At 64.0% G+C, this 57,671-nt stretch carries 48 protein-coding genes and 1 pseudogene (2 of these 49 only partly in view); 14 read left to right on the forward strand and 35 right to left on the reverse strand.

From position 1 onward, the window contains the following. The 3 genes from ACYG9Z_RS03895 to ACYG9Z_RS03905 all read left to right on the forward strand — a co-directional run. A protein-coding gene (locus ACYG9Z_RS03895; protein WP_013531006.1) for a hypothetical protein crosses the window boundary here: on the forward strand, window positions 1-126 show its 3' portion. The gene continues 72 nt to the left of window position 1, outside the view; the window shows 126 of its 198 coding nt (coding positions 73-198); the start codon falls outside the window, past its left edge; it ends in the stop codon at window positions 124-126. 260 nt (window positions 127-386) lie between these two features. Next, window positions 387-1,535, forward strand: coding sequence for a histidine kinase dimerization/phosphoacceptor domain -containing protein (locus tag ACYG9Z_RS03900; RefSeq protein ID WP_023753117.1), 1,149 nt, complete (start codon window positions 387-389; stop codon window positions 1,533-1,535). Further along, the gene (locus ACYG9Z_RS03905; RefSeq protein WP_023753116.1) at window positions 1,532-1,981 is read left to right on the forward strand and encodes a response regulator; all 450 of its coding nucleotides are present in this window, start codon (window positions 1,532-1,534) and stop codon (window positions 1,979-1,981) included. Before ACYG9Z_RS03900 ends, ACYG9Z_RS03905 begins: the two co-directional genes overlap by 4 nt. A gap of 3 nt (window positions 1,982-1,984) precedes the next feature. Here the strand turns inward: ACYG9Z_RS03905 and ACYG9Z_RS03910 are convergent, their stop codons facing one another. Beyond that, entirely contained in the window at window positions 1,985-2,878 is an 894-nt protein-coding gene (locus ACYG9Z_RS03910; protein ID WP_023753115.1) for a dienelactone hydrolase family protein, read from the reverse strand. 764 nt (window positions 2,879-3,642) lie between these two features. Then, window positions 3,643-5,955 (reverse strand): glucose/quinate/shikimate family membrane-bound PQQ-dependent dehydrogenase, encoded by a 2,313-nt coding sequence (locus ACYG9Z_RS03915; protein ID WP_023753113.1) that lies wholly within the window; start codon window positions 5,953-5,955, stop codon window positions 3,643-3,645. Between the two features lie 284 nt (window positions 5,956-6,239). On the opposite strand from ACYG9Z_RS03915, the gene ACYG9Z_RS03920 reads away from it, so the two are divergent. Further along, window positions 6,240-9,026, forward strand: coding sequence for an ATP-dependent helicase (locus ACYG9Z_RS03920; protein ID WP_460222877.1), 2,787 nt, complete (start codon window positions 6,240-6,242; stop codon window positions 9,024-9,026). A gap of 318 nt (window positions 9,027-9,344) precedes the next feature. Here ACYG9Z_RS03920 and ACYG9Z_RS03925 read toward each other — a convergent pair whose 3' ends face one another. The 5 genes from ACYG9Z_RS03925 to ACYG9Z_RS03945 form a co-directional block, all read right to left on the reverse strand. Then, window positions 9,345-10,385 (reverse strand): ABC transporter permease, encoded by a 1,041-nt coding sequence (locus tag ACYG9Z_RS03925; protein WP_023668309.1) that lies wholly within the window; start codon window positions 10,383-10,385, stop codon window positions 9,345-9,347. Beyond that, window positions 10,382-11,179, reverse strand: a complete 798-nt coding sequence (locus ACYG9Z_RS03930) for an ATP-binding cassette domain-containing protein (RefSeq protein ID WP_023696998.1) — start codon at window positions 11,177-11,179, stop codon at window positions 10,382-10,384. The genes ACYG9Z_RS03925 and ACYG9Z_RS03930 overlap by 4 nt, the downstream gene beginning before the upstream one ends. A gap of 86 nt (window positions 11,180-11,265) precedes the next feature. Further along, window positions 11,266-12,279, reverse strand: a complete 1,014-nt coding sequence (locus tag ACYG9Z_RS03935) for a substrate-binding domain-containing protein (protein WP_023668307.1) — start codon at window positions 12,277-12,279, stop codon at window positions 11,266-11,268. A gap of 116 nt (window positions 12,280-12,395) precedes the next feature. Next, complete coding sequence (locus ACYG9Z_RS03940; protein ID WP_023753109.1) at window positions 12,396-13,304, reverse strand: sugar phosphate isomerase/epimerase family protein; 909 nt, start codon at window positions 13,302-13,304, stop codon at window positions 12,396-12,398. Next, complete coding sequence (locus ACYG9Z_RS03945) at window positions 13,301-14,332, reverse strand: Gfo/Idh/MocA family protein (RefSeq protein WP_023697000.1); 1,032 nt, start codon at window positions 14,330-14,332, stop codon at window positions 13,301-13,303. Before ACYG9Z_RS03945 ends, ACYG9Z_RS03940 begins: the two co-directional genes overlap by 4 nt. A 194-nt stretch (window positions 14,333-14,526) precedes the next feature. Here ACYG9Z_RS03945 and ACYG9Z_RS03950 point away from each other — a divergent pair, with 194 nt between their 5' ends. Next, window positions 14,527-15,552 (forward strand): LacI family DNA-binding transcriptional regulator, encoded by a 1,026-nt coding sequence (locus tag ACYG9Z_RS03950; protein ID WP_023697001.1) that lies wholly within the window; start codon window positions 14,527-14,529, stop codon window positions 15,550-15,552. 161 nt (window positions 15,553-15,713) lie between these two features. Continuing rightward, a complete protein-coding gene (locus ACYG9Z_RS03955; protein ID WP_023714765.1) occupies window positions 15,714-17,189 on the forward strand; it encodes an esterase-like activity of phytase family protein in 1,476 nt (491 codons plus the stop codon). Window positions 17,190-17,267: 78 nt separating this feature from the next. Here the strand turns inward: ACYG9Z_RS03955 and ACYG9Z_RS03960 are convergent, their stop codons facing one another. Then, window positions 17,268-18,062, reverse strand: coding sequence for a L,D-transpeptidase (locus ACYG9Z_RS03960; RefSeq protein ID WP_023705536.1), 795 nt, complete (start codon window positions 18,060-18,062; stop codon window positions 17,268-17,270). 176 nt (window positions 18,063-18,238) lie between these two features. On the opposite strand from ACYG9Z_RS03960, the gene ACYG9Z_RS03965 reads away from it, so the two are divergent. Beyond that, window positions 18,239-19,711: an MATE family efflux transporter gene (locus ACYG9Z_RS03965; protein WP_023753107.1), complete on the forward strand. Its 1,473-nt coding sequence runs from the start codon at window positions 18,239-18,241 to the stop codon at window positions 19,709-19,711. Between the two features lie 3 nt (window positions 19,712-19,714). Here ACYG9Z_RS03965 and ACYG9Z_RS03970 read toward each other — a convergent pair whose 3' ends face one another. Continuing rightward, window positions 19,715-20,923, reverse strand: a complete 1,209-nt coding sequence (locus ACYG9Z_RS03970; protein WP_031244276.1) for an MFS transporter — start codon at window positions 20,921-20,923, stop codon at window positions 19,715-19,717. A 152-nt stretch (window positions 20,924-21,075) separates the two neighbouring features. Here ACYG9Z_RS03970 and ACYG9Z_RS03975 point away from each other — a divergent pair, with 152 nt between their 5' ends. Next, window positions 21,076-21,651, forward strand: coding sequence for a TMEM175 family protein (locus ACYG9Z_RS03975; RefSeq protein WP_023682120.1), 576 nt, complete (start codon window positions 21,076-21,078; stop codon window positions 21,649-21,651). Window positions 21,652-21,663: 12 nt separating this feature from the next. On the opposite strand, the gene ACYG9Z_RS03980 is transcribed toward ACYG9Z_RS03975, so the two are convergent. After that, window positions 21,664-21,945: a hypothetical protein gene (locus tag ACYG9Z_RS03980; RefSeq protein WP_023668298.1), complete on the reverse strand. Its 282-nt coding sequence runs from the start codon at window positions 21,943-21,945 to the stop codon at window positions 21,664-21,666. A gap of 132 nt (window positions 21,946-22,077) precedes the next feature. Between ACYG9Z_RS03980 and ACYG9Z_RS03985 the strand changes: the two genes are divergently transcribed. Next, the gene (locus ACYG9Z_RS03985) at window positions 22,078-22,944 is read left to right on the forward strand and encodes an SDR family NAD(P)-dependent oxidoreductase (protein ID WP_023753105.1); all 867 of its coding nucleotides are present in this window, start codon (window positions 22,078-22,080) and stop codon (window positions 22,942-22,944) included. Between the two features lie 26 nt (window positions 22,945-22,970). On the opposite strand, the gene ACYG9Z_RS03990 is transcribed toward ACYG9Z_RS03985, so the two are convergent. From ACYG9Z_RS03990 to ACYG9Z_RS04000, 3 genes are all read right to left on the reverse strand, one after another. Continuing rightward, window positions 22,971-23,402, reverse strand: a complete 432-nt coding sequence (locus ACYG9Z_RS03990) for a low affinity iron permease family protein (RefSeq protein ID WP_023750938.1) — start codon at window positions 23,400-23,402, stop codon at window positions 22,971-22,973. A 382-nt stretch (window positions 23,403-23,784) separates the two neighbouring features. After that, window positions 23,785-24,426 carry an LbetaH domain-containing protein gene (locus ACYG9Z_RS03995; RefSeq protein ID WP_023733062.1) on the reverse strand — a complete coding sequence of 214 codons (642 nt, stop codon included), beginning with the start codon at window positions 24,424-24,426 and terminating at the stop codon, window positions 23,785-23,787. Window positions 24,427-24,486: 60 nt separating this feature from the next. After that, window positions 24,487-25,005, reverse strand: a complete 519-nt coding sequence (locus tag ACYG9Z_RS04000) for a CreA family protein (protein ID WP_023753104.1) — start codon at window positions 25,003-25,005, stop codon at window positions 24,487-24,489. A 182-nt stretch (window positions 25,006-25,187) separates the two neighbouring features. On the opposite strand from ACYG9Z_RS04000, the gene ACYG9Z_RS04005 reads away from it, so the two are divergent. From ACYG9Z_RS04005 to ACYG9Z_RS04020, 4 genes and pseudogenes are all read left to right on the forward strand, one after another. Further along, window positions 25,188-25,763, forward strand: a complete 576-nt coding sequence (locus ACYG9Z_RS04005) for an SCO family protein (RefSeq protein ID WP_023697009.1) — start codon at window positions 25,188-25,190, stop codon at window positions 25,761-25,763. An 82-nt stretch (window positions 25,764-25,845) separates the two neighbouring features. Beyond that, window positions 25,846-26,718, forward strand: coding sequence for a 50S ribosomal protein L11 methyltransferase (locus ACYG9Z_RS04010; RefSeq protein WP_023733063.1), 873 nt, complete (start codon window positions 25,846-25,848; stop codon window positions 26,716-26,718). A gap of 105 nt (window positions 26,719-26,823) precedes the next feature. Further along, window positions 26,824-28,668 carry an aminopeptidase P family protein gene (locus ACYG9Z_RS04015; RefSeq protein WP_023753103.1) on the forward strand — a complete coding sequence of 615 codons (1,845 nt, stop codon included), beginning with the start codon at window positions 26,824-26,826 and terminating at the stop codon, window positions 28,666-28,668. Window positions 28,669-28,791: 123 nt separating this feature from the next. Next, a pseudogene (locus ACYG9Z_RS04020) lies at window positions 28,792-29,980 on the forward strand (integrase core domain-containing protein). 174 nt (window positions 29,981-30,154) lie between these two features. Here ACYG9Z_RS04020 and ACYG9Z_RS04025 read toward each other — a convergent pair. Together ACYG9Z_RS04025 and ACYG9Z_RS04030 are read right to left on the reverse strand one after the other, a co-directional pair. Then, window positions 30,155-30,451, reverse strand: coding sequence for an AzlD family protein (locus ACYG9Z_RS04025; protein ID WP_023753050.1), 297 nt, complete (start codon window positions 30,449-30,451; stop codon window positions 30,155-30,157). Then, entirely contained in the window at window positions 30,448-31,176 is a 729-nt protein-coding gene (locus ACYG9Z_RS04030; RefSeq protein ID WP_023753051.1) for an AzlC family ABC transporter permease, read from the reverse strand. Before ACYG9Z_RS04030 ends, ACYG9Z_RS04025 begins: the two co-directional genes overlap by 4 nt. A 116-nt stretch (window positions 31,177-31,292) precedes the next feature. Here ACYG9Z_RS04030 and ACYG9Z_RS04035 point away from each other — a divergent pair, with 116 nt between their 5' ends. Next, entirely contained in the window at window positions 31,293-32,051 is a 759-nt protein-coding gene (locus ACYG9Z_RS04035; protein WP_023682129.1) for an SDR family NAD(P)-dependent oxidoreductase, read from the forward strand. A 22-nt stretch (window positions 32,052-32,073) separates the two neighbouring features. Here ACYG9Z_RS04035 and ACYG9Z_RS04040 read toward each other — a convergent pair whose 3' ends face one another. The 20 genes from ACYG9Z_RS04040 to rsmH all read right to left on the reverse strand — a co-directional run. After that, window positions 32,074-32,766, reverse strand: a complete 693-nt coding sequence (locus ACYG9Z_RS04040; RefSeq protein WP_023753052.1) for a DUF2461 domain-containing protein — start codon at window positions 32,764-32,766, stop codon at window positions 32,074-32,076. Then, the gene (gene ligA / locus ACYG9Z_RS04045) at window positions 32,766-34,970 is read right to left on the reverse strand and encodes an NAD-dependent DNA ligase LigA (protein WP_023707725.1); all 2,205 of its coding nucleotides are present in this window, start codon (window positions 34,968-34,970) and stop codon (window positions 32,766-32,768) included. The genes ACYG9Z_RS04040 and ligA overlap by 1 nt, the downstream gene beginning before the upstream one ends. 100 nt (window positions 34,971-35,070) lie before the next feature. Beyond that, complete coding sequence (gene recN / locus ACYG9Z_RS04050) at window positions 35,071-36,744, reverse strand: DNA repair protein RecN (protein WP_023753053.1); 1,674 nt, start codon at window positions 36,742-36,744, stop codon at window positions 35,071-35,073. Between the two features lie 218 nt (window positions 36,745-36,962). Then, the gene (locus ACYG9Z_RS04055) at window positions 36,963-37,832 is read right to left on the reverse strand and encodes an outer membrane protein assembly factor BamD (RefSeq protein ID WP_023668284.1); all 870 of its coding nucleotides are present in this window, start codon (window positions 37,830-37,832) and stop codon (window positions 36,963-36,965) included. Window positions 37,833-38,095: 263 nt separating this feature from the next. Beyond that, window positions 38,096-39,043: a UDP-3-O-acyl-N-acetylglucosamine deacetylase gene (gene lpxC / locus ACYG9Z_RS04060; RefSeq protein WP_023668283.1), complete on the reverse strand. Its 948-nt coding sequence runs from the start codon at window positions 39,041-39,043 to the stop codon at window positions 38,096-38,098. A 271-nt stretch (window positions 39,044-39,314) separates the two neighbouring features. After that, window positions 39,315-40,973, reverse strand: a complete 1,659-nt coding sequence (gene ftsZ, locus ACYG9Z_RS04065; protein ID WP_286488131.1) for a cell division protein FtsZ — start codon at window positions 40,971-40,973, stop codon at window positions 39,315-39,317. A 66-nt stretch (window positions 40,974-41,039) separates the two neighbouring features. Next, the gene (gene ftsA / locus ACYG9Z_RS04070; protein ID WP_023668281.1) at window positions 41,040-42,347 is read right to left on the reverse strand and encodes a cell division protein FtsA; all 1,308 of its coding nucleotides are present in this window, start codon (window positions 42,345-42,347) and stop codon (window positions 41,040-41,042) included. Then, on the reverse strand, window positions 42,344-43,285 hold the full coding sequence (locus ACYG9Z_RS04075; RefSeq protein WP_023739857.1) for a cell division protein FtsQ/DivIB: 942 nt from the start codon (window positions 43,283-43,285) through the stop codon (window positions 42,344-42,346). Before ACYG9Z_RS04075 ends, ftsA begins: the two co-directional genes overlap by 4 nt. After that, complete coding sequence (locus tag ACYG9Z_RS04080) at window positions 43,273-44,199, reverse strand: D-alanine--D-alanine ligase (RefSeq protein WP_023668279.1); 927 nt, start codon at window positions 44,197-44,199, stop codon at window positions 43,273-43,275. The genes ACYG9Z_RS04075 and ACYG9Z_RS04080 overlap by 13 nt, the downstream gene beginning before the upstream one ends. Window positions 44,200-44,501: 302 nt before the next feature. Beyond that, on the reverse strand, window positions 44,502-45,467 hold the full coding sequence (gene murB, locus ACYG9Z_RS04085) for a UDP-N-acetylmuramate dehydrogenase (protein ID WP_031244260.1): 966 nt from the start codon (window positions 45,465-45,467) through the stop codon (window positions 44,502-44,504). Then, entirely contained in the window at window positions 45,464-46,870 is a 1,407-nt protein-coding gene (gene murC / locus ACYG9Z_RS04090) for a UDP-N-acetylmuramate--L-alanine ligase (RefSeq protein WP_023739859.1), read from the reverse strand. The genes murB and murC overlap by 4 nt, the downstream gene beginning before the upstream one ends. Next, entirely contained in the window at window positions 46,870-47,994 is a 1,125-nt protein-coding gene (gene murG, locus ACYG9Z_RS04095; RefSeq protein WP_023682136.1) for an undecaprenyldiphospho-muramoylpentapeptide beta-N-acetylglucosaminyltransferase, read from the reverse strand. Before murG ends, murC begins: the two co-directional genes overlap by 1 nt. A gap of 1 nt (window position 47,995) precedes the next feature. Continuing rightward, window positions 47,996-49,147, reverse strand: a complete 1,152-nt coding sequence (gene ftsW, locus ACYG9Z_RS04100) for a putative lipid II flippase FtsW (RefSeq protein WP_023668275.1) — start codon at window positions 49,145-49,147, stop codon at window positions 47,996-47,998. Then, on the reverse strand, window positions 49,147-50,547 hold the full coding sequence (murD, locus tag ACYG9Z_RS04105; RefSeq protein WP_023682137.1) for a UDP-N-acetylmuramoyl-L-alanine--D-glutamate ligase: 1,401 nt from the start codon (window positions 50,545-50,547) through the stop codon (window positions 49,147-49,149). Before murD ends, ftsW begins: the two co-directional genes overlap by 1 nt. Before the next feature lie 8 nt (window positions 50,548-50,555). Then, a complete protein-coding gene (gene mraY / locus ACYG9Z_RS04110) occupies window positions 50,556-51,638 on the reverse strand; it encodes a phospho-N-acetylmuramoyl-pentapeptide-transferase (RefSeq protein WP_023753054.1) in 1,083 nt (360 codons plus the stop codon). Between the two features lie 18 nt (window positions 51,639-51,656). Next, window positions 51,657-53,090 carry a UDP-N-acetylmuramoylalanyl-D-glutamyl-2,6-diaminopimelate--D-alanyl-D-alanine ligase gene (locus ACYG9Z_RS04115; RefSeq protein WP_023753055.1) on the reverse strand — a complete coding sequence of 478 codons (1,434 nt, stop codon included), beginning with the start codon at window positions 53,088-53,090 and terminating at the stop codon, window positions 51,657-51,659. Beyond that, complete coding sequence (locus ACYG9Z_RS04120; RefSeq protein WP_023753056.1) at window positions 53,087-54,541, reverse strand: UDP-N-acetylmuramoyl-L-alanyl-D-glutamate--2,6-diaminopimelate ligase; 1,455 nt, start codon at window positions 54,539-54,541, stop codon at window positions 53,087-53,089. Before ACYG9Z_RS04120 ends, ACYG9Z_RS04115 begins: the two co-directional genes overlap by 4 nt. Window positions 54,542-54,595: 54 nt before the next feature. Further along, window positions 54,596-56,320, reverse strand: a complete 1,725-nt coding sequence (locus ACYG9Z_RS04125; RefSeq protein WP_023682141.1) for a peptidoglycan D,D-transpeptidase FtsI family protein — start codon at window positions 56,318-56,320, stop codon at window positions 54,596-54,598. Window positions 56,321-56,334: 14 nt separating this feature from the next. After that, window positions 56,335-56,727 (reverse strand): cell division protein FtsL, encoded by a 393-nt coding sequence (gene ftsL / locus ACYG9Z_RS04130; protein ID WP_023753057.1) that lies wholly within the window; start codon window positions 56,725-56,727, stop codon window positions 56,335-56,337. 4 nt (window positions 56,728-56,731) lie between these two features. After that, window positions 56,732-57,671 carry the 3' portion of a 16S rRNA (cytosine(1402)-N(4))-methyltransferase RsmH gene (rsmH, locus tag ACYG9Z_RS04135; RefSeq protein ID WP_032904030.1) on the reverse strand. 74 nt of this gene lie beyond the right edge of the window, so the window shows 940 of its 1,014 coding nt (coding positions 75-1,014); its start codon lies beyond the right edge, outside the window; it ends in the stop codon at window positions 56,732-56,734.

Here is a 57,671-nt window from a genome sequence, read left to right on the forward strand (position 1 = left end):
CGCTCGTTGAAGAACGTCAACAACGAGATCTTCCACATCGCCAACAACAACGAGCCTATCCCCTTCGACATGATCCGCTGGCGCGCCATCCTGAAGCAGGCGCGCATGAAGCGTGGCCACGCCTGATGTTTCCGCTGTTCTGAGAAAGCCGCCACCGGCGAGCGCCGCCACGGACCATTGCGACCTGATCATTTCTATAGGTCGGCGCCAGCCCTGCTTTCAGCGAATCGGCTACATCCGACAACCTTCAAAAACCGTTCATTTCGACAGTTTGCGCAACCGGCGATTCGGTTTCGCAAACGGCTGCCTGCGACAAGAAGATCAAGATTGAACCAATTCCACGTCTAAGCCGTTGTGACCCCTGAAAAACGGCTTGGAGTGAAAGCATGGACTGGAAAAGGACCAGGGAACCGGCCGACGCATGGCACATGACGGACAATCTGCATGCCGAGCACGGCAAGGGCGATCCGTTCGCGGCCGCCATCCGCGCCACCCGCATGTCGATGGTCATCACCGATCCCCGTCAGGCGGACAATCCGATCGTCTTTGCCAATGACGCGTTCCTGCGCCTGACCGGCTACGAGCGCGACGAGGTCATGGGCAAGAACTGCCGCTTCCTGCAGGGGCCAGAGACAGACAAGGCAGCTGTGGCTAGCGTGCGCGACGCGATAGCAGCGGGAACCGATATCGCCATCGATCTGTTGAACTACCGTAAGGACGGCTCGACATTCTGGAATGCGCTCTACATCAGCCCGGTTTCCAACGACAAAGGCGAACTCCTGTTCTTCTTTGCCTCGCAGCTCGATGTCTCCGATCGCAAGCGCTCCGAGGATCGCATCACCGCCGACAAGAACCGCTTTGAAAAGGCTGTCAAGGAACGCACGCGCGAGCTTGAGGCCGCCCTTGAGGCGCAGACCACGCTGCTGCACGAGGTCGACCATCGGGTGAAAAACAACCTGCAGATGATCTCCTCGCTGATCATCATGCAAAGCCGGGCAATCAAGGATGAAGCGACGAAGCGATCCCTGACCACCATGCTGGAGCGCATCGAGGCGCTGAGCACTGTGCATCGCCGTCTCTACCAGTCAAAGGATGTCAGCCGCTTCGATGTCTCGGATTTCGCCAGGGATCTGGTCACCGACCTGCTGACCGCATCGGGGCGCGCCGAGATCAAGCCGACGCTGGACCTCGAACCCATCGTCATTCCGGCCGAAAAAGCCACGCCTGTTGCCTTGATGGTCAATGAGCTTGTCACCAACGCGCTGAAGCATGCCTTCAAGGAAAAGCCGGACGGCACCACCGCGGGGCGCATCGGCATCAAGATGAGCCAGCCCGACGGCCACTTCAACATCGAGGTTTCCGATGACGGCGTCGGCATGGCCGAGGCCAGTGGCGATGCTTCTTTCGGCATGCCGCTGATCAAGTCGCTTGCCCGTCAGTTGCATGCCGACATCGAATGGCGCGACGCCGGCCCGGGCACAAAGGTCGTCATCTCGATGCCGAACCAACCGCAGCAGAAAGGGAAGCTGTCATGAACGAACCGCTCAAGGTCCTGATCGTCGAGGATGAGGCGTTGCTGGCGATGGAACTGGAAAGCCTCGTCGAGGAAGCCGGCCACAGCGTTGTGGGTTGGGCGACATCGTTGGCCGAAGCAAGAGGTATGATTGATACCGCCGATGCCGATATTGCCTTTGTCGATATCCACCTCGCCGACGGACCAACCGGGGTCGAGGTTGCCGAGCATATCCGCGAGGGTAACCGTTCCATGGTGGTGTTCATGACCGCCAATCCAAAACGCATCCCCGACCATTTCGCCGGCGCGATCGGCGTCATCGCCAAGCCCTACACGATGAACGGACTGGTGTCGGCGTTGCGCTATCTGCAGGAGGGCGTGCGGCGCCCGCCCCCGGTCTCGGTGCTGCCGGCCGGTTTTACGCTGTCGCCGGCCTATGAAAGCGTATGGGCGTCGCAGGCGGCCTGAAGCTTACGCCAGCTTCTCCTTGAGGAAAGCGATCGTCCGTCCCCAGGCGAGATCGGCTGCGCGCGCGGCCGAGGTGTCGTTGTTGAAGGCATGGTTGACGCCGTCATAGACATAGACGGTGTATTCGACATGGGCGGCGTCGAGCGCCTTCTTGTAGGCATCGATGCCGGCGTCGATGCGCTCGTCCAGCCCGGCATAGTGCAGCAACAGCGCCGCCTTGATCTTCGCCACATCCTCGGCCTTCGGCTGCATGCCGTAATAGGCGACGCCGGCGGCGAGATCGGGCGCGTTGACCGCCAGATTGTTGACCGTGCCGCCGCCCCAGCAGAAGCCGACAGCACCGACCTTGCCGTTGCCGTCCTTCTCGCCCTTGAGATAGGCGATGGTCGCCACACCATCGGCGGTGACATGGCTGGCGTCGAGCTTGGTGAACATGTCGCGCGCCTTGTCCTCGTCGGCGGGCGTGCCGCCGAGCGGCGACAGGAAATCCGGGGCCAGCGCCACGAACCCCTCCAGCGCAACGCGCCGCGCCACATCCTTGATATGCGGGTTGAGCCCCCTGTTCTCATGCACCACGATGACGGTGCCGAGCTTGCCGGACTGGTCCGCCGGCCTGACAAGATAGCCCTTCATCTCACCGCTGCTGCCGGAATAGGTGATATCTTCAGCCTTCACGCGCGGATCGTTGTCGGCGACGATTGCCGCCTGCGCCGAATTCGCCGCAAGCAGCGGCGCGATCGCGGCCGCCGCCGCGCCCGATCCGGCAAGCCTGGTCAGCTGTTCCATGAAGCGGCGGCGGTCGAGCGTCAGATGCGTGTATTCGTCATAGGCATCGATCATCGCCTGGGTGATGGCAGGTTTGGCAGGTTTGACGGCTTCGGCGGTGGGTTTCGTCATGGCGTGCTCCTCGTTAGGAGATGATCTCACGGTCACTCCGGGATGACCTCATGGTCACTCCGGGATGACCTCGCGGTCACTCCGGGATGACTCGCGGATCAAGATAGGGTGCAAGCTCGCACGGTCCAGTCTCGGATGGGTGACGCTTGCGCCATCGAACGATGCGGCGGCCCCGCGGAACGCGCCCATCACATTTTGGTCATTTCAGAGAATGTCGATGGTGCCGCCACAATATGGAAGGAAGCTGATGATGGTCTCGCTCGTAGCGGCGAGCCCGACGAGAAGGAACAACGCCATGACCTTGTCTACTCCGATCCTTGCAAGCGCGCTCGTGCTTGCTGTTGCTGCCTTGCTGGCAATGCGCTCCGCTGCTGCCGCAGCCGCCGCTCGGATGGTGAATGTCCGCGTCGACCGGCGTCGGCCGTCACCACGCTGATCCAGCAGGCCGAAACAGGGCCGCAGCTAACCAATGAAGTACTGGGCTCCGTGCCCAGCCTCAAAGGCCATCTCTTACGCAAGCTGACCAAGGCTGCTGCTGCCCCTCATCGCCCTGCCGGGCACTTCTCCCCGTATAGTGACGGGGAGAAGGATGCCGTCATCGATGATTTCGCCAATCGCCAGCGTTGCAGGAAAGGGCGCCAACGCTGAAGCTGCCCCTTCTCCCCGTCACTATACGGGGAGAAGATGCCGGCAGGCAGATGAGGGGCGGCGCGACATTGCCAGAATATCTGCCGGGCCGATCACCTACCTAAGTCGCATCGCTGCTACTTCGGCAGCGTATAGGCCATCACATAGTCGCCCGGCTTGGTGCCCACCGAGCCGTGGCCGCCGGCGACGATGACCACGAACTGGCGGCCGTCGGCGACGGTGTAGGTCATCGGCGTCGACTGCCCACCGGCCGGCAGCCTGGCCTGCCAGAGCTGCTTGCCCGATGTCAGGTCATAGGCGCGCAGATAGTCGTCGACCGCCGCGCCCAGGAAGACGACGCCGCCGGCGGTGATCATCGGCCCGCCAATGCCGGGAACACCGACCTTCAGCGGCAATGGCAACGGCGTCATGTCATAGACGGTGCCGTTGCGGTGCTTGTAGGCGATCTTGCCGGTTCTGAGGTCCGCTCCCGCCACATAGCCCCATGGCGGCGCCTGGCAGGGCACGCCGAGCGGCGACAGGAACGGCCCCATCACCACCGCATAGGGTGCGCCCTCATTGCGGTTCAGCCCCTGCTCGCTGCCGCGCCCCTCATCCGGGGGCGGCACCTGGTCGCGCGGAATGAGCTGCGATTTGAACGCCAGATAGGTCGGCATGCCGAACATCACCTGCCGCACCGGATCGACGGCGACACCGCCCCAGTTGAAGGTGCCGAAATTACCGGGATAGACCAGCGAGCCCTGCACCGATGGCGGGGTATAGCGGCCCTCGTAGCGCAGACCCTGGAATTCGATCCGGCAGGCCAGCTGGTCGAACATGGTGATGCCCCACATGTCGGCGCCGGTCAGCGGCCTCGGATTGAAGGAGAGATCCGAGACCGGCTGCGTCGGCGACGTGTGATCGCCCTCGACAGCGCCGCCCGGCGCCGGCACTTCCTTGATCGGGATGATCGGCTCGCCGCTGCGCCGGTCGAGCACGTAGAGGTCGCCCTGCTTGGTCGGTCCAACCAGGCCCGGAACGACGCCGGCAGCGGTGGTGATGTCGACCAGGGTCGGCTGTGCCGGCACATCCATGTCCCAGAGGTCGTGATGCACGGTCTGCCGCACCCAGCGCACTTGTCCGGTGGCCAGATCGAGCGCGGTGATCGAGGAGGAAAACTTCTCGACATTGGCGCTGCGGGCCATCCCGAGCTGGTCCGGCGTCTGGTTGCCGAGCGGCACATAGAGCAGGCCGAGCTTCTCGTCGGCGCTTGCCGTCGACCACATGTTGGGCGAGTTGTGGGTGTAGGTCTGGCCTGCCGCCAGCGGCGTTGTCTGGTCCGGATTGCCGGAATCCCAGTTCCACACCAGGGCGCCGGTGTCGACGTCGAAGGCCCGGATGACGCCGGACGGCTCTTGCGTCGAATAATTGTCGTTGACCGCGCCGCCGATGATGATCTTGCCGCCGGCAATCAGCGGCGCCGAGGTCGAGTAATAATAGCCCGACTTCGGATACGGCATGTTGGTCAACAGATTGAGCGTGCCGGCCTCTGCGAAGGACGGGCAGACCTGGCCGTTGGCGGCGTCGAGCGCGATCAGCCGCGCATCCGAGGTCGGCAGATAGACGCGCGTCGCGCAAGGCTGGCCGGCGGCGATCTTGGCATCGGCATAATAGGACACGCCGCGGCAGGTCTGGTGCTGGCGGTCCTTGTCGAGCTTGATCTTGGGATCGAAACGCCATTTCTCCTTGCCGGTGGCGGCATCGATGGCGATGGCGAAATTGTGCGGCGTGCAGATATAGAGCGCGTCGCCCACCTTCAGCGGCGTCACCTGATAGGTGGTTTCGCCGACATCGTCCGGCCCTTTCACGTCGCCGGTCTGGTATGTCCAGGCCGGCTGCAATTTGGCGACATTGTCGGGCGTGATCTGGTCGAGCGGCGAATAGCGCTGGCCAAATTGCGTGCGGCCGTAGAAGTGCCATTCACCCGGAGGCACGTTGCCGCCGAGATCGGCAGTCGGCGTCACCTTGTCGGCGCTGAGGTCGCCGGCGATGTCCTTGGGATCGGCCGTCATGGAATAACCGGCGACGGCGAGCGAAGCGAGCACGGCCAGAATGAGCGGCGCTCGCGCGTCGGGGCCGGTCAGGCCCCGCCTTGCCCAAGGCGTCAGCAGCCACAGCGCCAGAAGCACGATGATGCCGCCGCGCGGTCCGAGTTCCCACCAGTCGAAGCCGATTTCCCACACCGCCCAGGCCAGCGTGCCGAGCACGATCGCCGCGTAGAGCCAGAGCGCCGTCGATTTGCGCCGGAAGAGCAGCCATGCGGCGATGAGGAAGGCGAGACCGGTGACGACATAGTACCAGCTGCCGCCCAGCATCGCGAGCCAGACGCCGCCGCCGCCAAGTGCGAGGCCGATGAGGAACAGGATGAGGGAGGTGATGACGACAGCCAAGACGATACTCCTTCGACTGATGCGCTTTGCAGCGCCTCACGGGCAGCCGCCCCTGCCCTGTCGCCAGCTTTCTCCCCCAGGCCGCGTGTGTCAAGCTGGCCCTGCCAGCATAAGGCGAGAGCAAACGCTCGACTTCATTCCGCTCCCACGCTGCAGCACCTCCACGACATTGTCGGGCGTCGGGACGATGAAATTCGCACTGCGCCCCAGAATCTCACTTCCAAACCAGAACAAAACGTAGACACTTCTGGTCTTTCGCTCCCGAATCACTACATTCGGGGGAGATGTCCGGCTTTGCGGAAGACATGCCCTTTTTCGACGAACCCAATGCGCGGCCCGCGGCCCCGTCGGGCATAGCCGCGCGCGCCATGGCGGCCCGCAGCGGACCCAACAGCGCACCCGATTATCTCAACGGCCTCAACCCCGAGCAGCGGCTGGCGGTGGAAACCACCGAAGGCCCGGTCCTGGTGCTGGCCGGCGCCGGCACCGGCAAGACCCGCGTGCTGACCACCCGCATCGCCCATATCCTGGCCACCGGCAGGGCTTTCCCCTCGCAGATCCTGGCAGTGACCTTCACCAACAAGGCCGCGCGCGAGATGAAGCAGCGCATCGGCCATCTCGTCGGCGAAGCCGTCGAGGGCATGCCGTGGCTCGGCACCTTCCACTCCATCGGCGTCAAGCTCTTGCGCCGCCACGCCGAGCTGGCCGGGCTCAAATCCGATTTCACCATCCTCGACACCGACGACGTCGTACGGCTGATCAAGCAGCTGATCCAGGCCGAAGGCCTCGACGACAAGCGCTGGCCGGCCAAGCAGTTCGCGCAGATGGTCGACGGCTGGAAGAACAAGGGCCAAGGCCCCGCCGACATTGCCGAGGGCGACGCCCGCAGCTTCGCCAACGGCAAGGGCCGGGAACTCTACAAGGCCTATCAGGAGCGGCTGAAAACCCTGAACGCCTGCGACTTCGGCGATCTGCTCTGCCACCCTATCCGCATCTTCCGCGCCAATCCGGACGTGCTGAAGGACTACCACAAGCGCTTCAAATACATCCTCGTCGACGAGTACCAGGACACCAACACCGCGCAATACATGTGGCTGCGGCTCCTGGCGCAAAGACCTACCTCCCCCTCGATGGGGGAGGTCGCGCCGCGTAGCGGCGCGGGTGGGGGTGGCAGCGCCGGCGCCAGTCACCCCTCCCCGCCGCTTCGCGGCGACCCTCCCCATCCAGGGGAGGGTAAAGCGCGCTCGGCCGAAGGCCGCAAGCCCGACCAGGCGTCCGAGCCGTTGCGAGGCGACTCCCGCGACGCCGAAGGCGCGCAAAAAAGAGGGGGCGGAGGGCCTGTGCCGGCAGGCGCGGAACGGCCCGTGAGCGAAAACAAAGTCAACATCTGCTGCGTCGGCGACGACGACCAGTCCATCTATGGCTGGCGTGGCGCCGAGGTCGACAACATCCTGCGCTTCGACAAGGATTTCCCGGGCGCCACCATCATCCGGCTGGAACGCAACTACCGCTCGACGGCGCACATCCTCGGCACCGCCTCGCACCTCATCGCCCACAATGAGGGTCGCTTCGGCAAGACGCTGTTCACCGAGAAGGTCGCCGAGGACGACGAGAAGGTGCATGTCCACGCCGCGTGGGATTCCGAAGAGGAAGCGCGCGCCGTCGGCGAAACCATCGAGACCTACCAGCGTGCCAAGCACAAGCTGAACGACATGGCCATCCTGGTCCGCGCGTCCTTCCAGATGCGCGAATTCGAAGATCGCTTCGTCACGCTCGGCCTCAACTACCGCGTCATCGGCGGTCCGCGCTTCTATGAGCGCATGGAAATCCGCGATGCGCTGGCCTTCTTCCGCGTCGTCGCCCAAGGCGCCGACGACCTCGCCTTCGAACGCATCGTCAATGTGCCCAAGCGCGGCCTCGGCGAAGCCACCATCCGGCAGATCCACGACACGTCGCGGAGCTTGCGCATCCCGATGCTGGAGGCAGCCGCCAAGCTTGCGGAAAGCGACGAGCTGAAGCCGAAACCGCGCGCGGCCTTGCGCGAAGTGGCGGCCAATTTCGAACGCTGGCAGAAAGCGCTGGAAACCACGCCGCACACCGAACTCGCCGAGACCATTCTGGAGGAGAGCGGCTACACCGACATGTGGAAGAACGACCGTTCGGTCGAGGCGCCGGGCCGGCTGGAAAACCTGAAAGAGCTGCTCCGCTCCATGGAGGAGTACGAATCGCTGCGCTCCTTCCTCGAACATGTCGCGCTGGTCATGGACGCCGAGCAGAATGCCGAGCTTGACGCCGTCAACATCATGACGCTGCATTCGGCCAAGGGCCTCGAATTCGAGACCGTGTTCCTCCCCGGCTGGGAGGAAGGCCTGTTTCCGCACCAGCGCGCGCTGGACGAAGGCGGCCGCTCCGGCCTGGAGGAAGAGCGCCGTCTCGCCTATGTCGGCCTGACCCGGGCCAAGAAGAACCTGCATCTGTGGTTCGTCTCCAACCGCCGCATCCACGGCCTGTGGCAGTCGACCATCCCGTCGCGCTTTCTGGACGAACTGCCGGAAGCCCATGTCGAGGTCGCCGAAAGCGGCAATTCCTACGGCGGCTACGGCAATTCCTATGGCGGCGGTTCGTTCGCGTCGGGCCGTGGCGGCCAGGGCGCAGGACGGCAGAACCCCTACGGCGCCTCGCGCTTTGACAATGTCGGCGCGGAAAAATCCGGCGCCTTTTCCAACACCTATGCCACGCCCGGCTGGCAGCGCGCGCAGGCCAACCGCACCGAGGCCACCGACCGCAACTGGGGCTCGCGCTCCGGCCATCAGGTCGAGCGCATCGGCTATGGCGAGACCGACAGCGGTTATGGCGCCGGCCGCACCTCGGTCAAAGGCCGCACCATCGACGGCGAACTGGTCGCCAAATCCGTCGCCGACACGCCCTCGCCCTTCAGCGTCGGCGACCGCGTCTTCCACCAGAAATTCGGCAACGGCAACATTTCCAACATTGAAGGCAACAAGCTGACCATCGACTTCGACAAGGCCGGCCAGAAACGCGTGCTCGACGGGTTTGTGGCGGCGGTGTGAGCGCCCGCTTGTCCTGTTGTCCTACAAGCGACCACATTGTTGTAGTCTGGCGGAGCCCTCCCCGCCTCGTCATCCACGGGCGGAGCAAGGAGCGTAGCGACGCAGCGTAGACCCGAGGATCCATCCCGCGTCTTCAACGCGTTGCCACGGTGCGGAATCCTGCACAGCTGCACTCCAAGGTCGCGGAATGGATTCCAGGGTCTACGCGACGGAGCTTCGCTCCTGCTCCGCCCTAGAATGACGAAGCGACGGGCGTCTGCCCAGTCGTCGGGGCATGCGGTCCGCAACATGAGCGTCCCCGTCAATTTAGCCCGCCCCTCACCTGTACCGCGCCTGGTTCCACTTATGCCCCAGCAGCGACAGGATGATGATCAGGCCGTTGAAGAACTGCACGTAGAAGCCGCTCAAGCCCGCCGCCACGACGCCGGTCTGGATGAAGGACACGGTGACCGCGCCGATGGCGCCGCCGGCAACCGTACCGATGCCGCCCCAGGTCGGCGTGCCGCCGACGAACACTGACGCCAGCACCGGCAGCAGATAGCCGTCGCCCGCGGTCGGCCACCAGGTGAAGTTGATCATCACCGAAAACGTGCCGGCGATCGCGGCCCCGATGCCGGTGAAGATGAACACTTTCACCCGCACACGCTTGACGTCGATGCCCATTTGCTGGGCGCTGTCGGGGTTGTCGCCGACGACCCTCACCTGCGCGCCGAAGCGGTGCCGGTTGTAGAGCATTGCCGACAAAATGACGAAGGCGAGTGCCCAGAAGACCTGTACCGGAAAACCCCACACCTGACCGGAGAAGATGGTGTACGCCCAGCTGTCGCTGAGACCGGTCAATGCCGTCGACCTGCCCTCGTTGATGATCTGGATCAGTCCCCGCAGCAGGAAATTCATGCCGAGGGTGGCGATCAGCGACGACAGCCCGCCATAAACGACCAGGGATCCGACGAGAAAGCCGAGCAGCGTGCCGGTGAGAATCGCCGCTGCGATGCCGAGAAACGGATCGTAGCCGGCCTGCACCACCAGCGCGAACACCCAGGAGGCAAAGCCCATGGTTGCGGGAAACGACAGGTCGATCTCGCCGCAGGTGACGACGAAGACCAGCGGCACCACCACGAACAGCGCAACGGGCAGCGTGGTCAGCACGGATCTGTAGAGATACCAGGTGGTGAACACGGTCGGGTTGGCGATCAGGAACGCCGCCATCATGATGATGAACACGGCGAGCGTGCCGAGCGCTGCGCGGTTGTCGATGACGAAACCGCGCAGCCAGTGGTCGGACGGGTGCTTCCACTCAGGCCGGGCTGCCTTGCCGCCGAGAGGACTCTGCAGATCGGGTTCCATGGTCTTGCTCATCGTGCTGCCCTCTCCGCGTCGCCGGCATCGTGCAGGCCCGGCAATCCGCCGGGATGCGCAACTTCTTCCATGAAGTTGATCAGCTCTTCGGCCGACTTGACCTGGCTGCGATCGGCGGTCAGCGCCACCTTGCCGCGGTCAATCACCACGAAGCGGTCGGCGATGTCGAAGACGTGGTGGATGTTGTGGCCGATGAACAGGATCGAACGGCCGCTCGCCCGCACCTGGCGCACGAAATGGAAGACCTTGGCGGTCTCGGTCAGCGACAGCGCCGTCGTCGGCTCGTCGAGGATGATCAGCTCGGCCTGCTTGTAGATGGCGCGCGCGATCGCCACGCCCTGGCGCTCGCCGCCCGAGAGCTGGCCGACGATCGAGTGCGGCGTGAACACCTTCGAGGTGAAGCCGATCTCGCGCATCAGCCGGCTCGCCTCCTCTATCTCTTTATTGACCTTCAGAAAGCCCATGAAGCCGGTGAGTTCGCGGCCCATGAAGATGTTGCGCACAATGGTCTGCTGCACGGCCAGCGCCCGATCCTGGAAGACCGTCTCGATGCCGGCGTCGCGCGAGCGTGCCGCACTCCAGCCGGTCACCGGCTTGCCGCGCACCAGGATCTCGCCGCTGGTCGGCTTGACGACGCCGGACAGGATCTTGATCAGCGTCGATTTGCCGGCGCCATTGTCGCCGATCAGGCCAACCACCTCGCCGCGGTCGACCGAGAGATTGACCCCGCCCAGCGCATAGACCTGGCCATAGGATTTGCTGATGTCGCGCAGTTCGATGATGCGTTCGGCCATGGCGATCCTCGCTCCTGTGGTATCATCCCGGCCTGGTGCCGGCGGTCCTGCCGGCCGGGCTTGGGCCCAGCCGGCAGCTTGGGAGGTCAGCGCAGCGCCTGCTTGGCGAGCTCGGCGACGATCTCGTAATTCTGCGGCGTCACGAAGCCGGCGCCAGTGTCGACATTCATCGGCGCCAGGCCCAGCACCACCTGCTGGCAAAGGCTGAGGATCGGCAGATAACCTTGCAGGAAAGGCTGCTGATCGGCCGTCAGTTGCACCCAGCCGCCCTTGAACGCCTCGACGATCTGCGGGCTGGTGTCGAAGCCGAAATTGAAGATGTCGCCCGGCTTGCGCCCCGCCGCCTGCATGTAGGTGGCGACGTTGCCCAGCATCTGGCCGCCGGGATAGCCGACCGCCTTGACATCGGGATTGTTGAGCAGGGCCGCGGTGATCACCGGGATCGCCAAATTGGGGTCGGACGCCCATTCGCCGCTCGGCGGCGACGACAGCTGGATGACCTCGACGCCGGCTTCCTTGAGTGCTGCCACCGTGCCGCGCTCGCGCGCGCCGCGGGCCTCGTTCTCGAACGGACCGATCATGATTGCCTTGTCGCCGGACTTGAGCTTCCCGAGCTTGAACGCCTCAGTGCCGAGCGCGCGGCCCTGCTGCTCCTGCTGGGCGCCGACATAGCCGCCGCCGAACGCAGCCACCACCGTCGGCACCGGCACGTTCTGGTACATCATCTTGATGCCGTCCTTGTGCGCCTGTTCGGCCAGCGGCATGATCGCGGCGTCGCCGGGATGGCCCATCATGGCAATGCCGTTGGGCTTCACGGCGACGGCCTCGCGCAATTGCTGAACCATCTTCTCGACGTCCCACTGCGAGAAGATGTAGTCGACCTTGGGTCCGAGATCGGACGCCGCCTGCTTGGCGCCATTGTAGACGATGGTGCCGAAAGCGTCGCCCTCGGCGCCGCCGACGAAAAAGCGGATGTGGACATCCTTGCACCACTGGGCGTCGAGCGCCTGCGCCGGCAGAGTGGAGATGGCAGCGCACAGCGCCGTGGCGGCGGCCACGACGGTCGAGCGCAGAAGTGTCGTTCTCATTGCGATGCTCATGCACGTTCCTCCCTTTTGTCCTCGGTGAGCCGAGGGGTTTCGTCGTTCGCCTGTCGGCAGTGCTTGTCGGCAGTGCTTGGCAATCTGTCAGGCCGGCTCCTCCCACCGGCCCTCGGTCACGCCGGGTTCGGCAGGTAGGTCGCTCCTCCCCGGCATTGCTTGAGGTATTCCAGCCCGCGCACCTGGCCTGTGATTTCGAGGTCGCCGCGATAGACCGGGTCGTGCCAGCCCTCGATGTCGATGGCGCCCTTGTAACCGGCCAGCCGCAATTCGCTGATCACCCGCGTCCAGTCGCTGTCGCCAAACCCGGGCGTGCGCATCTGCACGAAGGGCAGCTTGCCGAACACGCCGTGCTCGCGGATCACATCCCAGCGCACCGTCGCGTCCTTGCCGTGGACATGGAAGATGCGCGGCGCCCATTTGCGGATCTGCGGCATCGGGTCGATGAGATAGACCAGCTGATGGCAGGGCTCCCATTCGAGGCCGAGATTGTCGTCGGGCAATTCGTTGAACATCAACTCCCAGGCATCGGGATTGTGGGCGATGTTCCAGTCGCCGGCCGCCCAGTTGCCATCCATCGCGCAATTCTCGAAGGCGATGCGCACGCCCTTGTCTGCGGCGCGCCTGGCCAGCGGACCCCAAACCTCACGGAAGCGCGGCAGGCTGTCTGTCAGCTTCTTGCCACGCAGGCGGCCGGTGAAGCCGCTGACCGTCGAGGCGCCGAACAGATGCGCATTGTCGATGACGGTTTCCCAGGCCGCGAGCACGCCGCGATCGAGCTCGCCGTCCTCCAGCGGATTGCCGAACACGCCGATCGACGACACGGCGACATCGGCATCGCCGATCGCCTCGCGAATCTCACCGGCGAGCCGCGGCAAATCCTTGCCGCCCAGCGTCTGCCAGAAGAAGGGCTGGATGCTCTCGAAGCCGAGAGGCAGAATCTCTTTGATGTAGGCGGCGGGGTCTTCGAGATTGGCCCGCACCATGGTGCCGATCCGGATGTCGAGAAGCGGGTTCGGCATCATGATGCTTCCTGTGTGATTGCGACGCGCCGCCCCGTCTCGGCGCTTTCGATGGCGCCGAAAACCATGGCCAGGCTTTTGATGTTGTCGCTGCCACGGGTTTCCGGCTCGCTGCCGGTCTCGATGGCGTGGATGAAATCCTTGATGATGCCGAGATGACCGCCGATGCGGTCGGCGGGATCGAGCGGCGGCACTGTGATGGGTTGGGTCAGGTCGAACAGGCCGTCGCGGACCGACAACACAACTTCGGCCTTCAGCCCGTCCTCGCCGTCCCAGACCAGGCTGCCGTGCTCGGCGACGATGCGCCACGTGCTCTCCCAGCTGGTGCGGAAGCCCGCCGCGCACCAAGAGCCTGCATAGGTGAACACCTTGCCGCCGCCGAGATCGAAGATAGCGCTGGCCGACGATCCCTGCCGGTACCAGGAATTCGCCGGCTCCCATTCCTGGCAAAAGACGCCGGCGGGATCGCCGCCGACCATGTAGCGGGCGGCGTCGAAAGTATGGATCGCCATGTCGAGCAAGAGCACATGCGCCATCTCCTCGCGGAAGCCGCCGAAATGCGGCGCGACGAAGAAATCGGCATGGATGCTGGTTGGCTTGCCGATGGCGCCGGAGTCGAGAAAGCGCCTGATGCGCCGGACATTGGCGACGTAGCGGCGGTTCTGCACGACCGCATGGATACGCCCCGCGTTACGTGCCGCATCGACGATGGCGCGCGCATTTTCTGGAGTATCGGCCAGCGGCTTTTCCGTCAGCAGATGGCAATGATGGGCAAAGGCGGCAAAGGCGACGTCGCGGCGGGCGGCGGGAACCACGACATCGAACACCGCTTGCGGTTTGGTCTGGTCGAGAACCGCATCCAAGCTGGTGCCGATGACGACGCTATCGAGCCCGTATTCGCGTGCCCTCGCCCGCGCCCGTTCGGCGTCGAGATCGACAAGGCCGACAATGGCGAGCCCGTCGATCTGCCTCGCGGCATCGAGCCAGGCCTTGCTCATCGCACCACAGCCGACGAGGACGGCATTCATCATCCAGCATTCCTCCCGTCCGGTCCCTCCAGACCGAATGTCACGGCATTTCCGGCATCACCGTAAACGTTTCTCCGTAAACGTTTACGAGAACACACCCGATGGCGTAGAATGTCAATCGGCTGCCAGCGAAAATCATCCCGAAGCCTTGGCCTGGGCGGCAGCCGGTGCTAGCCAAGACAGGGGGAGAACTGTCCTTGGCGTCCAGCATCCATGACCTTGCGCGTCACCTGAACATTTCGATCGGCACCGTGTCGCGGGCGCTGAACGGCCGCGCCGACGTCAATGCCGACACCCGCCAGCGCGTGCTCGCCGCCGCCAAGCAATTGAACTATTCGCCCAACCAGTCCGGCCGCAGTCTGCGGCAAGGCACCACCCATTCGATCGCCTTCATGCTGCAGCCGCATCCGGGCGACCAGCAATATGGCGAACCGTTCTTCATCCCGTTCCTGATCGGTCTGCAGGGCCGACTGGCCGAGGATGACCTGGATCTGATGGTCGTCATGGGCGAGCCCGGCCAATATCAGCAGGAGAGGCTGCGCCGCGTGGTTGAGACGCGCCGAGCCGACGCGGTCGTGTTGGCCAATACACGGCGGGAAGACGATCGGATCGACTATCTCAGCAAGGCTGGCTTTCCCTTCGCCACGCTTGGCCGAAGTCAATCCGGCGACGACACCTATCCTTCGCTCGATATCGATTTCGAGAGGGCGGGTGATGAAGCCGTCGACCGGCTGGTCGCGCGCGGCCACCGCCGCATTGCCGCCATCCGCCCTTCGCTGGATCTCAACTTCGGCTACCTGTTCCTCGACGGCTACCGCAAGGCGCTGGGGCGGCATGGCATCGAAGTCGACCCCGGCCTGATCGCCGACGGCTTCATCAACGAGGCCGGAGGCTACCAGGTGACGCCGCGCGTGATGCTCTCCAAGGACCGGCCCACAGCCATCATCTTCAACAATGACGCAATGGCGCTCGGCGGCTGCAAGGCACTGGCCGAGATGGGCATCAGGCCCGGCCACGACATCGCGGTGATCGTCATCGTCGACACGCCGCTCTGCCGTTATTTCTCGCCGGCGCTGACCGCCTTCCGTCCGTCGCTGGAGCCGATGGGCCGGCGGCTGGCCGAAATGCTGCTGGCCTCGCTTCCCGCCTTTGCCGGCCCGGAAGGTCCGCGCATCATCCGCGAAGTCTGGCCGCTGGAACTGATCGCCCGCGACAGCGATTGATCATTGCGCTCTTCCCTCTCCTACAAGGGAGAAGGAAGAGGCCCTCTCTGTCACGCAAGTATCATGTTCGCGTCCTAGACCGCTTTGCGAGAGGGCGACATCGTCGATGCGATGCGGTGGCCCCTTTGCGCCGCTCAAGGCTTGTCACAAAAAGGATCTCCATGAAAATCTCGCACCGAACCGTGTCGCTCGGCGCCGCGCTGGCGCTGTTTACCGCCCTGACCCCTGCCCTTGCCGACAGCACCGCCACCGTTGGCGGCTTCGTCAACAAGGGCCTGGTCGGCGTCGGCCGCATCCCGGCCGATCAGAAGGACAAGTTCGGCGAGACCTTCGGCTCCGGCTCCGGCATGTCCATCGACGCCGCAAGCTGGACCCGTGGCGCGGACGGCTACAAGGGCTCGCTCTGGTTGCTGCCGGACCGTGGCTACAATGTCGTCGGCACCACCGATTACCGGCCGCGCCTCAACACTATTCATATCGAATTCACGCCGACCGCACTGGGCGCCACGCCCACCTCCGGCCAGGAACAGACAGGCGTCAAGGCGACGCTTGCCGATTCCCTGCTCCTCACCGACGACAAGGGCGCTGACGCCACCGGCCTCGATCCGCTCAACGGCGTGCGCGCGGCCAATGGCGACCTGCCGATCCTGCCCGAGGCCAATGGCAAGCTGGCGCTCGACAATGAGGCGATCGCGCGGCTGCCCGACGGCACCATGTTCATCTCTGACGAATACGGCCCCAACATCTACCGCTTCTCGGCCGACGGCCATCTGTTGTCGGCAACGCAGCCGCCCGCCGCTTTGGTGCCGATGCGCAAGGGCGCGCCGAACTTCGCCTCCGACAATCCGGGCCCCGGTGCAGCCGAACCCGATCCGAAGGATCCCGAAACCGGCCGCCAGAACAATCAAGGCCTCGAAGGCATGGCGCTGACGCCGGACGGCAAGTCGCTGATCACTGTGCTGCAGTCGGCGCCCCGCCAGGATGGCGGCGATTCGCCCGCGACGCGCCAGAACACCCGCGCGCTGGTCTACGACGCCTCCGACCCGGCCCATCTCAAGCTGGTGCATGAATATGCCGTGCCGCTGCCGGTGTTCAAGGACGCCAAGGACAAGACCAAGGTCGCCGCGCAGAGCGAAATCGTGGCGCTGTCCGACAAGACCTTCCTGATGCTGGCGCGCGACAGCGGAAACGGCCAGGGGGTGAAGGGCGATACTTCGCTGCTGCGCCAGATTTTCGTCGTCGACGTCTCTGGCGCCACCGACATTGCCGGCGGCGCCTTCGATGCCGCCGACAAGCCGCTGGCGCCCAAGGGCGTGCTCGACCCCTCGGTGACGCCGGCCAAGCTGACGCCGTTCATCGACATCAACGACAACAAGGAACTCGGCCGTTTCGGCCTGCATGACGGCAAGCCGAACGACAAGAACAATCTCTCGGAGAAGTGGGAAGCAATGTCTGTGGTCAGCCTGCTCGATCCGGCGCTGCCCGACGACTATTTCCTGTTCGTCGGCAACGATAACGACTTTCTCACCCAAGACGGTTTTCAGGTCGGCGCGCCCTACAAGGCCGACGACGGCGCCGATGTCGACACCATGTTCCTGGTCTATCAGGTCACGCTTCCGGGCCTCGCCAAGAAGTAGCCGTATACGGAAAGGCGGACGCGCCCGGCGCGTCCGCCTCTAACCGTTTGTCGGCGATCAGCGATGCCGTGAAGGCACCTATTTCAAAATCTCCGCATCCCTTGGCACGCCGGCATCGATCGGCTCGGCGGTCCGGCTCGACACAGCCATGATCTTGCCCGCGGCCGACAGGTTCGGGCGCACATAGACCTGGGCTACGCCGTTGACCCGGCTGTAGAGGTCGATGATGTCCTGGTTCATGAAGCGCACGCAGCCCGACGACGCGTTCTTGCCGATGGAATCCCATTCCGGCGTGCCGTGCAGCCGGTACATCGTGTCCTTGCCGTCGCGGAACAGATAGAGCGCACGCGCGCCGAGCGGGCTCTGCGGTCCCGGCGGCATGCCGTCCTTGTATTTCGCCAGTTCCGGCCGGCGCTGGATCATTTCGGGCGGCGGCGTCCACACCGGCCATTTCTTGCGCGCCTGGATCACGGCGCTGCCGGTCCAGCCAAACCCGGCCTTGCCGAGGCTGACGCCATAGCGCATTGCCTTGCCGCCGTCGCGCACCAGATAGAGAAAATGCTCGGATGTATCGACGACGATCGTGCCGGGTTTTTCGCCGGTCGGATCGTCCACGATCTGGCGCACGAACTTCGGATCGAGCTTGGCCACGGGGATTGCCGGCAATGAAAAGCCCTCATCGACGCGCGCCGAATACATGGTGGCGGCATCGCCGAAAGCGGGCTCGGGTGCGGGTGCCGGCGCCGGCGTCGGCGGTACTGCCACATCAGTGGTTGTGCAGGCCGAAAGTGCCATGGCAGCGGCACCCAAAGCGGATGCTCCCAGAAATGCGCGCCTATTCAGGCGCTCGGAAAATAATGGATTGTCGGACATGATCCCCCCGGTTTGCGGCCCCTCGCGGCGATGACCCATAGCCCATTACGCAAGCTTTGAGAACCTGATCGCCTCAGCCGCGTTAAGCGTGATGTTCCAATGCCGCATCGACCTTGTCCGTCAAATCGGCGATCATTGCCGGGCGGACTTTGAGATGAACCTTCGCCGAACAGCCCATGGACGAAAAAATACCACCGCGCCGGCGCACCGGCGACCTGACCATCGGCCCGATTCCGCGCACGCTGCTTTTGTTCGCTCTGCCGGTGCTCGGCTCCAACGTGCTGCAATCGCTCAACGGTTCGATCAACGCCGTCTGGGTCGGCCGCTTCCTCGGTGAATCGGCGCTGACCGCCACCTCCAACGCCAATCTGGTGCTGTTCCTGATTCTCGGCACCGTGTTCGGCATCGGCATGGCCGCGACCATCCTGGTGGCGCAATCGGTCGGCGCCCGCGACCTGCCCGAGGCGCGGCGCATCGTCGGCACCAGCGCCAGCTTCTTCTTCCTCGTCTCGGCTATCTTCGCCGTCTGCGGCTGGATCTGGGTCGACGCTATCCTCAACACACTGGGCACCCCGCCCGATGCGCTGCCGCTGGCGCGCTCCTATCTGCGTATCATCTTCGTCGCCGTGCCGATGATGAATCTTCTGTCCTTCGTCATGACGGTGCTGCGCGGTGCGGGTGATTCGCGCACGCCATTCTTCTTCATGGCGCTCGCCGTCGTGCTCGACATCATCCTCAATCCGCTGCTCATTCGCGGCATCGGCCCCTTCCCCGAGCTCGGCATCGCCGGCTCCGCCACCTCGACGCTGATCGGCCAGACGGTGAGCGTGATCGCCATCCTCGTCGTGCTTTATGCCAGAAAGCATCCGTTGCGGCTCGCCGGCGCGAACCTCGCTCTGCTGCGGCCGGATCCGGCGCTGCTCAGGATCGTCGTCTTCAAGGGCGTGCCGATGGGCCTGCAGATGATCGTCATTTCGGCGGCGGCGCTGACCGTGATGGGCATCGTCAACTCCTACGGCTCGCAGGTCGCCGCCGCCTACGGCATCGCGGCGCAGCTGTGGACCTATATCCAGATGCCTGCACTGGCGATCGGCGCCGCAGTCTCGTCGATGGCGGCCCAGAATGTCGGCGCAGGGCGGTGGGACCGCATCGGTCGCATCGCGGCGTCCGGCGTCGGCTTCAACCTGGTGCTCACCGGCGCCCTGGTGGCGCTGCTGTTCTTCTTCGACAGGCCGGTGCTCGGCCTGTTCCTTAGCGGCGACAGCACCGCAATCGACATTGCAGCCCACATCAACAAGGTGGCGTCCTGGTCATTCATCCTGTTCGGCGTCACCATCGTGCTGTTCGCCACTGTGCGCGCCACCGGTGCCGTGATGCCGCCGCTGATCATTCTGGTGATTTCCGTGCTGGTCGTGCGTACCGGCTTTGCCTACTTCTTCAGGAGCTACATCGGCGAGGAAGCGCTGTGGTGGAGTTTTCCGGCGGGATCGATCACCTCGCTGGTGCTGGCCGCCGCCTATTATCGCCTCGGCCGCTGGCGCACCATGCACATGATCGAGGACCGGCCGGCCGCCGGCGAGCCGCCCGACACCGGCCTCGGCATCCCGCGCGGACGGGCAAACATGGCGCCCGGGACGCCAAACGGGTGAGGCTCAGCGCGCGTATTTGACGCCGAACCCCAGCGCTACGACAGAGAACAGCGTGATCATGCCGGCGAAGGCCAGGCTTGCCGTCGTCGGAGTGGCCCAACTCGACAGCAGCCCAATGCCGATCACCGGCAGCGCATTGCCGCAGAAGCAGCAGATGAAGAACGCCGACACCAATTCGGCGCGACGCTCGGCAGGTGCGATCTGGTTCACCACCTGCAGGCCGCCGCGATAGCCGAGCGCCGCCGCCACGCCGCACACAGCGGTGGCGGCAACCATCAGGGACATCGACGCGAAAAACTGAGCAGCAACCATCAGCCCTACGGCCGGGATCATCAGCGCCAGCGCGGCCAGCATGCCGGCGCGGCTGGACAGTCGGGTCGTGGCCAGAATGGTCGCGGCCGCAACGATCGACAGTTCAAAGAACAGCCCGCCGGCCTCGGCATGGTTGGCCACACTGAGCTGCTGCGCCAGGATGCTCGGCGCCAGGGCTGCATAGAAGCCGACCAGCGCCATGGCGCCGAAACCGGTGACCGCCGGCGCCACGAAGGCAGCGCGGATATCGCTCGGCACCGATAGCCGTGGCCGCAGCGAAACATCGGCCAGCCTTCCCGGCCGCGAAACGGTTTCCCTGGTACGCCAGATCAACAGCGTCACCACCACGAGCAAGGCAAGATAGACCGCAAACGTTAGTCTCAACGGCCAGGGCGCATATTCGGCGAGCAGGCCCGATGCCAGCGCGCCCAGGCCAAGGCCAACGAAGTTGGTGCTGGTGGCGATGATTGCCGCGCGCGATTTGTCCTTACCCTCGATCAACTCGGCAAGCCAGGCCGTGCCGGTTCCCGCACCGATGCCGATGCCAAGGCCGCTCAATATGCGGGCGACATCGAGCCAGGCGACATTCTCGGCCAGCAGGAACACCAGCGCGCTGACCACCGCTATGGCCATCGACGCCAGCGCCGCAGGACGGCGGCCAATGCCGTCGGACAAGCGCCCGAACATCAGCAATGCGCCGAGATTGCCGACGACATAGACAGCGTAGACCAGCGTCAGCGTGATCTGCGAGAAACCGAAGGCCTGCTTGTAGATGACGTAAAGCGGCGTCAGCACCGTGCTGCCGGCGAACAGAGCGGCGATCATGGCGGCAACCGCGGCCATCGCGGGCCGGCCATCGAGTCCATTTTCGCGCGTTATGGTCTCGGCATAGCTGGTCATGGCAACCTCCGGCCAATCGCCCAACGCCCAATTGCGCCCCAACGTCGATGTAATGGCGGCCGTTCCACGTGCCGAACTTCATCCTGACAACCTTGTCAGGATGGTCTTGCCCGAAATCCTCGCTTAACGTCTTCCATCGAGAGGGAGAATCCATGGGAAAAGGCAGAGTCGAGGCATTCACCGATGGCGTCGTCGCCATCATCATCACCATCATGGTGCTGGAGCTGAAAGTGCCGCATGGCGAGGATTTTTCAGCGCTTCTGCCGCTGTGGCCGATCTTTTTCAGCTATGTCTTGTCGTTCATCAATGTCGGCATCTACTGGAACAATCTGCACAACATGTTCCACACCGTCCAAAGGGTCGACGGCCGCGTGCTGTGGGCCAACCTCAACCTTCTGTTCTGGTTGTCGCTGATGCCGGCAACGACGGCCTTCATGGGCGAGAACCATTTCGCGCCGGTCCCCGTCGCCGTCTATGGCATCGACCTGGTGCTGTGCGCGGTCGCCTACACCTTTCTCGCCACCAAGCTGCACCATTTGCACGGCAACGACACCGCCTTCGCCAAGGCGCTGGGCAATGACCGCAAGGGCAAGATCTCGGTGGCCCTCTACGCCGCAGCCGTCCCGCTTGCCTTCGTCAACCAATGGATCGGCGTTGCGATCTTTGTGCTGGTGGCCGCCGTCTGGTTCGTGCCGGACACGCGTTTTTCGCGGGTGCTGGAAAAGTAGCGTAGGACGTCTCTACTTGCGCATCGCCTTCAGCTTTTCGGCAACCGACGCCGCAAGGTCGGCATAGCGCTCCTCCAGCCGCTCGGCCGCCTTGATGATCGAAAAATCATGGCCGAATTTTTCCAGCGCCATGCGCAATTTCTCGACGAACTCGGCCTGTTTTTCGAGTGCCGAAAACAAGGTCTTCACCTGCGCTTCGCTTATGTCCGGATTGGCAAGCATCTGCGGCACCTCGCGGCCCATCTGGTCGCCGGTGGCGGTCTGCTCCTTCAGGATCGCAACCCAGTCGGTCAATCGGCAGTCTCCCTGTTCGGCCGCAGCATGCACAGCCGCCGTTGATGCGGTCAACCCGAACACGCGGGACGGCCTTGCACGATGCGCGTCCCGCGCTAAGTTCGGCGCCACCCGAACCCTAGGAAAAAGATCATGACCTCCGACGCCGAAATCCAATCCGCTTTGCCCGCCCTCAGCCGAGGCAACGTCGCCGTCATCACCGGGGGCGCCAGCGGCATCGGGCTTGCCGCTGCCAAAAGGCTGGCGGCTATGGGCATGAGACTGGTGCTGGCCGACATTGGCGGCGCGCGCCTCGATGCGGCCCGCCAGGCAGTCGCCGCGATCGCCGGCGAGAATGCCGTGCTTGCCGTCGCCACCGACGTGTCGAAGGCCGACGAACTCGGCCGGCTGGCGGAAAAGACGCATGCCGCTTTCGGCGCCGTATCGCTGCTGATGAACAATGCCGGCGTCGGCAACAATCCGGGAAAACCGTGGGAGAACGGCGACGCCTGGAAGCGGATGATCGACATCAATTTCTGGGGTGTCGTACATGGCGTCGAGGCCTTCGCTCCGGCCATGCTGGCCTCCGGAGAGCCTGGCCTGATCATCAACACCGGCTCCAAGCAAGGCATCACCACGCCACCCGGCAATCTCGCCTACAACGTCTCCAAATCGGCATTGAAGACGTTCACCGAAGGGCTGGCGCACGCATTGCGCAACGAGCCGGGCGCGAAGGTCGCGGCGCATCTTCTCATTCCCGGCTTCACCTTCACCGGCCTCACCGAAGGAGCGGTCGAAAAACCCGCTGGCGCCTGGACCGGCGAGCAGGTGGTCGACTTCATGCTGGCTTCGCTGGCGCGTGGGGACTTCTACATCCTCTGCCCCGACAATGAGGTGATGCGGCCGACCGATGAAAAGCGCATGGCCTGGGCGATCGGCGACATCATCGAGAACCGGCCTGCTCTCTCGCGCTGGCACCCCGACCATAAGGACGCTTTCGCGGCCTTTATGGGAAACTGATCGTCGAACTCAGCCAAAGCCGAGACTCAGGCGGGCGCGCGTTTTTTCGCGGTGCGCTTTTGCGCGACGGCCTTCTTGCCCGCCAGTTCGGCGAGCTCGTGGTCATGGCGTTTTGCCGCCCGCTCGCATTTGTCTCTGATCTCCTCGACCTCGGATTCGGTCAGGTGCTCGATGCCGATGAAATGATTGTGGCCCTCGCTGACGCGGATCAGTTCGTCGAGCTTGGCCTGAACCGCGGCGCCGTCGCGGTTCTGGGTGTTCTGAATCAGGAACACCATCAAAAAGGTGATGATCGTCGTTCCCGTGTTGATGACGAGCTGCCACGTATCGGAGAAGCCGAAGAATGGCCCGCTTACCGCCCAGACGATAACGATGGCGCAACAGGCGATGAAAGTCGGCGGCAGGCCCGCCAAGTGCGAAACGGTGTTGGCGATTCTGGTAAACAGCTTTTCGATCATTCACATCCTCAACCGTTCAAAGCGCGACGAGCTGACCAAGGCCGCATTCATCGCTCCAACAATAAACAACCGGCAGCCGCTTCCGGTTCCCTGTCGCAGAGGGCATCGCTGGTGCAATTGTATGCACGCCAAAGGCGCAGCGCCGTGAAAAGCCGCCTTATCGGTTTGTTGCCATTAGTCACCATGCAGGCCAAAACCTGTTCGTTCCGCTTCACGGCGGATTTGTCTCCAAGCCCCTTCCGCTGCGCCACCCCCGCATGGCGGAAGGGGTCCGTTGCGTTGCCGCAGACCGGCGGAACTCTTCCCGACACGTGCCGTTCAGAATGTCGGCGCCAGGATTTCGGCCAGCCAGTCGATGAAACCGCGCACGCGCGGCGAGCTCTCAGGAATGCTCTTGCTCCCAACGATCGAGGAAATCCTCAATCGGCAAGGCCTGCATGTCGGGAACCGCTTTGGCGAGTTTCTCCGGCGGCCAGTCCCACCAGGCAAGGCTTTCGATCCGCGCCGCGATCTCGGAGGGAAAGCGCATGCGCAACGGCTTCGCCGGTACGCCGGCGACGATTGTGTAGGCCGGCACATCCCGCGTCACCACCGAATTGGCGCCGATGATGGCGCCATTGCCGATGCTGATCTCGGGCATGATGACGGCGCCATGGCCGATCCAGACATCATTGCCGATGCCGACCGCCTTGGCCTGCCGCCGCGCGCGGAACGCCGCGTCGACGCCCAGCCAGCGGAAATACTCGTTCGGCCGGTAGCTGAGCTTGTGCTGCGTGATCCGCTCGATCGGATGCTCCAAGGCATTGATGCGGCTGTTGGCGGCGATCGAGCAGAATTTTCCGATCGTCGTGTAGATCGCCTCGGCGTGGCGCTCGAAATAGGAGAAATCGCCGACATTGACCTCGCGCAGCACCACCCGTTCGCCGATCGAGGCATAGCGGCCAAGCTTGCACGCTTTCAGCTCCGCGGTCGAATGGATGCGCGGCTCGGGATCTTTCAGGACGAGGTTTTCGGTACGGTCCATCTGGCGGATTTACCCCCGCGCAATTGCGGAAGCAATTGTCGCGTTGCGCCCGGAGGATCGTTATTTCGGCTTGCCGCCGGTCCACACCACGTTCTGGCCGAACAGCGGCACGGTCGTCACCGACATTTTCGCCGAGCCGTCCTGCACTTGGCGCGAATGCGAGAGATAGATCAGCGTCTCGTTCTTCTTGTCGTAGATGCGGTTCACCACCTGCTTCTTCCAGATCAGGCTGATGCCTTGCTTGAACACCTCTTCGCCGCCCTCGCTCATGTCGATGTCGCCGATGGTGATCGGCCCGGTCTGGCGGCAGGAGATCGAGGAATCAGACGGATCCTCGAACCAGTTGCCCTTGTGCAGCCGGTCGATGACGCTGCGGTCGAAATAGGAGACATGGCAGGTCACGCCGTCGATCTTGGGATCCTTGATCGCCTCGACGATGATGTCGTTGCCGACCCAATCGACGCCGACCTTGCCGACTTCCTCTGCCGCTGCGGCACCGGCGCCAAGGGCAATGCATGCGGCCAGCGCGCCGCCGATCAGTTTCTGCCCAATCCGTCTCTGCCCAGTCCGTCTTTGCAAGGGAGCCTCCTCAGGTTCAGTTTGCCGGTCTCAGGTGGGATAAGGGCCAGCTGTTTGCAAGGTAGCGCCCAGCCCGGTTGCGGCAACGCGGCATCTTTGCCTTGCCCCCTGCGACCGGCTAAGACTGCCGGCAGAGAGGCGCCGATCCGGCGCTCGATGATTTCTGCTACGGACAATTCCTGATGATGCGTTCAATTCTGGTCGGCATTCTCGTTCTGATGGCGGCGGGCATCGGCTGGCTCACCTTTGACTTCTATCGCGGCCACTATGGTGGCGAACCGTATGGCGCGCCATTCACGCTGGTCGACCAGAAAGGCGCGCCAATCACCGAAGCCGCCTTCCGGGGAAAACCCAGCATCGTCTTCTTCGGCTTCACCCATTGCCCGGAAGTCTGCCCGACCACTTTGTTCGAAATGGCCGGCTGGCTGAAGACGCTGGGCGACGACGGCAAGAACCTCAACGCCTACTTCGTTACCGTCGATCCAGAGCGCGACACGCCGCCTGTGATGAACACTTACGTCAGCAATTTCTCCGACCGCATCGTCGGCATATCGGGCGATCCCGACAAGGTGCACGCCATGGCGAAGTCCTTCAACATCTACTGGAAGAAGGTCGACACCGGCGACGGCGATTATACGATGGATCACACCGCCTCGGCGCTGCTGCTCAATGCCAAGGGCGAGTTTTCGGGCACCATCGCCTATGGCGAAAGCGCCGATACCGCGATTGCCAAGCTGAAGCGGCTGGCAGCAGGCTAGGCATGATCCCTAAATGTGGAATCCGGTTTTCTCGGACAGAAAAGTGTTGTCCAGAGATCATGCTCAAGCAAGAGACCAACTGATGGGTCAGACCAGGCTCCACTTCATCGCTGGGAAGATCGAGGCCGACCGCATCTTTGCCGCGCTCGAGCCGGCTTTCGAGGATGAAGGCCTGCCGATCGCCGTGCTCGAAGTCGATGAAGACCGCGACATCTATGAGGTTTCGCTCTACACCGACGGCAATGTCGACGCGGTTGAGGCGCGGCTAAAAGACAGCCTTGTGGGACTGTCCCTGTCGAAGCCGATCGAGCGCGAGGTTTTGCCCGACATCGACTGGGTGGCGCGCTCGCTGGAGGGACTGAAGCCGGTGCGCGCCGGACGTTTCTTCGTCCATGGCGCGCATGACCGCCGGAAGCGCCACAGCGGCGAACTCGCCATCGAGATCGAGGCCGGCCTTGCCTTCGGCACCGGCCATCACGGCACCACGGCCGGCTGCCTCGAAATGCTGGAACGGGTCGTGCGCCGCGAACGTCCCAGGAATGCCCTCGACCTCGGCACCGGCAGCGCGGTGCTGGCAATCGCCGTCGCCAAACTGGCGCATATTCCGGTGCTGGCGACCGACATCGATCCGATCGCCGTCAGGGTCGCCGCCGCCAATGCCCGCCTCAACCACGTCAAGGCGCTGGTTGAAACGGTGACGGCGCCCGGCTTCCACCACCCGATCTTCGGCAAGCGCGCGCCTTTCGACCTCATCGTCGCCAACATATTGGCGCGGCCGCTGATGCGGCTGGCGCCTGAGATGGCCAGGCACATCAGCCTCGGCGGCTCGATCGTGTTGTCCGGCATCCTCGAGCGCCAATGCAATGCGGTGATCTCGGCCTATGTCGGCCAGAATTTCCGGCATGTCAGGACCTTGCATCGCGAAGGCTGGGTGACGATCCACCTGAAGCACTGAGACGCAACGCGCTTTGGACCAATCCGAGCCTGTTGCGATTGGCGAAAATCGATTCCGGTTTTCCGGGTCATGCGCTACGGTCGCGCCCGATACAGGAGGCATACCATGTTCCAGACCTTCGATTCCGCAGGCGACCCCAGCGTCGGCAAGCCGCGCGTGACGTTGCTGCGGCGATGGCTGGCGGATAATGGCCTCGACGGTTTCCTGGTGCCGCGCGCCGACGAGCACCAGGGCGAGTATGTCGCCGATCGCTCGGCGCGGCTGAAATGGTTGACCGGCTTCAGCGGCTCGGCGGGCGTAGCACTTGTGCAGCGTGACCGCGCCTTCATGTTCGTCGATGGCCGCTATACCTTGCAAGTGCGCCACGAGGTCGATCTCGACATTTTTGCGATCGAGAGTCTCGTCGACAACCCGCCGGCCTCCTGGATCAAGGACAATCTCGGCAAGGGCGCCAGGCTTGGCTTCGACCCGTGGCTGCACACGATCGCTGAGGTCAAGGCGCTGAAAACCTCGGCCGAGCAATCCGGCGCGACGCTGGTGCCGCTCGACAGGAACCCGATCGACATCATCTGGAAGGATCAGCCGGCGCCGCCCGTGGCGCCGGTCGAAATCCACCCGATCGGCTTTGCCGGGGAACTCGCCAAGGACAAGCTGGCGCGGCTGGTGGCGGCAATCGGCAAGGAGGGCGCGACGCACGCCGTGCTCACCGACCCCTCCTCGATCGCCTGGGCCTTCAACATCCGTGGCGGTGACGTGCCGCACACGCCGCTGGCGCTCGGCTTCGCGATCCCTGCCGCCGACGGCAAGCACCAGCTGTTCATGGACCAGCGCAAGTTTTCGCGCACGGTCGCCGCCTATCTCACCCAACTCGCCGATCTGCACGAGCCCGGCGAATTCGAGGCGGCGGTCGTTACCCTTGCCAAGGGCGGCGCCAAGATCGCGCTCGACCCGGTGCTGGCGGCGGAGAAGCTGAGAATGCTGGTCGAGGACAATGGCGGCGCATTTGTTTCAGCGGCCGATCCCGCCCGCATTCCGCGCGCCACCAAGAACCAGGCGGAAATCGCCGGCAGCCGCGCCGCGCACCGCCGAGACGGGGCGGCCGTGGCGAAACTGCTGTGCTGGCTGGAACGGCAAAAGCCGGGCACGCTCGACGAAATAACCGTTGTCACCAAGTTGGAGGAGGTGCGCCGGCAGACCGGCGAGGAAACGCAGATGCCGCTGCGCGACGTCTCCTTCGACACCATTTCAGGCAGCGGTCCGAACGGCGCCATCATGCACTACCGCGTGTCGCGCGCCACCAACCGCGAGCTGGCAAAGGGCGAGCTGTTCCTGCTCGATTCCGGCGCCCAGTATCAGGACGGCACCACCGATATCACCCGCACGGTGCCGATCGGCCAGCCGACCGAGGAGATGCGCGAGCGCTTCACACTGGTGCTGAAAGGTATGATCGGCATTTCCACGCTGCGCTTTCCCGCCGGCACGCGCGGCTCGGAAATCGACGCGGTGGCGCGCATGGCGCTGTGGAAGCATGGCTGCGACTTTGCCCACGGCACCGGCCATGGCGTCGGCTCCTATCTGGCGGTGCACGAAGGGCCGCAGCGCATCGCCCGCACCGGCACCGAAAAGCTGCTGGCCGGCATGATGCTGTCCAACGAGCCCGGCTATTACAAGGAAGGCTCCTACGGCATCCGCATCGAGAACCTGATCCTGGTGACACCGGCTGAACAGGTGGAGGGCGGCGACATCGCCATGCACGGTTTCGAGACGCTGACGCTGGCGCCGATCGATATCAGGCTGATCCGCACCGACCTGTTGACGCGCGAGGAGTTGCACTGGCTGGATACTTACCATGCCTGGGTGCTGGCCGAGATCGGCCCGATGCTCGACGGCGAGACGCTGGCTTGGCTGGAGAAAGCGACAGCGCCGCTGCCGCACGACGCCAAGATCTGAAATGAGCTTCTTTCTCCCCGTCACTATACGGGGAGGTGAGGAGCGTGTCCGAACCGGATAGATAGGTAACAGAATGGACCGATAGCATGGGTGACAGTTTTCTTGTCCGCCGGAGGACCGGCGATGGTTTGGCGAGAGACTGGCATCATGGACGAGCGGCTACGGTTTGTTGTGGAGTGTCTTTCTGGGGATGAGACGATGGTTGCGCTTTGTGCGGCCTACGGGATCTCACGCAAGAACGGCTACAATGGCTAGGACGCTATCGGACGTTTGGGCCTGAGGGTTTGCACGACCTGCCGCGAGCCCCGCTCAATCATGGCCGGGCGACAGCTCAGGATCTGGTTGAGCGGATTGTGGCGGCCAAGGAGCTGCATCCGCTCTGGGGTCCAAAGAAGATCGTGGCACGGCTCAGGCGCACGGCTCCCGAGTTCATGTGGCCTTCAGCCTCGACGGTCGGCGCGATCCTTGCGCGGCATGGGCTTGTCCGCGCCCGCAAGCGACCCCGCCTGCGGGCCTGCGGCAATGGACCCTGGCCACAGCCGCAAGAACCGAACGCGGTGTGGACTGGCGATCACAGGGCTGGTTCCGGACCCGCGACGGCTGGCGTTGCGAACCCTTGACGGTGATGGATGCGTCGAGCCGCTATCTTCTGGCGCTCGAAGCGACGGGGTCGACGGCCGATAGCGAAGCCTGGCCGGTGTTCGAACGGCTGTTTGAAGAGCATGGCCTGCCGGATCGCTTCAGAAGCGACAATGGCCCGCCCTTCGCATCGGCCGGCGTCACCGGGCTGACGCCGCTTGTCGTGCGCTTCATCAAGCTCGGCATCACCTTGGAGCGGATCGCACCCGGCAGGCCACAGCAGAACGGACGTCACGAGCGCTTTCACCTGACCATGCTGCCGATGGCCGAGGCACCGGAAGCCGACCGAACGGCACAGGGCCAGGCCTTCGAGACCTTCCGCCACAGCTACAATGAGGAACGTCCCCATGAGGCGCTGGGCATGGATACGCCCGCCCAGCACTACCGGTCCTCACAGCGCGCCATGCCCAGGACACCACCCGAGCCCGTCTATCCGGCCGAGGCCTCGGTCCGCCGCGTGCGCCACAATGGCGAGATCCGATGGAATGGCGGCTTCATATATGTCTCGCAAGCGCTGGCGGGCGAACCGGTCGCTGCGTTGGAGACCGAAGACGGACAATGGACACTCTCATTCCATGCCCACCCGCTCGGCTTCATCGACACACGGCACATGAAGCTTGTCCGCCGCAGCGCCGCGCCAACCAATCCGCTTGGCGCTGCGGCGGACGCATAGGGGGAGAGAAGTGTCACCTATGTATCCGGTTCAAAGTGTTACCCATCTATCGGCTGGACAAGCGGTCCGCGAAGCGGACGAAAAGCCAATTGCTTGGCTTTTCGAGTGACGAACGCCCGCCAGGGCAATGAGCGGCGGCGCCGACAGTTCGAAACTGTTCCGCGCGCAGGCGCCCTATGCCACAAACTGCCGCGCGAGGACCAGCACCACCGCCCCGGCCAGAAACATCGCCATCAGGCCGCCGCGCAGCGAGACCACAGCGGCGACGACCAGCGCCGCCCATTCCGCCGGTCCGGCGCTAAGTGCGGCGGGCGCCACCAGCGTCGTCAACACTGCGGCCGGCACGGCATTCAAACCCGCCTCGACGCGTGGATGGATGTGGTCGAAGCGCGAGATCACCAGATGGCCGCCGACGCGGGTGAAATAGGTGGCGATCGCGCCGGCAATGATGATCCACAAGGTCGCGCTCATCGTTTTGCCTCCACACCGCTATGGTGCGGCGGCAGGATGACGGCCAGAAGCACGCCTGCAATGGCGCCGATGGAGACGTGCCATGGCGATCCCACAGTTTTGTAGGCAATGATCGACGCCGCGGCGCTGGCGATCACCACCGGCAGCCACAGTGGCCGGTTGCGAAAGCCCATGACCAGCCCGAGGAAATAGATCGGCAGCAGGAAGTCGATGCCGAGCGCATGCGTGTCCGGGATCAGCTTGCCGAACACCGCGCCCAGCGCGCTCTCGATCCCCCAGAACACATAGACCGGCAGGCCAAGCCCCATGTACCAGGCAAAGCCAACGGTCTCGCCGGCTTCGGCCTTACGCTCGGCCACCGCGAATTGCGGATCGGTGAGCACGAAATAGCCCAGCGCTTGGCTGATAACCGGCCAGTGCGCGATTCGCCGGCCGATGCTGGCGGAGTAAAGCACGTGACGGAAGTTTACGGCGAAGATCGACAGCACGATCAGCCATGGCGCGACATGCTGGCCGAACAATTCGATGCCGACCATCTGGCTGGCGCCGCCGAAGATCAGCGCGCTCATCAAGAAAGCTTCGAGAACGGAAAAGCCGTTGTCGAAGGCGATGGCGCCGAACAGCAGCCCAAATGGCGCCGCGGCGACAACCACCGGCATCGACAGCCGCACGCCGTCCCAGAAGTCGCTGGCCACGGAATTTTCGCTTAAGGTCTCTGCCGACATGTCACATTCCCATCTCGCGCTGCTATGTAGGAGCCGGCGTTTGAAAAGTCAGACGAATTCGCTTGAGCCAACAAATCAGCGAAACTGATGTTGTAAAAACAAATGAGGGGGTTCGGATGATCGCTTATGACTTCACCGGCAGGCACGCGGTCGTCACCGGCGCCGGTGGCGGTATGGGCGAGGCGATCTCGCTGGCGCTGCTCGATGCCGGCGCCTCGGTCACCGCCATCGACGTCAAGCCGCGTCCGGCGTCGCTTGCCGCCTATGACGACCGGCTCACCTTTGCCCAGGGCGACCTCACCGACGCCGCCTTCGTCGAGCAGACCATCAATGCCGCGGGCCGCGAGCGCGGCGGCATCGATTATCTCGCCAATGTCGCAGGCGTGCTCTGGTTCGGTCGCGACAAATCGGCCCTCGAGATGGACCTCGATGTCTGGGATCAGGTCTTCAACATCAATCTGAAATCCTTCGTCCACACCGCGCGGGCGGTGGTTCCGCATATGCGGGCCGGCGGACGCGGCGGCGCCATGGTGCACTTCTCCACCATCCAGTGGTATCGCGGCGATCCGACCCCGCAGGATGCCTACCAGGCGTCGAAGGCCGGCGTCTGTGCGCTGTCGAAGTCGCTCGCCATGCAGTTGGCGGGCGATGGCATCCGCTCCAATTCGATCTGCCCGGGAATGGCGTTGACGCCGCTGCAGGCGCGCTGGGACACCGAAGAGAAACGCGCGGCCGTTGCCAATTATGCGCCGCTCGGCCGCATCGGCACGCCGCAGGACATGGCCAATGCCGCGCTATTCCTGCTTTCCGATGCGGCAAGCTACATCACCGGCATCGAACTGGCAGTCGACGGCGGTCTTTTGATGCGGATGTAGCCGTGCAGTGCGCCGGGCTGATTTAGCTCCGCGGTGCCGTGCCCTGGATCGCCCTGCCCCAGTCGAGCAACGGCTTAGCGCGCAATGTGAAATCGACAAGCTCGTCGACCAGCGCTGGCGCGTGGATGCCGGCCGGATCGATCATGTGCTGGACATAGAAGTGCCGGTTGCGGATGGCGTCGACAAGATCGGGTTCGTTGACCTGCTCGAATCCGCGCGGCGTGCGCTTCAACCGACCCTCGGTTTCGAGTTCGAAGCCGTTTTTCTTCAGCGTTGAAAGCAGTTTTCGGAACTCGGCTGGCCGGGCGATAATCGCCTTGCGCATCGCCAGCAGCAGGGGCGGCTCCGGGTTCCACCAGGCAACGTCGGCAAAGCAGCGGTCGATCCCGACATAGACGAAGAACACGCCCTGCTCCATCTTGGTGCCATCCGGCGACAGCATGGCCGACAAATGCTGGTTGTAGGGCCGCTTGTCCTTGGCGAAGCGCACGTCGCGGTTGATGCGAAACAGTGACTTCTTGCGGTCTCCGCGCAAGCCCAGACCCGCCGCCGCGAAGCGCTCCGTCAGCGTCTCGACCAGATCGCAGAACGGCTCATGCAACTCGCTGTCGTAAAGCGCGCGGTTTTCCTGGAACCATTCGCGGCTCTGGTGGAAGTCGAGCGCCTTGAGGAACGGGATGGCTTTTTGCCCGAACCCTTTGAACGAACCGGCCATCACGCCTTGCCGACCCGTTGCAGCCAGGTGTCCTCGTCGATGACTTCGACGCCGAGTTCACTGGCCTGCTTCAGTTTGGAGCCGGCACCCGGCCCGGCCACCAGCAGATCGGTCTTCGCCGACACCGAACCCGCCACCTTGGCGCCGAGCCGTTCGGCCATCGCCTTGGCTTCGGAGCGTGTCATCTTTTCCAGCGTGCCGGTGAAGACGATGGTCTTGCCGGCAACCTCGCTGTCGGTCGACACGGTGACGACATACGGCTTCGGCTTGACCTGTTCGAGCAGTCTGTCGAGCACGTCGTCATTGCGTTCATTGCCGAAGAAATCGCGCAACGCATCGATCACTGTATCGCCAATGCCGTTGATGGAGGGGAAGACGCTGTGCGGATCCTCAGCCGCCGCCGTTTCCTTGCCGACGCGGATCAGCTCCTCGATGGTCGAAAACGTCCGGGCAAGCACGGCCGCCGTCGTTTCGCCGATATGGCGGATGCCGAGTGCGAAGATGAAGCGGTCGAGCTCCGGCTCGCGGCGCGAATCGATGGCCGCGAACAGCTTGTCGAGGCCTTCATAATTGCGGTCCTCGACACCGCGCACATTCTTGCGCGCCTTGCCCGATGCCGCCTCGCGCAGCCTGGCCTGCTCCTCGCGCCGCTCGGCCAGCGCCCTGGTGACGGCCGGGCGGCGATCCCTGAGGGTGAAGATATCAGCGGCGGTCTTGACCAGTCCCGAATTGAAGAACAGGTCGATATTCTCGGCGCCCAGCCCCTCGATGTCGAGCGCGCCGCGCGACACGAAATGACGCAGCCGCTCCACAGCCTGGGCGGCGCAGATCAGCTCGCCGGTGCAGCGCCGGCGCGAATCCTCCTTGCCGGTCTTCTCGTTGATTTCGCGCGTCGCCGGCGAGCCGCAGACCGGACAAATGTGCGGGAATTCGTAAGGCACCGCATCAGCCGGCCGCTTGTCGACGACGACGCTGACGATCTGCGGAATGACATCGCCCGCCCGTTGTATGACAACCGTGTCACCGATGCGGACATCGATGCCGTCGCGAATCGGCAGGCCGTTGCTGTCGAAGCCCTTGATGTAGTCCTCATTGTGCAGCGTGACGTTTTCGACCACCACGCCGCCAACCGTGACCGGCGCCAGCCGCGCCACCGGCGCCAGCGTGCCGGTACGGCCGACCTGGATGTCGATCTTCTGCACCGTCGTCATCGCCTGTTCGGCCGGGAATTTATGCGCAACCGCCCAGCGCGGCTCGCCGGTGACAAAGCCCCAGCGACGCTGCAATTCCAGCTGGTCGACCTTGTAGACGACACCGTCGATGTCGTAGCCGAGCGACGAACGCAGCTCCTCGATCTTGTGGTAGTGCGCGATCAGCTCCTCGACCGACTTCGCCCGCACCATCAGCGGGCTGACCTTGAACCCCCATTCGGCGAATTTCTGCACCGAATCATATTGGGTCGGTGCAGGATCCGCTGTCGTGTAGCCCCAGGCATAAGCAAAAAATTTAAGATTGCGGCTGGCGGTGACGGACGCATCCTTCTGTCGCAAGGAGCCCGCTGCCGTATTGCGCGGATTGACATAGTCCTGGCCGCCCACCGCCGCCGAGCGGGCCTTCAGTGCCTCGAATTCCGCATAGGTCATGTAGACTTCGCCGCGGATCTCGATGGTCTCGGGCCAGCCCGATCCTTTGAGCTTGGCTGGGATGTCGGCGATGGTCCTGAGATTGGCGGTGATGTCTTCGCCGACAGCGCCGTCGCCGCGCGTAGCACCCTGCACGAACACACCGCGTTCATAGCGCAGCGACGCCGACAGGCCGTCGATCTTCGGCTCGGCCGTAAACGCGATGTCGAGGTCCTTGTCGCGGTCGAAGAAGCGCCGGCCACGCTCGATGAAATCGGTGACGTCCTCGTCTGTGTAGGCCTTGGCGAGGCTGAGCATCGGCACCGCATGGCGCACCTTGGCAAAGCCTTCCGCCGGCGCGGCGCCGACCCGCAGCGAGGGCGAATCCTCGCGCACCAGACCGGGAAAGCGCTCCTCGATGGCAAGATTGCGCCGCCGCAGCGCGTCATATTCTGCGTCCGTAATCGTCGGCGCGTCCTCGGCATGATAGCGCCGGTCATGACCGGCGATCTCCTCGGCCAGCCGCTGGAGCTCATCCGCGGCTTCGCTTTCGCTCAACGATTCGACTGGTTTTTCAGACATGCAGCGGTCCCTGGACAGTGGCGAGGCACCATAAATCAGGATTTCGGAAAAAGCATTCCTGAACAGCGGGATGGAGCCCAGTCCGAAAGCCTTGCGACGACTACGCTGCAGCAATATTCTCGCGTAGCAGCCGTTCGGCGGCTGCGCGCGCCTCTTCGGTGATGGTGGCGCCGGCCAGCATGCGCGCGATCTCTTCCTGGCGCGCCGCCCGGTCCATCTCGGCAATGCCGGTGGCGACCTTGTCCGAGCCGCCGGATTTGGAGATCAGGAAATGCGTTGCCGCGCGTGCCGCCACTTGCGGAGCATGCGTGACCGACAGCACCTGCACGCGCTTCGACAGCCTGGCCAGCCTTTGGCCGATCGCATCGGCCACGGCGCCGCCGACGCCGGTGTCGATCTCGTCGAAGACCAATGTCGGCGCCGAGCCACGGTCGGCCAGCGCCACCTTGAGCGCCAGCAGGAAGCGCGACAGCTCGCCGCCGGAAGCGACCTTCATCATCGGCCCAGGCCTGGTGCCGGGATTGGTGCGCACCCAGAACTCGACCTGGTCGATGCCTTCTTCCATGCGGTTCTCGCCATCGCTGGCCAGTTCGACGATGAACTCAGCCCGTTCCAGTTTCAGCGCCGGCAATTCGGCCATCACAGCCTTGGTCAGGCCGACCGCGGCCGCATGGCGAAGCGAGGACAGCTGGGCTGCGGAAATATCGTAGGCTTCGCGCGCCGCTGAGGCCTGCTTTTCCAAGAGATGCAGGCGCCCCTCGCCGGCATCAAGATCGGCGAGATCGGCGGACATGGTGTCGCGCAGTTGCGCCAGATCGTCGACGGCCACACTGTGCTTACGTGAGGCCGCACGCAGCGAAAACAGCCGCTCCTCCGCCTTCTCCAGCCGCTGCGGGTCGTATTCGGTAGCGCGCAGTGCCGCCTCGACGCCCGATTGCGCTGCATCCAGCGACAGCATCGCCTCATCCAGCGACTTCACCACATCCTCGAGCAGGCCCGGCGCTTCGCTGGCCTTGCGCTGCAGGCGCCGGAGCAAACTGGCCAGTTGCGGCAGTGGCGAGGACGGGCCTGACAGCACATCCTGCGCATCGTGTATTTCCGAGGCGATCTTTTCGGCCCGCATCATCGTTGCACGCAATTCCGCCAGCTGTGTCTCTTCGCCGGGCTGCGGATCGAGCTTTGCCAGTTCCGCCACCGAGGCCCTGAGATAATCGGCCTCGCGCGCCGCTGCCTCGACCTTGGCGCGGTGCCTGGCAAACTCCTGCTCGGCGCCGCGCCAGTAGCGCCACGCCTCGCCGGTCGCGCGGGCGGCGCCGAGATGGCCGCCAAAACTGTCCAGCAATTCGCGATGCGCGCCTGGATCGACCAGGGCGCGCTCGTCATGCTGGCCGTGGATCTCGACCAGCGCGTGGCCTATGTCGCGCATCAGCGTGACGCTGGACGGCTGGTCGTTGACGAAGACACGGGTACGGCCATCCGCGGTCTGCAGCCGGCGCAGGATGATGTCGCCGTCATCCTCGATGGCGTTTTCGGCCAGCAGCGCGCGCACCGGGTGGTTGCGCGGCACATCGAAGACGGCAATGACCTGGCCCTGGGCAGCACCGTGCCGCACCAGCGAGGCGTCGCCGCGCGCGCCAAGCGCCAGCGACAACGCGTCGAGAAGGATGGATTTGCCGGCGCCGGTTTCACCGGTCAGCACGGAAAGGCCGGGCTGGAAGTCGATATCCAGCTTCTCGATCAGGACGATATCGCGGATCGACAGTCTGGAAAGCATCAGAACCCGGACCTCAAGCAATTCCAGGAAAAGTGCGTAGCGGTTTTCCGTCCGGAATTGCGTAGAACAAAAAGTTAGGACGGTTCAGCGCCTCAATCAAACCACTGAACCGCTGTGAAGCGGCATGCGACCGATGGAGTCGCAGCGCCGCACTATCTTTTTGTTTGAGCGTCGGATCAATCCGAAAAGCGCGTTCCGCCTCAGTCGATGCTCGGGCGTCAGGCGCCGGTGATCAGCTTGCCGGCCTTGGATATCCACGATCCGGCATTCTCGCGCGGCTCAAGCCCGTTGCTCTGCAACAGCTTGTAGGTATCCTTGTACCATTGGCTGTCGGGATAATTGGTGCCGAGCACCGCAGCGGCGGTTTGCGCTTCCGAGGTCAAGCCCATCGCGTAGTAGCTTTCGGCCAGACGCGCCAGCGCCTCTTCGACATGGCGGGTGTTGGAATAGTTCTCGACCACGTTGCGGAAGCGCTTGACGGCAGCAATGTATTCGCGCCGCTCGAGATAATAGCGGCCGATCTGCATCTCTTTGCCGGCCAGCTGGTCGTTGGCGAAACGGATCTTTTCCTTGGCGTCGTCGACATATTCCGACGTCGGCCAGCGCGTCACCAAATCCTGCATCGTCTGCACGGTCTGGCGTGCTTCCTTCTGATCCTGGGTGACGTCCTTGATCTGCTTGTAGTAGCTCAGCCCGATAATATACTGGGCGTAAGCCGCGTCGTCGGTCGACGGATAAAGCGTCAGATAGCGCTTGGCCGAGCCGATTGCTTCGTCATAACGGCCGGCGCGATAGTCGGCGAAGGCGCCCATCACCATCGACTTGCGGGCGAATTCCGAATACGGGTGCTGGCGGTCGACGGCGTCGAACTTCTTGCTCGCCTCATCCAGGCGGCCGGCATTGAGATTGGCAAGGCCTTGATTGTAAAGGACGTCGGCCGGTTCGGTCTGGTCGACATAGGTCGACAGGTCGACGTCTTTCTCGGACGACATGCAGGCTGAGAGGAACAGCGATGGCACAACCACCGAAAGCGCCAGGAAAACAGCCCGATACGGCGCTTTCGATTGACCAACTCGCTTGAAGAACATGATCGGATTGCGCCCTTTCGGCGTTAGTTCAATGCCTTTCGCATGGCGTTCCCTCAAAACTGATCCCCACTTTTGAGCGACATGCGCCTAACAGACGGCAGCAGCCATAAACCATAACTGCCTTGCCCAGCAACGCTATGTCTAGCCAATCGCACATTTTTGTGGCGGCTTGGTGTTGCCCCGAATGCTACGCACTTTCACTGGCCGGTGATGCTTTCGTGCAACACCGGCCAGCGTTCAGAAAGCCAGAAAATCGTTAAGAATCAGATCACCCAGGGCGCAAAGACAGGGCCGGTGACGGCGCTCATCTCGGCGGTGCGGCCGCGCTCGCGGCGCGTGGTCTCGACGACCTCGAAGGCCGAACGGTCGGACAGAAGCCGCCGCAAAGCAGCCGCATTCATCCGGTGACCGCCGCGATAGGAGCGGAAGCAACCGATGAAACGGGCGCCGGCCAGCGCCAGATCGCCCATCGCGTCCATCGTCTTGTGGCGAGCGAACTCATTGGGGTAGCGCAGGCCGCCCATGTTGATCACCCGGTTGTCGTCGCCGATCACCAGCGAGTTCTCCAGCGAGGAGCCCAGCGCATAGCCGGCCGCCCACAGCCGCTCGACATCCTTCATGAAGCCGAAGGTGCGGGCGCGCGCGATATCCTGGCGAAAGATGTCGGGGTTGATGTCGGAGGCGAATAGCTGGCGGCCGATCGCCGGGCTTTCGAAATCGATCTCGACCTCGAAGCGCGTGCCGCTATAGGGCCTGAACTCGGCCCAGGACGCGCCATTCTCGATGCGGACGGGCTTGACCACCCTGATGTAGCGGCGCTTGACCGCCAGCGTCTCGATGCCGGCTTGGTCGATGGCTTCCACGAACGCCACCGCACTGCCATCGAGGATCGGAACCTCATGACCGTCGATCTCGATGACGATGTTGTCGATGCCGAGCCCGAAAAGCGTCGCCATCAGATGTTCGACGGTGGCGATATGCTCGCCTGCCGGATCGCCGAGCATGGTGCAGAGATCGGTCGCGCCGACTTCAGCAACCAGCGCGCGGAACTCGCGGCTCTCGCTTCCGTTCGAAAGGTGGAAGAGCACGCCGGTGTCGGCGTCCGCAGGGAGGAAATTGACGGTGACCGGTTTGCCGCTGTGAACGCCGGTACCGGTCAGCGTTGCACGCGATTTCAGTGTCGTCTGATAGTCTTGCAAGACAAACCCCATAGCCCAAACGCCTAAGTCCGCTTTAACCCAAAAGGCGCGGCTCTTTTTTATCGGCAGGCAGGGCCACTTCCCCGAATCCCAGCACACCGAAAGTGCTGCGGCAAAGATAATGGTCTGTCAGGGAGACTCCAAATCACGGTTTCTTACTCTGTGTAACCGCGACAGACCTTGAGCGTCACATCGTAACGCCTTGTTATTAAACCACTTTAAACGTTAACAGGCAGACAATCTCTCGTCTGCCTGTTAACAAGTGTTACATACCGTTAACGGCTCAGTTGGCCTGGCGGCGCAGGAAAGCCGGTATCTCCAGCTGGTCGTCTTCCTGGGTCGACCTGGTCTGCGGCGTCAACCGGCCCTGATCGTCGAGCTGGCCGCGGCGCGGCGCGTAAAGCTGCGGATCCTGGCTGGCAAGGCGGCGCATTTCCGGCGCCGCCTGGCGCAGTTTCGGTTCGCGCGGCTGTGCCGGCTGCAACCGGGCCGGCTCTTCTTCGCGGCGCGTCAGCCCGTTGGTCAGCCGCTTGAGCAGCCCCATCGGCCCGCTGTTTTCATGGTCGGCCGGACGGCCCTTGGCTTCCACCTCGGCCCGCACCACCGGCGGAAAATCCTCCACCCGCGGCATGCGCTGCGGTGCGGCAGCCACCGGCTGCGGCATTTCCCGCAGCGGCGCCGGTTGCATCACCTGCTGCACGACAGGCTGCGGCTGGGCAGGCGGGGCCTGGAAGATCTTGCTCTGCGGGCGGAAATCTTCCGCCTGGGCCATCGGCGCCGGACGAGCCATCGCCGCCGCATTAGCCTCGGCAAGCTGGATCGCCTCGGCCACCGGATCGGCCGCGCGCTGCTCATAGGTCTGCTGCTGGACCGGTGCCGGACGGCCTTCCGCCCCCGGAGCCGCTGGGCGGCTGACCGGCTTCTGCTGCGGCGGCACGGCCCGGATCGAGATCGGCGCCGCGGCAATTTCAGCTGCCGATTTGTCGATGCCGGTGGCGACCACCGAGACGCGGATGACGCCTTCGAGTTCCTCGTCGAAGGTGGCGCCGAGGATGATGTTGGCGTCCTGATCGACTTCCTCGCGGATGCGGGTCGCGGCCTCGTCGACTTCGAACAGGGTTAGGTCGCGGCCGCCGGTGATCGAGATCAGCAGGCCCTTGGCGCCCCTCATCGAGGTCTCGTCGAGCAACGGATTGGCGATCGCCGCCTCGGCGGCGGCCATCGCGCGGCCCTCGCCCGAAGCTTCGCCGGTGCCCATCATCGCCTTGCCCATTTCGCGCATCACCGAACGCACGTCGGCGAAGTCGAGATTGATCAGACCTTCCTTGACCATCAGGTCGGTGATGCAGGCAACACCGGAGTAGAGCACCTGGTCGGCCATGGCGAAGGCGTCGGCAAAGGTGGTCTTGTCATTGGCCAGCCGGAACAGGTTCTGGTTGGGGATGACGATCAGGGTATCGACACATTTCTGCAGCTCCTCGATGCCGAGATCCGCCGTCTTCATGCGGCGCTGGCCTTCGAAATGGAACGGCTTGGTGACGACGCCGACGGTGAGGATACCCCGTTCGCGCGCCGCGCGGGCAACCACGGGAGCCGCACCGGTTCCGGTGCCGCCACCCATACCGGCGGTGACGAAGCACATATGGGTGTTGGAGAGATGATCGATGATCTCATCGATGCACTCTTCCGCCGCCGCACGGCCCACTTCAGGCTGCGAGCCGGCGCCGAGCCCCTCGGTGACATGCGCGCCGAGCTGGATCAGCCGCTCGGCCTTCGACATGGTCAGCGCCTGTGCATCGGTGTTGGCCACGACGAACTCGACACCGCGCAAGCCCGCGGTGATCATGTTGTTAACGGCATTGCCGCCGCCGCCGCCGACACCGAATACGGTGATCCGCGGCTTGAGCTCGGTGATGTCCGGCTTTTGCAGATTGATCGTCATTGTCTCCGTCCTTTGCCTTTCCCGCCGCTTCGCCGCCGCGGCCACCTATGGGGCTGTCCCCGTCAATTAGAAACTGTCTCTCAACCACTGACTCATGCGATGCAGTTTTCCGCCCGTCCCGGTCATCCTGAGACCGGAAATTCCTTTCGCCGGATGGCTCTCGAAGCTCGCCATCTGCGGATAGATCAGCAGCCCGACCGCCGTCGAGAAAGCCGGCCCCTTGGCAGCTTCCGGCAGGCCCGCCACGCCGAGCGGGCGTCCGATGCGCACATTGCGTCCCAGAATGCGGCGCGCCGCCTCGGGGAGACCCGCAAGCTGGCTGGCGCCGCCGGTCAGCACGACGCGTTTTCCCACGGCATTGCCGTAGCCCGACTTGTTCAGCCGGTCGCGCAACAGTTCCAGCGTCTCGTCGATGCGGGCGCGGATGACGCGCGTCATCACCGAGCGCGGGATCTGCAGCGGCATCTCGCCGTCTTCGCCGATCGGCTGGATCGAGACCAGGTCGCGATCGTCGGCACTGCCAGGCAGCGCCGAACCATGCATCACCTTCAGCCGCTCCGCGGCGTCGAGCGAGGTCGACAGGCCCTTGGCCATATCGAGCGTCACATGATTGCCGCCGATGGCAATGGCATCGGCGTGGACGAATTTGCCTTCCGAAAACACCGAGATGGTCGTCGTGCCGCCGCCCATGTCGATGCAGGCCGCACCCATTTCCAGTTCGTCGTCGACCAGGGCCGCAAGCCCGCTGGCATAGGGCGTCGCCACCATGCGCTCGACCGAAAGATGCGAGCGGTTGATGCAGAGCTCCAGATTGCGCAGCGGCGCGGCATCGCCCGTCAGCACATGCATATCGACGCCGAGTTGGTCGCCGACCATGCCGCGCGGATCGCGCACGCCGCGCTCGGCGTCCAGCGAAAAGCCGACGGGCAGCGAATGGATCACGTCGCGTTCGGCCTTGAGCGCCTGCTTGGCGCCGGCGGCAAGCACGCGCTTGATGTCGGCTTCGTCGGCCTGATGGCCACCGAGATTGATGGTGGCCGAATAGGTTTCGCTCTTCAGCCGGCCGGCCGTCATGTTGACGATCAGCGAATCCACCGTCAGTCCCGCCATGCGTTCGGCGGCGTCGACGGACAGGCGAATGGCGTGCTCCGCGCGGTCGAGATCGACGACCACGCCCGACTTCACGCCTTGCGATTTCTGGTGGCCGATGCCGATCACCTGGATGCGGTGCGAGCGGCCGCGCAACAGCTTGCCGTCCTCGCGCGGCTTCAGTTTCGCCACCACGCAGCAAACCTTGCTTGAGCCGACATCCAGCACGGTGAGCGTGCCGGAACGCCGCGAAGAGGCATCGCTCTTGCCGCCAAGCCAGCTCATATCTTCGTCCCCGACTTGCGCTTCAGATTTTGCGGCTTTTCATTGAGCGCGGCCTGGCGCTGTGTCGCCGCTTCCGGCGTCAGCTGCACCACCAGGCGATCGGAGATGCGCATGTCGACGGCGGCGATGTCCCGCGTCAGAAGCCCGTTGTCGTGGTCCATCCGAACCAGGTCGGCAATCGCCTGATCCTCGCCATCCTCGGGCAGCTTGATCGTGATGCCGTTTTCCAGCTTAAGGTCCCAGCGCCGTTCGCCGATGCGGATATAGCCTTTGACCCGAGCCGCGAGCTCGGGAAATTTGTTGATCTTGGCCACGAAGTCGGGCGCCTTGGCCGGTGCGCCGGTGCCGATGATCAGCGGCAGCAGCGCCTGCTTGCCGCCGGAGAACGGCGCGATCACCGCGCCGGAGCGTTCGATGACCGAAAGCTCCGCGCCCTGCTGCCAGAGCGCGAAGGGCTCGCGCTCCTCGACACGCACTTCCAGCGTATGTGGATAGACCTTGCGCACCGCCGCCACTTCGACCCAGGGCAAGGTATCAATACGTTCACGCGCGGCCTCGGCATCGAAGCCGATCAGTGACGTCCAGCCGTCGAGCTCGAGCCGGTCCAGTATGTCGATCTCCGAAGTCTGGCGGTTGCCGACCACCTTGATCTGGTCGACGGCAAAGCCGGTCCGGGCGGTGATGCTCTGGACGATGTCGTCGGCATGACCGCCGAGAATGGCGCCGTAGAGGCTGCTTGATGCAATGAGCGAAGCCGACAGGATGGCCGCGGAAAAGCGCGGCGCGACGAAGTCGCCGCCGCCCAGGCGCGCCAGCACGCGCACCGGCCGGCGCAGCACGCGCGGCAGCACGAAATGGTCGAACGACAACGGCATGCCGAACAGCGCCGGCCCGGCGCCGCCCCTGACCTTGTCCTGTCCCCATTTCAACGCAGACACGAAGCGTCCTCCACCATCCAACTCAACAATTCGCCAAACGAGTGCCCGGCCTGGGCGGCGATTTCAGGCACCAAAGACGTCGGCGTCATGCCCGGCTGAGTGTTGATCTCGAGCCAGACAATCTCGCCGTTTTCGGAGTGACGGTCGTCATAGCGGAAGTCCGATCGGGAAACGCCCCGGCAGCCGATAGCCAGATGTGCCTTGAGCGCCAGTGTCTGTATTTTTTGGTAAATATTTGATGAAATTTTAGCAGGGATTTCGTGTTTTGATCCGCCGGCGACGTATTTTGAATCATAGTCGTAGAAGGAATGGCCGGTCGGAATGATCTCGCAGACGCCGAGCGCCACGTCGCCCATGACGGCGCAGGTCAGCTCGCGCCCATGGATGTAGCGCTCGACCATGACGGTCTCGCCATATTTCCATTCGGACGAGCCGATGACCTGCGGCGGATGCGACTGCCCTTCATGCACGATGACGACGCCGAAGCTTGAGCCTTCATTGACCGGCTTGACCACGTAGGGCGGCTTCATCGGATGCTTGTTCTGGATGGCAAAGCGGCTGGCAACCTTCGATTCCGCCACCGCGATGCCGGCAGCCTTGGCGACCTTCTTGGCTTGCTCCTTGTTCATGGCGAGCGCCGAGGCGAGCACGCCCGAATGGGTGTAGGGAATGGCCAGATATTCGAGGATGCCCTGGATGGTGCCGTCTTCACCGAACGGGCCGTGCAGTGCGTTGAAGACGACATCGGGCTTGAGTTCGGTGAGCACGGCGCCGACATCGCGCGCAACATCGACGCGGGTAACCTGGTAGCCTTCATTCTCAAGCGCATCCGCACACGCCTTTCCCGAAGACAGAGACACGGGCCGCTCGGACGAGAATCCGCCCAGGAGGACAGCCACATGCTTGTTCTTCATATCCCGTCATCCCTCTCACGGCGGGCCCGCAACCACGCATTCAGCGACCAAATTGAGTCCGAGTCTCCCGGCAGGTTGCCCCCCAGACGGAAAACGCGGTCGACGCGTCGAACGACTCAAATCAGGAAACGCTTTAAGGCAGAGAATCAGAGAGTTGATTCGCTGGCAAGTGCTTATGATTCCGACAGATTCACTTTCCGCGAAAACGGCCGGAAAAAGCGTGTTGTGAGTCTTTGGAGCAACGGTGGCGCTGTTGTTTCAGACCGTTTGAAGTTCAAGCATCACATGAACTTCAGCTTGCGCTAAAGAAGCTGTCCGAGGAATTCCTGCACGGCATGGCCGGGGCGGAAATTGCCGAGCCGCTTGATTTCCCACTGCAGGCGGATGCCTGAATTTTCAAGCACGCGGGCGCGCACCGTCTCGCCGAGATATTCGAGGTCGTATCCGGTCGCTGTTCCGGTGTTGATCATGAAGTTGCAGTGCATCGGCGACATCTGCGCGCCGCCGATCATCAGCCCGCGGCAGCCGGCCTTGTCGATTTCCTTCCAGGCCGAGGTGCCTTCCGGATTCTTGAAGGTCGAGCCGCCGGTCTTCTCGCGGATCGGCTGCACCGTCTCGCGATGCGTCTGGACGGCGTCCATGGCCGCCTTGATCGCCTCCGGATCTTCCAGAACACCTTCGAAAACGGCGGAGGTGAAGATCAGCCCGGCAGGTGCGGCCGAGTGACGATAGGCATAGCCCATGTCTTCATTGCTGAGGGTGTGGAGATTGCCCTTGCGGTCGAGCGCCCGAACCTCGACGACACGTTCCCGCGTCTCGACGCCATTGGCGCCGGCATTCATCCTCAGCGCCCCGCCGATGGCGCCGGGAATGCCGTGATAGAAATGAAAGCCGCCAATACCGGCCTCATAAGCGACGGCCGCGACGCGCTTGTCGGGCGTCGCAGCACCGGCCTTGATGACGGTCGGCGAAACCACCTCGGCCTCGCCAAAGCCCTTGGCCGAAAGCCGGATGACGAAACCTGGAATGCCGCCGTCGCGCACCAGGAGGTTGGAGCCGACACCGACGATGGTGAGCGGGATGTCCTCCGGCACGGCGCGCAGGAAGGCAGCCAGATCCTCCTCGTCGGCCGGCTGGAACAGGGCGTCCGCCAGACCGCCGGCGCGGAACCAGGTGATCTTGTCCATCTCGGCATTGGGCGTGATGCGGCCGCGCAGGCCGGCAAGCCGGTCGCCAAGTTTGTCGAGCAGGTCCTGGCCGCGCATCATGAGACGGTACCGCCGAGTTCCCCAGGCAGCGCATAGGCCCATTGGGTGATGTTGCCGGCGCCCAGGAAGATGACGAAGTCGCCCGGTTTCGCCAACGCGCGGATGACGGGCGAAATCGCGGCAGGGGTTTCGACGTAGCGCGCATCGCGATGGCCGCCGGAGCGGATGCGCGACACCAGCGCCTCCGAGGTCACGCCGTCGATCGGCTCCTCGCCCGCCGTATAGACCGGCGCCACCATCACCGTGTCGGCATCGTTGAAACAGACCGAAAATTCGTCGAACAGATCGTGCAGCCGGGTGAAGCGGTGCGGCTGCGCAATGGCGATGACGCGGCCCTTGGTGGCGCTGCGCGCCGCTTTCAACACCGCCGTGATCTCGACCGGGTGGTGACCGTAATCGTCGAAGATGTCGACGCCGTTCCACGAGCCGGTGTGGGTGAAGCGCCGCTTGACGCCCGCAAAGGACGACAGCCCTTTCTTAATCGCTTCGGCCGACAGGCCGAGTTCATGCGCGACCGCAATTGCGGCGGTGGCGTTGGAGACGTTGTGGCGGCCGGGCATCGGCAGCCGCAGATCCGATATCGTCGTCTGGCCGCCGGTCTTGCGGTCGCGGATCACCACGTCGAATGCCGAGACGGCACCGGCCATGCGGTGGTTGGTGAAACGCACATCGGCCTGCGCGTTCTCGCCATAGGTGATGACGCGGCGGTCCTCGATGCGGCTGACCAGCGCCTGTACTTCCGGATGGTCGGTGCACATCACGCCAAAACCGTAGAACGGCACGTTCTCGACGAATTGCCGGAAGGCCTCGCGCACCTTGTCGAAACTGCCATAATGGTCCAGATGCTCGGGATCGATGTTGGTGACGACGGCGATCTCGGCCGGCAGCTTGAGGAAGGTGCCGTCGCTTTCGTCGGCTTCGACCACCATCCACTCGCCATCGCCCATACGGGCATTGGTGCCATAGGCATTGATGATGCCGCCATTGATCACCGTCGGGTCGAGCCCGCCGGCATCGAGCAGCGTCGCCACCATCGACGTGGTTGTGGTCTTGCCATGCGTGCCACCGATCGCGACCGCCTGGCGGAAGCGCATCAGTTCGGCCAGCATCTCGGCCCGGCGGACAATTGGGAGCAACTTCTCCCGCGCGGCCTTCAGCTCGGGATTGGATTTCTTGATCGCGGTGGAGACGACCACCACTTCGGCCGCGCCGATATTCTCGGCCTTGTGGCCGACAAAGCATTCGATGCCCTTGTCGCGCAGCCGCTGGACATTGGCGCTGTCGGCCTGGTCCGAACCCTGCACCTTGTAGCCGAGATTGTGCAGAACCTCGGCGATGCCGCTCATGCCGATGCCGCCAATGCCGATGAAATGCACAAGGCCGATGGTCTGCGGCATCTTCATCAATGCGTCCCTTTCCTGAAATCCGAAACGGTTTTTCTGGACGCAATAGCCTCTGTGAGATCAGCGAGCAACCGTGCCGCGTTCGGCCGGCCAGCCGACTTCGCTCCGGCAGCCATGGCCGTCAGCCGCTCGGGAGTGTCCATCAGCCCGCCAATGAGAGCCGCGATGCGCTCCGGCGACAGTGACGATTGCGGATGCACCTCGCCGCCGCCCGCCGCGGCAAGGGCGGCTGCGTTCGCCGCCTGATCGTGATCCAGCGCATAGGGATAAGGCACCAGCAGCGCCGGCCGGCCGATGACGGCGATCTCCGAAACCGTCGAGGCGCCGGAGCGCGAGATCACCAGATGCGCCGCGCCCATGCGCTGTGCCATATCGGTGAAGAAGGGCGAGACGTCGACATGGACGCCGAGTGCCGCATAGCCGGCCTTCACCCGCGCCACGTCGTCGGCGCGGGCCTGCTGGGTGATCACCAGCCGCTTGCGCTGCGCCTCCGGCAGAAGTGCGATCGCCGTCGGCATGGCGTCGGAAAAGAACTGCGCGCCCTGGCTGCCGCCGAACACCAGGAGCCTGAACGGATCCGCCCCTTTGGATGCGGTGTAGGGCGTCTTTGCCGCCTCCAGGATTGGCGGCCTGACCGGATTGCCTGTCGTCACCGTCTTGGCGCCTGTGGCACTTTCATCTTGCGGCAGGAAGCCGCCGGCGATGGCATCGACGCGCCCGGACAGCGCCCGGTTGGCGCGGCCCATCACTGCGTTCTGCTCATGGATCAGCGTCGGCAGCTTGCGCCGCGTCGCGGCATAGAGCGGTGGCAAGGTCGGATAACCGCCAAAGCCGACGACCGCATCAGGCTTGATCCTGGCGATGACGGCGGAGGCTTGGCGCACGCCGCGCCAGATCTTCCAGAACGCGCCAAGCAGCGCGACAGGGTTTTTCGAGCCCATCGTCGCCGACTGGATCGGATGGATGGCGGCGGCCGGGAAATGGCCGGCAAAGCGCTCGGCGCGGTCGTCCGTCGCCAGATGCACGCCCCAGCCGCGCTCGATCAGCTCATGCGCCAGCGCCTCGGCCGGAAACAGATGTCCACCGGTTCCGCCAGCCGCGAGAAGGATCACACCCCGCGCCATATCACTCCGCCGGCAGGGCGCGCTGCGACAGGGCAAAGCCCATCTGCTTGCGCTTTTCCGGTCGCTTGCGGGTCAGCGCCAGCACCATGCCCATCGAGATGGCAATGGCGATCTGCGAGGAGCCGCCATAGGAGATGAAAGGCAGCGTCATGCCCTTGGCCGGCATCAGCTGCAGGTTGACGCACATGTTGATGACCGACTGCAGGCCGAACACGGTGACGAGACCGCCGACGGCGTAGCGGGTGAAATCATCATGTTCCTTCAGCGCCGTGCTGAGGCCGCGCAGCACGATGAAGGCGAAGATCGACATGATGAAGAAGCACATGATCAGCCCGAACTCTTCGCCGGCGACCGAAAAGACGAAGTCGGCATGCGCGTCGGGGATGACGCGCTTGACCGTGCCCTCGCCCGGGCCGACGCCGAACCAGTGGCCGTTGATCAGCGCCTCGCGACCCATGTCGACCTGGAACGTGTCGCCTTCGCCGGTCAGGAATTTGTCGATGCGGGCGGCGACGTGCGGGAACACCGTATAGGCGGCAAACAGGCCGCCGGCGCCGGTGGCGCCAAGCGCGATGATCCATAGCCATGGCAGGCCGGCCATGAAGAACATGACGCCCCAGGTGCCGGTCACCAGCATGGTCTGGCCGAGATCGGGCTGCGCCACCAGAAGCGAGATGACCAGGATCAGCAGCAGCATGGCAAACAAATTGCCGGGGATGTCGGGCTGGCGCTTGTGTTCGGCGAACAGCCAGGCGCAGACGATGACGAAGGCGGGTTTCAGAAATTCCGACGGCTGGATCGACATGCCGACAAACGACACCCAGCGCCGCGCGCCCTTCACCTCGACGCCGATGTAGAGCACGGCCACCATCAGCACCAGCATGATGCCCAGGATGATCAGCGCCATGCGCCGGATCTGCCGCGATTCCAGGAAGGAGACCGCCAGCATCACGCCGAGCGCCGGCACGGTGAAGATGATCTGCCTGGTGGCAAAGTGGAAACTATCGAGGCCGATGCGTTCGGCCACCGCCGGGCTTGCCGCAAAGGACAAGACGATGCCAAGCCCCATTAGCGACAGGAACGCCGCCAGGAACCAGCGATCGATCGTCCACCACCAGGTTGCAACCGGGCTTTTGTCGAGACGGCTTTGCATTATCGTGCCCCTCCGATGGGTTTGACACCCTCGATAGCATTCGCAGCTTGCCTGAAGGCTTCGCCGCGAACTTCGAAATTCTTGAATTGGTCGAAACTGGCGCAGGCCGGCGACAGCAGTACCACCACCTCGCCGTTGTCATCCTTGGCCGAGTCTTTCGCGGCATGGTCGACCGCGGCGGCCAGGGTGCCCGAGATTTCATAGGGCACGGCTTCGCCGAGCGTCGCCGAGAATGCGGGCGCCGCCTCGCCGATCAGATAGGCCTTGGCGACGCGCGGGAAGAAACCGCGCAACGGCTCGATGCCGCCTTCCTTGGGCAGTCCGCCGGCGATCCAGTAAATGCGCGAAAAACTCGACAGCGCCGGTGCCGCCGCATCGGCATTGGTCGCCTTGGAATCGTTGACGAACAGCACATGATCCTTGCGGCCGACCTGCTCCATGCGATGCGCGAGGCCGGGGAAGCTTTCCAGTCCCGCCTGGATTTCGCCCAGGCTCAAGCCGACCTTGAGGCAAGCTGCGACGGCGGCAAGCGCGTTCTGCGCATTGTGCTGGCCGCGCAACGAACCGATGCCTTCGAGGAAGGCGACGCGGCTGTAGCGGCCATGCACGGCTTCCATCAGATCAGAGCCGTCGGCGAAATAGCCGTCGGTCAGCGGCAGCCGCTTGGAGATGCGGATCACCTCCCGGCCCGCCCTCTCCAGCCGGTCAGCGATCTGCGCGCACCAGGAATCGTCAACGCCGACGATCGCCGTCTCGCTGCCGGCAACCAGCCGCTCCTTGATCGAAGCGTAATGCTGCATGGTGCCGTGGCGGTCGAGATGGTCGGGCGTCAGGTTGAGCAGGATGCCGGCCGTCGGGTTGATCGAGGGCGCGAGATCGATCTGGTAGGACGAACACTCGACGACATAGTCCCGGTCAGCCTGCGGTGGATCGAGCGTCATGATGGCCCGGCCGATATTGCCGCCCATCTGCGTGTCGCGCCCTGCCGATTTGAGGATATGCGCGGTCAGCGCCGTGGTCGTCGACTTGCCGTTGGTGCCGGTGATAGCGATGAACGGCGCATCAGGCGCGCGCGCAATCCGCTCGCGGCAGAACAATTCGATATCGCCGATCACCTCGACGCCGGAGCCACGCGCCAACTCCACCGTCCAGTGCGGCTTGGGATGCGTCAGCGGCACGCCGGGCGAGAGCACGAAGGCCGAGAATTTCGACCAGTCGGCGCCGCGCAGATCGGCGGTCGCAATGCCTTGGTCAGCAGCCTTGGCGACGCTATCGGGATTGTCGTCCCAGGCAAGCACGTCGGCGCCGCCCTCGATCAGCGCGCGCGCCGTGGCGATCCCCGAGCCACCGAGCCCGAAGAGCGAAACGCGTTTGCCCGAAAAGGATGCGGCGGGGATCAAGCGGGTTCCTATCTCAGCTTGAGGGTCGACAGGCCGACCAGCGCCAGGATGACGGCGATGATCCAGAAGCGGATCACCACCTGGCTTTCGGTCCAGCCGAGCTTTTCGAAATGATGATGGATCGGCGCCATCAGGAACACGCGCTTGCCGGTCATCTTGAAGTAGCCGACCTGAATGATGACCGACAGGATTTCCACGACAAACAATCCGCCGACAATGACCAGCACGATCTCGTGCTTGGTGGCGACCGCGACCGTACCGATCAGGCCACCCATGGCCAGCGAACCGGTGTCGCCCATGAAGATCGCCGCCGGTGGCGCGTTGAACCAGAGGAAGCCGAGGCCGGCGCCGATGACGGCGCCAAGCACGACAGCCAGCTCGCCGGTGCCGGGCACGAAATGGATCTGCAGATATTCGGCGAACACCGCATTGCCGGAGAGGTAGGCGATGACGCCAAAGGATGCCGCCGCAATCATGATCGGCACGATCGCCAGCCCGTCGAGGCCATCGGTCAAATTCACCGCATTGCCGGCGCCGACAATGACGAAGCAGGAGAACGGCACGAAGAACCAGCCGAGATTGATGATGAATTCCTTGGCGAAGGGGAAGGTCAGCGACGACGAGAACGGCGCCTGGCCATTATGCATGATCGCCCAGGCGGCGATGCCGGCGATGACGAATTCCAACGCCAGCCGCGCCTTGCCGGAAAAGCCGAGATGCGACTGCTTGGTTACCTTGAGATAGTCGTCGTAAAAGCCGATCGAACCGAAGCCCAGCGTCACCAAGAGCACCACCCAGACATAGATCGAGGAGAGGTTCGCCCATAGAAGCGACGAGCCGACGATGCCGCACAGGATCATCAGCCCGCCCATCGTCGGCGTGCCGGCCTTCTTGAAATGCGTCTGCGGGCCATCGGCGCGGATCGGCTGGCCCTTGCCTTGCCGCAGCCTAAGCGAATTGATGATGGTCGGCCCGAAGATGAAGACGATCAGCGCCGAGGTGATCAGCGCACCGCCGGTGCGGAAAGTTATGTAGCGGAAGATATTGAAGACCGAGACCTTGTCCGCAAAATCGACGAGCAATGTAAACATACGATTCCGTTCCCCGGACTAGTTATGTTTCGTGCCTGCGGCTTCCGCCGGATATTTGCCGAGCAAGGCCTCGACCAGCTTTGAAAAGCCGATGCCTTTCGACGATTTGATCATCACCACGTCGCCGGCCTTCAGCGTCGACAACAGCAGCGGCTTCAATTCCTCGGCGCCGGCGCGGTATTCCGTTTTGATCTCGTCGGGCAGGATGTCTGCCAGCGCCCGCATTTCCGGACCGCCGAGAAAGACCGTGTTTGTGCCGGTGCCGACGATCAACTCGGCAAGGGCTGCATGGAGCTTGGCCGAATGGTCGCCGAGCTCGAGCATGTCGCCGAGCACGGCGATGCGCCGGCCCTCGCCCGTGACAGGCGTCGCGTTGAGCAGCGCCATGGCAGCAGCCATCGAGGCCGGATTGGCGTTGTAGCTCTCGTCGATCAGTGTGATCGGTCCCTTGGGGTGGCGAAGCATATGGCGCTTCCCACGGCCACGCTCGGCCGACAGATCGGCCAGTGCCAAGGCCACCTTGCCGATGTCGGCTTCAACCAAATGCGCGGCGCCGAGCACCGCCAGGACGTTCTGTACCATGTGGCGGCCGGGCGCGCCGATGCGCACCGTCACATCCTGCCCGCCGATCCTGGCGGTGATGTCGGAATGATCGGCATGCAGCTCGCATTTGGTCAGCTTGTAGGTCGACCGTGCATTCTCGCCGAAGCCAAAGACATGTTCGACGCCGGCGGCTCGCGCCATCTTGTCGAGCAGCTTCCATCGCGCATCGTCGCGGTTGAGCAAGGCCGCACCGCCGGGCTCGATTCCTTCAAAAATCTCGGCCTTGGCCTTGGCGATCTCGTCGAGATTTCTAAAGAAGCCGAGATGCGCAGCGGCGATCATCGTGACGATGGCCACATCTGGCCGGACCATCTTGACCAGCGGCCGGATCTCGCCCGGATGGTTCATGCCGATCTCGAACACCGCATAGTCGCAATCGCCGGGCATGCGCGCCAGCGTCAGCGGCACGCCCCAATGATTGTTGAAGGACTGCGCCGAAGCATGCACCGTGCCGACGGCCGACAGCACATGACGCAGCGCCTCCTTGGTGGTGGTCTTGCCGGCCGATCCGGTCACCGCGATGATTTTTGCGCTGGAACGGGCGCGGGCGGCAACACCGAGTTTCTCCAGTGCTGCCAGCACATCCTGCACGACGATCATCGGCGCCGTCAGCCGCCCAAGCGACGGCAACTTGCCCTCGGCAACGATCAGCACGCCGGCGCCGGCCTTGATCGCCGCGGTCGCGAAGTCATGGCCGTCCATCGCCTCGCCCTTGATGGCGAAGAAGGCGTCGCCCGGCTGCAGGCTGCGGCTGTCGATCGAGATCCCCGAAATTCCCTCCGGCATCGGCCCGAGCGGCCGACCGCCCATGGCGTCGACCAGCGCCTCGGAAGTCCAGAGCACGCTCATGCGGCCCGCTCCCGCAGCGCCGAGCGGACTTCCTCGTGGTCGGAGAAGGGAAACGTCTCGGCGCCGATGGTCTGGCCCTCTTCATGGCCCTTCCCGGCAACGATCAGCGTATCGCCCGCTTTGAGCATGGCGACCGCTTCGTGGATCGCCTTGCGGCGGTCGCCGATTTCAATCGCGCGGGGCGCGGCTGCCAGGATCGCGGCACGGATCGTTTCCGGCACTTCCGAGCGCGGATTGTCGTCGGTGACGATGACGACGTCGGCCAGCCGCGTGGCGATTTCGCCCATGATCGGCCGCTTGCCCCGGTCGCGGTCGCCGCCGCAGCCGAACACGACGATGACGCGACCGGTGGTGAACGGGCGCACGGCGGCCAGCACATTTTCCAGCGCATCCGGCTTGTGGGCATAGTCGACATAGACGGGCGCGCCATTGGCGGTGGCGCCGACCAGGTCGAGCCGTCCCGGCGCACCCTGGAGTTTCTCCAATGCCATCAAAGCTTTGGCGACCGGCGTTCCGGTGGAAATGGCCAGCCCTGCCGAAACCAGGGCATTGGCGATCTGGAAGTCGCCGGCGAGCGGCAGGTCGATCTCGTAGAGCACGCCGTCAGCTTCGACCTCGGCGCGCTGGCGGTGGCGCTCGTGCTCGACCCGCTTCAGGCGCAGGAAATCGCCATGGCGGCCGACAGTCAGCACATTGAGCCCCGCGGCCTGCGCAGCCTGGATGGTCGGCGCCGACCACGGATCGTCGGCAAAGATGACCGCCGGCGCGCCTTTCAGCAGCAGCGTGTCGAACAGGCGCAATTTGGCGCGATGATAGTCCTCGACCGTCTGATGATAGTCCATATGGTCGCGGCCGAGATTGGTGAAACCGCCCGCGGCGAGCTTGACGCCATCGAGGCGGCGCTGGTCGAGACCGTGGCTGGAGGCTTCCATCGAGGCATGGGTGACGCCGGCCTCCGCCAATTCCTTGAGCAACTGGTGCAAAGCCACCGGATCGGGCGTGGTCAGCGAACCGTAGTCGTTGCGGCCCGGCGCCACCACGCCGGTGGTGCCAATGGACGCGGCGGCAAAGCCGGCCTGCTCCCAGATCTGCCGGATGAAGGCGGCGACCGAGGTCTTGCCTGCGGTGCCGGTAACCGCGACCATGGTCTCCGGCTGGCTGCCGAAGAAACGTGCCGCGCTCAGCGCCAGCGCCAGGCGTGCGTCGTCGACACTGAGCACCGGGACGGACAGACCGGAAACGGCGCTGGCCTTGCCCACGACAACCGCCGCTGCGCCGCGCTTTGCCGCATCGGCGGCATAGGCCGAACCATCCGCCTTGCTGCCGGCGAGCGCGAAAAAGACCACGCCGGTCTTGACCGTGCGGGAATCCGACGAAATCCCGGTTACCTCCACATCGCGGGAAGATGTTCCCTCGACAGGCAGGATACCGGCTAAATCTCTCAGGTGCATCGAACCCCGTTTACCTCAACAAAATGGCGCGCAGTTGCCGGCGCGCCCTAAGAATCACTGATAGGAAACCAGCGTTGCGCCATTTTCATGGCTGAAATCTGGCTTCACGCCAAGCATGGCGGCTGCCCGCCTGATGATGTTTCCGGCCATGACACCCGCATTGTTGGCGGCGACGTCGGTCATTCCGGGCTTTTCCGGGTGCGGAGCGTCAGCGATCGTAAACACCAGATACTGCGGATCGTCCATCGGGAAGGCAGCGACGAAGGTGTTGAAATTCAGTTCCTTCGAGTAGCGGCCATTGATCACCTTCTCGGCGGTTCCGGTCTTGCCGCCAACGCGGTAGCCGGGGGCCCTGGCGTTTCTGGCCGAGCCTTTCTCGGCATTGAGCGTGTAGAGGTAGCGCATGCCCTCCACAGTCTTTTCGCTGACCACTCTCTTGGCCACCGCCATGGCATCCTGCTCGCTGCGGACCAGGAAAGTCGGCGGGATCAAATAGCCCTGCATCAGCGCCGCGCAGCCGACGGCGGCCTGCAGCGGCGTCGTCGACACACCATGGCCGAAGGCGATGGTGAAGGAGTTGACCTGTTTCCAGACCTTCGGTTCGGTCGGGCGCGCGACCTCAGGCAGTTCGGTCTGCATCCTGTCCAGAAGGCCAAGGCGATGCAGGAACTCGCGGTGCCCCTCGATGCCGACCATTTCGGCCTCACGCGCCGATCCGATGTTGGAGGAGTAAAGGAACACCTCCGGCAATGACAGCACGCGGTTCTTGCCATGGAAATCGTGGATGGCCTGATGGCCGACCCGGATTGGGTGCGAGGCATCGAAACGGCTGTTCATATTCGCCTTGCCGGAATCGAGTGCCATGGCCGAGGTGAAGCTCTTGAAGGTCGATCCCATCTCGTAGAGGCCGGCCGACATGCGGTTCAGCCGATCCTTGTCCTGCGCATTGAAGGGATTGTTCGGATCGAAATCCGGCACCGAGGCCATCGCCACCACTTCGCCGGTCTTGATGTTGAGCACGACGGCGCCGGCGCCCATGGCGCGATAGCGCTCGAGGCCGGCGGCAATCTCGTCGCGCACCACATGCTGGACGCGCAGGTCGATCGACAGCTGAACCGGCTTCAGATCCTTGGCGATCGCCAAGCCTGAGGCCTGCAGGTCGCTCAGGCCCTGCTCGTCAATGTACTTCTCCATGCCGGAGATGCCCTGATTGTCGATGTTGGTGAGGCCGACAATGTAGGACGAGGTCACGCCGGCAGGATAGAAGCGGCGCTTTTCGGTGCGAAAGCCGATGCCGGGAATGCCGAGCTGCATGATGTCGGCCTGCTGCTTGGGCGTCAGCTGCCGCTGCAGCCAGACGAAGCCGGCGCCGCTCTTCAGCTTGTGATAGGTCTGCTCGGGATCAATATCTGGCAGAATGGTCGACAGCTTTTCGATCGCCTCGTCAGCATCGACGATGCGGCGCGGCTCGGCAAACAGCGATGCCGTCTTGATGTCGGTCGCCAGCACCTCGCCGTTGCGGTCGACGATGTCGGGACGCGACGCCGTCACCCGGCTTTGCGGCCCATTCGACATGTCGGGGGACTGGAAACCGAGATAGACCAGGCGCCCGGCGATGGTCGAATAGATGCCGAAGAACACCGCCATCGTCATCACGATGCGGGTCTTGGCCTTGCCGCCGGTCGCCTTGCGCGCGCCTTCGACCACGATGGAGCCGTCCTCGCCGGTCCGTGCGCGGCGCTTCAGCAATTTGCCGACCGACGGAAGTTTGGCGCGCATTGAAAATCCAGCGATCATTGGACGATGGTTCCGGTGACCACGGGATCCTTGTCGGCTGGTCCTTTGCCGGAATTGTCGGCCATGCCGCCAAGCCGTTGCGACGACAGGTCCTCGATGTTGAGCGGTTTTGCCGGCAGGTCGTCGAGCCCGACGATCTGCCGCGCACCGACCGGCTCGAGTGCAAGCTGCGCTTTGTAGGTTTCAGCGAGCTTCTGCAGGCGCGACGGCTGGGTCAGCAGGCTCCAGTCGGCCTTGAGCAGGTCGATCGTGTCCTCCTCATAGCGGATCTGCGCCTCGATCTTCTGCACCGAAGCCAGTTGTTCCTCGGCCTCGCGCTTGGCCTTGTAGGTTAGGGCCGCGGCCGAAACCATGACGGCGATCAGGACTATGTCGCTGGTTCGAAACACGTATTCACCTCTCTCGCGGCAGTTGGATGCCGGGAAGTTTTGGAAGTCCGAAAACGGTGAGATCACCGGCGCGCGCCGGCGCCTCGGTGCGGATGGCGGCACGCAGCCTGGCCGAGCGCGCCCGCGGATTGGCAGCGACTTCGGCATCGCCTGCCGTCACGCCGCCACCGGCCTTGCTGAAGGTCGCGGTGCGCGCGTGCGCCTCGGGCAAATGACGTGAGCCGGTGGCGACGTCGGCGCGGTCGGCGATGAAGCGCTTGACGATGCGGTCTTCCAGCGAATGGAACGTCACCACCGCAAGCCGCCCGCCGGGCTTCAATACCCGCTCGGACGCCACCAGAGCCTTGGCCAATTCGCCCAGCTCGTCATTGACGAAAATGCGCAGCGCCTGGAAGACGCGGGTGGCCGGATGGATCTTGTCCTTCGGCGCGCGGCCGATATGCGTTTCGATGGCGTCGGCGAGATCGAGCGTGCGCTCGAACGGGCGTTTTTCGCGGCGTGACTCGATCATGCGGGCAATGCGGCCGGCATTCCGCTCTTCGCCGAGGAAGCCGAAGATGCGGGCAAGGTCGCCTATCTTGAACGAATTGACGACGTCGGCAGCACTCAAGCCCGCCTGCGCCATGCGCATGTCGAGCGGCCCGTCCGTGCGGAACGAAAAGCCGCGCTCGGGCTGGTCGATCTGCATGGAGGAAATGCCGATGTCGAGCACAACGCCGTCGGCGCTTTCGACCTGCTCGTCCAGCGTCGAGAACGGCGCCTGCACCAGCCTTAGCCTGCCGCCGGATTGCTGTTCCAGTCCGCGCCCGGCGGCAATCGCATCGGGATCGCGATCGATCGCCACCACCGAGGCGCCGCTCGCCAGGATCGCCTTGGTGTAGCCGCCAGCGCCGAACGTGCCGTCGACGATCACATCGCCGGCTTTGGGCGAGAGCGCTTCCAAC

The organism is Mesorhizobium sp. RSR380A (assembly GCF_054719385.1).

Excerpts from the sequence above, each read along its gene's own strand:
- ACYG9Z_RS03900 (WP_023753117.1), top strand. The coding sequence starts at position 387 with ATGGACTGGAAAAGGACCAGGGAACCGGCCGACGCATGGCACATGACG.
- ACYG9Z_RS03905 (WP_023753116.1), top strand. The coding sequence starts at position 1,532 with ATGAACGAACCGCTCAAGGTCCTGATCGTCGAGGATGAGGCGTTGCTG.
- ACYG9Z_RS03910 (WP_023753115.1), bottom strand. The coding sequence starts at position 2,878 with ATGACGAAACCCACCGCCGAAGCCGTCAAACCTGCCAAACCTGCCATC.
- ACYG9Z_RS03920 (WP_460222877.1), top strand. The coding sequence starts at position 6,240 with ATGTCCGGCTTTGCGGAAGACATGCCCTTTTTCGACGAACCCAATGCG.
- ACYG9Z_RS03925 (WP_023668309.1), bottom strand. The coding sequence starts at position 10,385 with ATGAGCAAGACCATGGAACCCGATCTGCAGAGTCCTCTCGGCGGCAAG.
- ACYG9Z_RS03930 (WP_023696998.1), bottom strand. The coding sequence starts at position 11,179 with ATGGCCGAACGCATCATCGAACTGCGCGACATCAGCAAATCCTATGGC.
- ACYG9Z_RS03935 (WP_023668307.1), bottom strand. The coding sequence starts at position 12,279 with ATGAGCATCGCAATGAGAACGACACTTCTGCGCTCGACCGTCGTGGCC.
- ACYG9Z_RS03940 (WP_023753109.1), bottom strand. The coding sequence starts at position 13,304 with ATGATGCCGAACCCGCTTCTCGACATCCGGATCGGCACCATGGTGCGG.
- ACYG9Z_RS03945 (WP_023697000.1), bottom strand. The coding sequence starts at position 14,332 with ATGATGAATGCCGTCCTCGTCGGCTGTGGTGCGATGAGCAAGGCCTGG.
- ACYG9Z_RS03955 (WP_023714765.1), top strand. The coding sequence starts at position 15,714 with ATGAAAATCTCGCACCGAACCGTGTCGCTCGGCGCCGCGCTGGCGCTG.
- ACYG9Z_RS03960 (WP_023705536.1), bottom strand. The coding sequence starts at position 18,062 with ATGTCCGACAATCCATTATTTTCCGAGCGCCTGAATAGGCGCGCATTT.
- ACYG9Z_RS03965 (WP_023753107.1), top strand. The coding sequence starts at position 18,239 with ATGGACGAAAAAATACCACCGCGCCGGCGCACCGGCGACCTGACCATC.
- ACYG9Z_RS03970 (WP_031244276.1), bottom strand. The coding sequence starts at position 20,923 with ATGACCAGCTATGCCGAGACCATAACGCGCGAAAATGGACTCGATGGC.
- ACYG9Z_RS03975 (WP_023682120.1), top strand. The coding sequence starts at position 21,076 with ATGGGAAAAGGCAGAGTCGAGGCATTCACCGATGGCGTCGTCGCCATC.
- ACYG9Z_RS03985 (WP_023753105.1), top strand. The coding sequence starts at position 22,078 with ATGACCTCCGACGCCGAAATCCAATCCGCTTTGCCCGCCCTCAGCCGA.
- ACYG9Z_RS03990 (WP_023750938.1), bottom strand. The coding sequence starts at position 23,402 with ATGATCGAAAAGCTGTTTACCAGAATCGCCAACACCGTTTCGCACTTG.
- ACYG9Z_RS03995 (WP_023733062.1), bottom strand. The coding sequence starts at position 24,426 with ATGGACCGTACCGAAAACCTCGTCCTGAAAGATCCCGAGCCGCGCATC.
- ACYG9Z_RS04005 (WP_023697009.1), top strand. The coding sequence starts at position 25,188 with ATGATGCGTTCAATTCTGGTCGGCATTCTCGTTCTGATGGCGGCGGGC.
- ACYG9Z_RS04010 (WP_023733063.1), top strand. The coding sequence starts at position 25,846 with ATGGGTCAGACCAGGCTCCACTTCATCGCTGGGAAGATCGAGGCCGAC.
- ACYG9Z_RS04015 (WP_023753103.1), top strand. The coding sequence starts at position 26,824 with ATGTTCCAGACCTTCGATTCCGCAGGCGACCCCAGCGTCGGCAAGCCG.
- ACYG9Z_RS04025 (WP_023753050.1), bottom strand. The coding sequence starts at position 30,451 with ATGAGCGCGACCTTGTGGATCATCATTGCCGGCGCGATCGCCACCTAT.
- ACYG9Z_RS04030 (WP_023753051.1), bottom strand. The coding sequence starts at position 31,176 with ATGTCGGCAGAGACCTTAAGCGAAAATTCCGTGGCCAGCGACTTCTGG.
- ACYG9Z_RS04035 (WP_023682129.1), top strand. The coding sequence starts at position 31,293 with ATGATCGCTTATGACTTCACCGGCAGGCACGCGGTCGTCACCGGCGCC.
- ACYG9Z_RS04040 (WP_023753052.1), bottom strand. The coding sequence starts at position 32,766 with ATGGCCGGTTCGTTCAAAGGGTTCGGGCAAAAAGCCATCCCGTTCCTC.
- ligA (WP_023707725.1), bottom strand. The coding sequence starts at position 34,970 with ATGTCTGAAAAACCAGTCGAATCGTTGAGCGAAAGCGAAGCCGCGGAT.
- recN (WP_023753053.1), bottom strand. The coding sequence starts at position 36,744 with ATGCTTTCCAGACTGTCGATCCGCGATATCGTCCTGATCGAGAAGCTG.
- ACYG9Z_RS04055 (WP_023668284.1), bottom strand. The coding sequence starts at position 37,832 with ATGTTCTTCAAGCGAGTTGGTCAATCGAAAGCGCCGTATCGGGCTGTT.
- lpxC (WP_023668283.1), bottom strand. The coding sequence starts at position 39,043 with ATGGGGTTTGTCTTGCAAGACTATCAGACGACACTGAAATCGCGTGCA.
- ftsZ (WP_286488131.1), bottom strand. The coding sequence starts at position 40,973 with ATGACGATCAATCTGCAAAAGCCGGACATCACCGAGCTCAAGCCGCGG.
- ftsA (WP_023668281.1), bottom strand. The coding sequence starts at position 42,347 with ATGAGCTGGCTTGGCGGCAAGAGCGATGCCTCTTCGCGGCGTTCCGGC.
- ACYG9Z_RS04080 (WP_023668279.1), bottom strand. The coding sequence starts at position 44,199 with ATGAAGAACAAGCATGTGGCTGTCCTCCTGGGCGGATTCTCGTCCGAG.
- murB (WP_031244260.1), bottom strand. The coding sequence starts at position 45,467 with ATGATGCGCGGCCAGGACCTGCTCGACAAACTTGGCGACCGGCTTGCC.
- murC (WP_023739859.1), bottom strand. The coding sequence starts at position 46,870 with ATGAAGATGCCGCAGACCATCGGCCTTGTGCATTTCATCGGCATTGGC.
- murG (WP_023682136.1), bottom strand. The coding sequence starts at position 47,994 with ATGGCGCGGGGTGTGATCCTTCTCGCGGCTGGCGGAACCGGTGGACAT.
- ftsW (WP_023668275.1), bottom strand. The coding sequence starts at position 49,147 with ATGCAAAGCCGTCTCGACAAAAGCCCGGTTGCAACCTGGTGGTGGACG.
- mraY (WP_023753054.1), bottom strand. The coding sequence starts at position 51,638 with ATGTTTACATTGCTCGTCGATTTTGCGGACAAGGTCTCGGTCTTCAAT.
- ACYG9Z_RS04115 (WP_023753055.1), bottom strand. The coding sequence starts at position 53,090 with ATGAGCGTGCTCTGGACTTCCGAGGCGCTGGTCGACGCCATGGGCGGT.
- ACYG9Z_RS04120 (WP_023753056.1), bottom strand. The coding sequence starts at position 54,541 with ATGCACCTGAGAGATTTAGCCGGTATCCTGCCTGTCGAGGGAACATCT.
- ACYG9Z_RS04125 (WP_023682141.1), bottom strand. The coding sequence starts at position 56,320 with ATGCGCGCCAAACTTCCGTCGGTCGGCAAATTGCTGAAGCGCCGCGCA.